Annotated in this window: 55 protein-coding genes and 1 pseudogene (2 of these 56 only partly in view); 27 read left to right on the top strand and 29 right to left on the bottom strand. The window is 58.9% G+C overall.

Annotated elements, in window-relative coordinates; all coding sequences use genetic code 11:
* Positions 1-244 carry the 3' end of an L-glyceraldehyde 3-phosphate reductase gene (gene mgrA, locus ACZ0A4_RS25410; RefSeq protein WP_463576763.1) on the top strand. The gene continues 794 nt to the left of window position 1, outside the view, so the window shows 244 of its 1,038 coding nt (coding positions 795-1,038); its start codon lies beyond the left edge, outside the window; the stop codon is at positions 242-244.
* 210 nt (positions 245-454) lie between these two features.
* Here mgrA and tauD read toward each other — a convergent pair whose 3' ends face one another.
* The 7 genes from tauD to ACZ0A4_RS25445 form a co-directional block, all read right to left on the bottom strand.
* Positions 455-1,297, bottom strand: a complete 843-nt coding sequence (gene tauD, locus ACZ0A4_RS25415; protein WP_038359808.1) for a taurine dioxygenase — start codon at positions 1,295-1,297, stop codon at positions 455-457.
* Positions 1,298-1,439: 142 nt separating this feature from the next.
* Positions 1,440-2,279, bottom strand: coding sequence for a taurine ABC transporter permease TauC (gene tauC / locus ACZ0A4_RS25420; RefSeq protein ID WP_463576764.1), 840 nt, complete (start codon positions 2,277-2,279; stop codon positions 1,440-1,442).
* Positions 2,276-3,070 carry a taurine ABC transporter ATP-binding subunit gene (tauB, locus tag ACZ0A4_RS25425; protein ID WP_463576765.1) on the bottom strand — a complete coding sequence of 265 codons (795 nt, stop codon included), beginning with the start codon at positions 3,068-3,070 and terminating at the stop codon, positions 2,276-2,278. The genes tauC and tauB overlap by 4 nt, the downstream gene beginning before the upstream one ends.
* Before the next feature lie 16 nt (positions 3,071-3,086).
* A complete protein-coding gene (gene tauA, locus ACZ0A4_RS25430) occupies positions 3,087-4,064 on the bottom strand; it encodes a taurine ABC transporter substrate-binding protein (protein WP_463576766.1) in 978 nt (325 codons plus the stop codon).
* Positions 4,065-4,392: 328 nt separating this feature from the next.
* The gene (gshA, locus tag ACZ0A4_RS25435; protein ID WP_463576767.1) at positions 4,393-5,976 is read right to left on the bottom strand and encodes a glutamate--cysteine ligase; all 1,584 of its coding nucleotides are present in this window, start codon (positions 5,974-5,976) and stop codon (positions 4,393-4,395) included.
* Positions 5,977-6,246: 270 nt separating this feature from the next.
* Positions 6,247-6,630, bottom strand: a complete 384-nt coding sequence (locus tag ACZ0A4_RS25440) for a PaaI family thioesterase (protein ID WP_053116527.1) — start codon at positions 6,628-6,630, stop codon at positions 6,247-6,249.
* The gene (locus ACZ0A4_RS25445; RefSeq protein ID WP_016986272.1) at positions 6,630-8,954 is read right to left on the bottom strand and encodes a Tex family protein; all 2,325 of its coding nucleotides are present in this window, start codon (positions 8,952-8,954) and stop codon (positions 6,630-6,632) included. The genes ACZ0A4_RS25440 and ACZ0A4_RS25445 overlap by 1 nt, the downstream gene beginning before the upstream one ends.
* A gap of 358 nt (positions 8,955-9,312) precedes the next feature.
* On the opposite strand from ACZ0A4_RS25445, the gene ompR reads away from it, so the two are divergent.
* Positions 9,313-10,053 carry an osmolarity response regulator transcription factor OmpR gene (ompR, locus tag ACZ0A4_RS25450; RefSeq protein ID WP_064388985.1) on the top strand — a complete coding sequence of 247 codons (741 nt, stop codon included), beginning with the start codon at positions 9,313-9,315 and terminating at the stop codon, positions 10,051-10,053.
* Positions 10,054-10,166: 113 nt separating this feature from the next.
* Positions 10,167-11,480, top strand: coding sequence for an ATP-binding protein (locus ACZ0A4_RS25455; protein WP_007917930.1), 1,314 nt, complete (start codon positions 10,167-10,169; stop codon positions 11,478-11,480).
* 330 nt (positions 11,481-11,810) lie between these two features.
* On the opposite strand, the gene rimK is transcribed toward ACZ0A4_RS25455, so the two are convergent.
* The 3 genes from rimK to rimA are packed head-to-tail and all read right to left on the bottom strand — an operon-like array spanning position 11,811 to position 13,988.
* Complete coding sequence (rimK, locus tag ACZ0A4_RS25460; protein ID WP_007949201.1) at positions 11,811-12,716, bottom strand: 30S ribosomal protein S6--L-glutamate ligase; 906 nt, start codon at positions 12,714-12,716, stop codon at positions 11,811-11,813.
* Positions 12,713-13,192, bottom strand: a complete 480-nt coding sequence (rimB, locus tag ACZ0A4_RS25465; protein WP_007917936.1) for a retropepsin-like aspartic endopeptidase RimB — start codon at positions 13,190-13,192, stop codon at positions 12,713-12,715. Before rimB ends, rimK begins: the two co-directional genes overlap by 4 nt.
* 16 nt (positions 13,193-13,208) lie before the next feature.
* On the bottom strand, positions 13,209-13,988 hold the full coding sequence (gene rimA / locus ACZ0A4_RS25470; RefSeq protein WP_463577637.1) for a S6 modification regulatory phosphodiesterase RimA: 780 nt from the start codon (positions 13,986-13,988) through the stop codon (positions 13,209-13,211).
* Positions 13,989-14,104: 116 nt separating this feature from the next.
* On the opposite strand from rimA, the gene ACZ0A4_RS25475 reads away from it, so the two are divergent.
* Positions 14,105-14,512: an RNA-binding S4 domain-containing protein gene (locus tag ACZ0A4_RS25475; protein WP_463576768.1), complete on the top strand. Its 408-nt coding sequence runs from the start codon at positions 14,105-14,107 to the stop codon at positions 14,510-14,512.
* Between the two features lie 132 nt (positions 14,513-14,644).
* On the opposite strand, the pseudogene ACZ0A4_RS25480 reads toward ACZ0A4_RS25475, so the two are convergent.
* A pseudogene (locus ACZ0A4_RS25480) lies at positions 14,645-15,445 on the bottom strand (phosphatase PAP2 family protein).
* A 105-nt stretch (positions 15,446-15,550) separates the two neighbouring features.
* Between ACZ0A4_RS25480 and hslO the strand changes: the two are divergent.
* Both hslO and ACZ0A4_RS25490 read left to right on the top strand, forming a co-directional pair.
* Positions 15,551-16,453 (top strand): Hsp33 family molecular chaperone HslO, encoded by a 903-nt coding sequence (gene hslO / locus ACZ0A4_RS25485; protein ID WP_463576769.1) that lies wholly within the window; start codon positions 15,551-15,553, stop codon positions 16,451-16,453.
* Between the two features lie 182 nt (positions 16,454-16,635).
* A complete protein-coding gene (locus ACZ0A4_RS25490; protein WP_007917942.1) occupies positions 16,636-18,177 on the top strand; it encodes a phosphoenolpyruvate carboxykinase in 1,542 nt (513 codons plus the stop codon).
* Positions 18,178-18,295: 118 nt separating this feature from the next.
* Here the strand turns inward: ACZ0A4_RS25490 and ACZ0A4_RS25495 are convergent, their stop codons facing one another.
* The 6 genes from ACZ0A4_RS25495 to ACZ0A4_RS25520 form a co-directional block, all read right to left on the bottom strand.
* The gene (locus tag ACZ0A4_RS25495; protein ID WP_463576770.1) at positions 18,296-18,895 is read right to left on the bottom strand and encodes a Fic/DOC family protein; all 600 of its coding nucleotides are present in this window, start codon (positions 18,893-18,895) and stop codon (positions 18,296-18,298) included.
* On the bottom strand, positions 18,895-19,065 hold the full coding sequence (locus ACZ0A4_RS25500) for a YhfG family protein (RefSeq protein ID WP_007917944.1): 171 nt from the start codon (positions 19,063-19,065) through the stop codon (positions 18,895-18,897). The genes ACZ0A4_RS25495 and ACZ0A4_RS25500 overlap by 1 nt, the downstream gene beginning before the upstream one ends.
* On the bottom strand, positions 19,062-19,283 hold the full coding sequence (locus ACZ0A4_RS25505) for a hypothetical protein (RefSeq protein WP_463576771.1): 222 nt from the start codon (positions 19,281-19,283) through the stop codon (positions 19,062-19,064). Before ACZ0A4_RS25505 ends, ACZ0A4_RS25500 begins: the two co-directional genes overlap by 4 nt.
* Positions 19,284-19,357: 74 nt before the next feature.
* Positions 19,358-19,657: a hypothetical protein gene (locus ACZ0A4_RS25510; RefSeq protein ID WP_463576772.1), complete on the bottom strand. Its 300-nt coding sequence runs from the start codon at positions 19,655-19,657 to the stop codon at positions 19,358-19,360.
* Positions 19,658-19,998: 341 nt separating this feature from the next.
* The gene (locus ACZ0A4_RS25515) at positions 19,999-21,141 is read right to left on the bottom strand and encodes a hypothetical protein (protein ID WP_463577638.1); all 1,143 of its coding nucleotides are present in this window, start codon (positions 21,139-21,141) and stop codon (positions 19,999-20,001) included.
* 94 nt (positions 21,142-21,235) lie between these two features.
* Positions 21,236-21,511 (bottom strand): hypothetical protein, encoded by a 276-nt coding sequence (locus ACZ0A4_RS25520; RefSeq protein WP_077570236.1) that lies wholly within the window; start codon positions 21,509-21,511, stop codon positions 21,236-21,238.
* A 303-nt stretch (positions 21,512-21,814) separates the two neighbouring features.
* On the opposite strand from ACZ0A4_RS25520, the gene ACZ0A4_RS25525 reads away from it, so the two are divergent.
* From ACZ0A4_RS25525 to ACZ0A4_RS25540, 4 genes are all read left to right on the top strand, one after another.
* Positions 21,815-22,318, top strand: coding sequence for a polysaccharide deacetylase (locus ACZ0A4_RS25525; RefSeq protein ID WP_463576773.1), 504 nt, complete (start codon positions 21,815-21,817; stop codon positions 22,316-22,318).
* Positions 22,319-22,497: 179 nt separating this feature from the next.
* Positions 22,498-24,432, top strand: a complete 1,935-nt coding sequence (locus ACZ0A4_RS25530; protein ID WP_463576774.1) for a RecQ family ATP-dependent DNA helicase — start codon at positions 22,498-22,500, stop codon at positions 24,430-24,432.
* 132 nt (positions 24,433-24,564) lie between these two features.
* Entirely contained in the window at positions 24,565-25,791 is a 1,227-nt protein-coding gene (locus tag ACZ0A4_RS25535; protein WP_463576775.1) for a 3-hydroxyacyl-CoA dehydrogenase, read from the top strand.
* A gap of 143 nt (positions 25,792-25,934) precedes the next feature.
* A complete protein-coding gene (locus ACZ0A4_RS25540; protein WP_122594019.1) occupies positions 25,935-26,366 on the top strand; it encodes an acyl-CoA thioesterase in 432 nt (143 codons plus the stop codon).
* 53 nt (positions 26,367-26,419) lie between these two features.
* Here the strand turns inward: ACZ0A4_RS25540 and ACZ0A4_RS25545 are convergent, their stop codons facing one another.
* From ACZ0A4_RS25545 to ACZ0A4_RS25560, 4 genes are all read right to left on the bottom strand, one after another.
* A complete protein-coding gene (locus ACZ0A4_RS25545; protein WP_016986401.1) occupies positions 26,420-26,902 on the bottom strand; it encodes a glycine zipper domain-containing protein in 483 nt (160 codons plus the stop codon).
* Positions 26,903-27,231: 329 nt separating this feature from the next.
* Positions 27,232-29,580: an FdhF/YdeP family oxidoreductase gene (locus ACZ0A4_RS25550; protein WP_463576776.1), complete on the bottom strand. Its 2,349-nt coding sequence runs from the start codon at positions 29,578-29,580 to the stop codon at positions 27,232-27,234.
* Positions 29,577-30,416 carry a formate dehydrogenase accessory sulfurtransferase FdhD gene (gene fdhD / locus ACZ0A4_RS25555; RefSeq protein WP_463576777.1) on the bottom strand — a complete coding sequence of 280 codons (840 nt, stop codon included), beginning with the start codon at positions 30,414-30,416 and terminating at the stop codon, positions 29,577-29,579. Before fdhD ends, ACZ0A4_RS25550 begins: the two co-directional genes overlap by 4 nt.
* A 92-nt stretch (positions 30,417-30,508) precedes the next feature.
* On the bottom strand, positions 30,509-31,396 hold the full coding sequence (locus ACZ0A4_RS25560; protein ID WP_463576778.1) for a LysR family transcriptional regulator: 888 nt from the start codon (positions 31,394-31,396) through the stop codon (positions 30,509-30,511).
* Between the two features lie 138 nt (positions 31,397-31,534).
* Here ACZ0A4_RS25560 and lysM point away from each other — a divergent pair, with 138 nt between their 5' ends.
* Positions 31,535-31,975 (top strand): peptidoglycan-binding protein LysM, encoded by a 441-nt coding sequence (gene lysM / locus ACZ0A4_RS25565; RefSeq protein ID WP_463576779.1) that lies wholly within the window; start codon positions 31,535-31,537, stop codon positions 31,973-31,975.
* 94 nt (positions 31,976-32,069) lie between these two features.
* On the opposite strand, the gene yrfG is transcribed toward lysM, so the two are convergent.
* The gene (gene yrfG, locus ACZ0A4_RS25570) at positions 32,070-32,732 is read right to left on the bottom strand and encodes a GMP/IMP nucleotidase (protein ID WP_093429998.1); all 663 of its coding nucleotides are present in this window, start codon (positions 32,730-32,732) and stop codon (positions 32,070-32,072) included.
* Positions 32,733-32,820: 88 nt separating this feature from the next.
* Between yrfG and nudE the strand changes: the two genes are divergently transcribed.
* Together nudE and cysQ are read left to right on the top strand one after the other, a co-directional pair.
* On the top strand, positions 32,821-33,387 hold the full coding sequence (gene nudE, locus ACZ0A4_RS25575) for an ADP compounds hydrolase NudE (RefSeq protein ID WP_077570256.1): 567 nt from the start codon (positions 32,821-32,823) through the stop codon (positions 33,385-33,387).
* Positions 33,388-33,398: 11 nt separating this feature from the next.
* On the top strand, positions 33,399-34,226 hold the full coding sequence (cysQ, locus tag ACZ0A4_RS25580; protein ID WP_463576780.1) for a 3'(2'),5'-bisphosphate nucleotidase CysQ: 828 nt from the start codon (positions 33,399-33,401) through the stop codon (positions 34,224-34,226).
* Between the two features lie 205 nt (positions 34,227-34,431).
* On the opposite strand, the gene ACZ0A4_RS25585 is transcribed toward cysQ, so the two are convergent.
* The 4 genes from ACZ0A4_RS25585 to rfbC are packed head-to-tail and all read right to left on the bottom strand — an operon-like array spanning position 34,432 to position 38,659.
* A complete protein-coding gene (locus tag ACZ0A4_RS25585) occupies positions 34,432-34,887 on the bottom strand; it encodes a YiiD C-terminal domain-containing protein (RefSeq protein ID WP_463556428.1) in 456 nt (151 codons plus the stop codon).
* A complete protein-coding gene (locus tag ACZ0A4_RS25590; protein ID WP_463576781.1) occupies positions 34,884-36,266 on the bottom strand; it encodes a sigma-54-dependent transcriptional regulator in 1,383 nt (460 codons plus the stop codon). The genes ACZ0A4_RS25585 and ACZ0A4_RS25590 overlap by 4 nt, the downstream gene beginning before the upstream one ends.
* The gene (locus tag ACZ0A4_RS25595; RefSeq protein ID WP_463576782.1) at positions 36,263-38,071 is read right to left on the bottom strand and encodes a sensor histidine kinase; all 1,809 of its coding nucleotides are present in this window, start codon (positions 38,069-38,071) and stop codon (positions 36,263-36,265) included. Before ACZ0A4_RS25595 ends, ACZ0A4_RS25590 begins: the two co-directional genes overlap by 4 nt.
* A 42-nt stretch (positions 38,072-38,113) precedes the next feature.
* Positions 38,114-38,659: a dTDP-4-dehydrorhamnose 3,5-epimerase gene (rfbC, locus tag ACZ0A4_RS25600; protein ID WP_463576783.1), complete on the bottom strand. Its 546-nt coding sequence runs from the start codon at positions 38,657-38,659 to the stop codon at positions 38,114-38,116.
* A 166-nt stretch (positions 38,660-38,825) separates the two neighbouring features.
* On the opposite strand from rfbC, the gene ACZ0A4_RS25605 reads away from it, so the two are divergent.
* The 4 genes from ACZ0A4_RS25605 (at position 38,826) to ACZ0A4_RS25620 (ending at position 44,434) form a co-directional block, all read left to right on the top strand.
* Entirely contained in the window at positions 38,826-41,738 is a 2,913-nt protein-coding gene (locus ACZ0A4_RS25605; protein ID WP_463576784.1) for an aminotransferase, read from the top strand.
* A 246-nt stretch (positions 41,739-41,984) separates the two neighbouring features.
* Complete coding sequence (gene aguB, locus ACZ0A4_RS25610; protein WP_463576785.1) at positions 41,985-42,863, top strand: N-carbamoylputrescine amidase; 879 nt, start codon at positions 41,985-41,987, stop codon at positions 42,861-42,863.
* 5 nt (positions 42,864-42,868) lie between these two features.
* Positions 42,869-43,975 carry an agmatine deiminase gene (gene aguA / locus ACZ0A4_RS25615; protein ID WP_463576786.1) on the top strand — a complete coding sequence of 369 codons (1,107 nt, stop codon included), beginning with the start codon at positions 42,869-42,871 and terminating at the stop codon, positions 43,973-43,975.
* Positions 43,976-44,221: 246 nt separating this feature from the next.
* Positions 44,222-44,434: a hypothetical protein gene (locus ACZ0A4_RS25620; protein WP_007909115.1), complete on the top strand. Its 213-nt coding sequence runs from the start codon at positions 44,222-44,224 to the stop codon at positions 44,432-44,434.
* Between the two features lie 186 nt (positions 44,435-44,620).
* Here ACZ0A4_RS25620 and ACZ0A4_RS25625 read toward each other — a convergent pair whose 3' ends face one another.
* Positions 44,621-46,714 carry a TonB-dependent receptor gene (locus tag ACZ0A4_RS25625; RefSeq protein WP_463576787.1) on the bottom strand — a complete coding sequence of 698 codons (2,094 nt, stop codon included), beginning with the start codon at positions 46,712-46,714 and terminating at the stop codon, positions 44,621-44,623.
* A gap of 255 nt (positions 46,715-46,969) precedes the next feature.
* Here ACZ0A4_RS25625 and ACZ0A4_RS25630 point away from each other — a divergent pair, with 255 nt between their 5' ends.
* The 6 genes from ACZ0A4_RS25630 to ACZ0A4_RS25655 all read left to right on the top strand — a co-directional run bounded on the left by ACZ0A4_RS25630 (position 46,970) and on the right by ACZ0A4_RS25655 (position 51,702).
* Positions 46,970-47,638 carry a DsbA family protein gene (locus ACZ0A4_RS25630; RefSeq protein ID WP_463576788.1) on the top strand — a complete coding sequence of 223 codons (669 nt, stop codon included), beginning with the start codon at positions 46,970-46,972 and terminating at the stop codon, positions 47,636-47,638.
* Between the two features lie 296 nt (positions 47,639-47,934).
* Positions 47,935-49,257, top strand: a complete 1,323-nt coding sequence (locus ACZ0A4_RS25635; protein ID WP_463576789.1) for an OprD family porin — start codon at positions 47,935-47,937, stop codon at positions 49,255-49,257.
* A gap of 232 nt (positions 49,258-49,489) precedes the next feature.
* Positions 49,490-50,236 carry a 2OG-Fe dioxygenase family protein gene (locus ACZ0A4_RS25640; protein ID WP_034151909.1) on the top strand — a complete coding sequence of 249 codons (747 nt, stop codon included), beginning with the start codon at positions 49,490-49,492 and terminating at the stop codon, positions 50,234-50,236.
* 79 nt (positions 50,237-50,315) lie between these two features.
* Positions 50,316-50,693, top strand: a complete 378-nt coding sequence (locus ACZ0A4_RS25645) for a GNAT family N-acetyltransferase (protein ID WP_463577640.1) — start codon at positions 50,316-50,318, stop codon at positions 50,691-50,693.
* A complete protein-coding gene (locus ACZ0A4_RS25650; RefSeq protein WP_007909125.1) occupies positions 50,690-51,406 on the top strand; it encodes an AzlC family ABC transporter permease in 717 nt (238 codons plus the stop codon). Before ACZ0A4_RS25645 ends, ACZ0A4_RS25650 begins: the two co-directional genes overlap by 4 nt.
* Positions 51,385-51,702, top strand: coding sequence for an AzlD domain-containing protein (locus tag ACZ0A4_RS25655; protein WP_007952614.1), 318 nt, complete (start codon positions 51,385-51,387; stop codon positions 51,700-51,702). The genes ACZ0A4_RS25650 and ACZ0A4_RS25655 overlap by 22 nt, the downstream gene beginning before the upstream one ends.
* Here ACZ0A4_RS25655 and ACZ0A4_RS25660 read toward each other — a convergent pair.
* Entirely contained in the window at positions 51,619-52,545 is a 927-nt protein-coding gene (locus ACZ0A4_RS25660; protein WP_397480790.1) for a LysR family transcriptional regulator, read from the bottom strand. The genes ACZ0A4_RS25655 and ACZ0A4_RS25660 overlap by 84 nt on opposite strands.
* A 332-nt stretch (positions 52,546-52,877) precedes the next feature.
* Between ACZ0A4_RS25660 and ACZ0A4_RS25665 the strand changes: the two genes are divergently transcribed.
* Together ACZ0A4_RS25665 and ACZ0A4_RS25670 are read left to right on the top strand one after the other, a co-directional pair.
* The gene (locus ACZ0A4_RS25665; protein ID WP_463576790.1) at positions 52,878-53,285 is read left to right on the top strand and encodes an MbcA/ParS/Xre antitoxin family protein; all 408 of its coding nucleotides are present in this window, start codon (positions 52,878-52,880) and stop codon (positions 53,283-53,285) included.
* Between the two features lie 11 nt (positions 53,286-53,296).
* Complete coding sequence (locus ACZ0A4_RS25670) at positions 53,297-53,962, top strand: RES family NAD+ phosphorylase (protein ID WP_463577641.1); 666 nt, start codon at positions 53,297-53,299, stop codon at positions 53,960-53,962.
* Positions 53,963-54,005: 43 nt separating this feature from the next.
* On the opposite strand, the gene ACZ0A4_RS25675 is transcribed toward ACZ0A4_RS25670, so the two are convergent.
* A complete protein-coding gene (locus ACZ0A4_RS25675; protein ID WP_064388945.1) occupies positions 54,006-54,287 on the bottom strand; it encodes a DUF3077 domain-containing protein in 282 nt (93 codons plus the stop codon).
* 471 nt (positions 54,288-54,758) lie between these two features.
* Here ACZ0A4_RS25675 and ACZ0A4_RS25680 point away from each other — a divergent pair, with 471 nt between their 5' ends.
* Both ACZ0A4_RS25680 and ACZ0A4_RS25685 read left to right on the top strand, forming a co-directional pair.
* A complete protein-coding gene (locus ACZ0A4_RS25680; RefSeq protein WP_026000690.1) occupies positions 54,759-55,076 on the top strand; it encodes a hypothetical protein in 318 nt (105 codons plus the stop codon).
* Positions 55,066-55,250, top strand: partial view of a helix-turn-helix domain-containing protein gene (locus tag ACZ0A4_RS25685; RefSeq protein ID WP_016986316.1) — the 5' portion only. Its footprint extends 100 nt past the window's final position; only the first 185 of its 285 coding nucleotides appear in the window; the start codon lies at positions 55,066-55,068; its stop codon lies beyond the right edge, outside the window. The genes ACZ0A4_RS25680 and ACZ0A4_RS25685 overlap by 11 nt, the downstream gene beginning before the upstream one ends.

Below are 55,250 nucleotides of genomic sequence, written 5' to 3' on the forward strand. Positions count from 1 at the left end.
GCGCGCGTTGAATGAAATCGCCAAGCGTCGTAGTCAGAGTCTTGCGCAACTGGCGCTGGCGTGGACGCTGCGCGATCCGCGGGTGACCTCGGCACTGATTGGTGCGAGCCGGCCGGAGCAGATTATCGAGAACGTCGGGGCGTTGAAGAATTTGAGTTTCAGTGCTGAAGAGCTGGCGGAGATTGACCGGTTTGCCCAAGAGGGCGGGATCAATCTTTGGGAGAAGCCTTCGACGGCGGAGTGATGAAGATTGGGTCGGGTCAGCAAGATCCAACCCCCTCACCCCAGCCCTCTCCCCAGGGGGGCGAGGGGGAAAGGGAGCCGATCTTCATGCTTTTCAATACTTGAATTCAACCCGATATTTCAGGTCGATGTAGCTCGTACAAACACCTCGGTCAGTCCCCTCTCCCTCGGGGAGAGGGTTAGGGTGAGGGGCTTTGGCTGTAAAAACGGCTCAACGAAAAAACGGCACATCCCCCAACACCGTCGCCCGCTGCATCACCCGTCGCGCCGGTCGGTAGTCATCTACCGCGTAATGCTGTGTCACGCGGTTGTCCCAGAACGCAATGTCGTCCTGCTGCCAGCGCCAGCGAATGGTGAATTCCGGCCGCGTTGCATGGGCGAACAGAAACTTCAGAATCGCTTCGCTCTCGGTTTCCGACAGCTCATTGATCTTCGACGTGAAACCTTCATTGACGAACAACGAGCGCCGCCCGCTGACCGGATGCGTACGGATCACCGGGTGCGACAGCGGTGGATTCTTGCGCCGAGCCTCTTCCCACTGCGCCAGCGCTTCAGGCGTGTTGCCATAGCGCTCCAGCGGAAACGAGCGTGTGAAATCGTGGGTTGCAGTCAGCCCTTCCAGCAAGCCTTTCAGCGGCGCCGACAGCGCTTCATACGCGGCAATGCCGCTGGCCCACAACGTGTCGCCACCGAACTCCGGCAGCAACTTGGCGCTGAGCACCGCGCCCATCGCCGGCGTTGGCAGGAAGGTCACGTCGGTGTGCCAGATCGCATTGTCGCGCACGTCGGTGACGGCGGTGTCGAGGATCAGCACTTCCGGTTGTTCCGGCACGTTCGGGTAGATCGGGTGGATGTGCAGGTCGCCGAAATAGGCGGCGAAGCGCGCCTGTTGAGGCGGCTCGATTGGCTGATTGCGGAAGAATAAAACCTGATATTTGAGCAGCGCCTGCTCAATCGCGTCGCGGTGTTCCAGGCTCAATGGCTGGCTGATGTCGACGCCGCTGATTTGTGCGCCGAGGGCTGAGCTTAACGGGGTGATGTTGAGGCTGCTCATGGTCTTTCTCTTCGAATTCGGGGTTCTGGCTTTTGTGGGAGCGAGCCTGCTCGCGAATGCTGAGTGTCTGGCGAAAGTGCAGTGACTGATCCGACGCTTTCGCGAGCAGGCTCGCTCCCACAGGGGGATTTCATATGGCGACTTAGTGGGCCTGGCCGTGCCATGGCACCAGTTTGTGCTGCAGGGCGCGCAGGCCCATTTCCATGGCGAAGGCGATCAGGGCGATGACCAGAATCCCCAGCACCACCACATCGGTGACCAGAAATTGCGCGGCCGACTGCACCATGAAACCCAAACCGCTGGTCGCGGCAATCAATTCGGCAGCGACCAACGTCGACCAGCCAACGCCCAGACCAATGCGCACGCCTGTCAAAATGTCCGGCAGGGCACTCGGCAAAATCACATGACGAATCAGCTGCAAACGCGTCGCACCCAACGACTGCGCCGCGCGCAATTTTGCCGGATCAACCGTACGAACACCGGTAGCGGTAGCGATGGCAATCGGTGCGAAAATCGCCAGATAAATCAGCAGCACTTTCGACAACTCGCCGATGCCGCACCAGATCACGATCAGCGGCAAATAGGCTAGCGGCGGAATCGGCCGGTAGAACTCGATCAGCGGATCGAGCACGCCACGGGCAATGCGATTGGCCCCGATGGCAATGCCCACCGGCACGGCGGTCAGGATCGCAAAGCCGAGGCCCAGACCGATGCGGCTCAGGCTGGCGCCCAAGTGCTGCCACAACGTCGAATCCATGTAACCGGTAGTCGCCAGCAACCAGCCTTTTTGCAGCACGGCGGACGGTGGCGGCAGGAACAGCGGCTCGATCAATCCAGTGGCCGTCACCGCCCACCAGATCGCCAACAATGCAAACAAGGTCAGCAGGCTGATCCAGCGCGTGCTGAGGCTGCGGCGTACGGGAATCGCCACCGACGGTGTCGCGGGTTTTACCGCAGTCGAGGAAACGTCGTAACTGCTCATGCGCGCTCCTGCCGTTGTGCGGCGCTGCGTTGCGAGAACACTTTGCTCAGCACGTGTTCGCGGGTTTCGATAAAGCGCGGATCGGATTTGATCGCACGTGCTGACTCGCCAGCGGCGTAGCGCTGACCGAAGTCCAGCTGCAGCCGCTCAACGATCTGCCCCGGATTCGGCGCGAGCAGAATCAGGTCAGTGGCGAGGAACACCGCTTCTTCAATGTCATGGGTAATCAGGAAAACCGGCTTGGCCGTGCGCTGCCAGACTTGTAGCAACAGCTCCTGCATCTGTTCGCGAGTGAACGCGTCGAGGGCGCCGAAAGGCTCGTCCATCAGTAATACGCGCGGGTCAGCGGCGAGGGCGCGGGCGAGGCCGACGCGCTGTTTCTGGCCACCGGAAAGCTGCCAGATCCGACGGCTTTCGAAACCGGAAAGATCAACCAGCGCGAGCATCTCGCGGGCGATCTTTTCGCGTTTGTCTTTGGCGACACCGGCCAGTTCCAGACCGAACGCGACGTTGGCCAACACATTCTGCCAAGGCAGTAACGCGTCATCCTGGAACACCACGCCACGTTCGGCGCTCGGGCCTTTGACCGGCACGCCGTCGAGGGTGATGCGCCCGGCGCTCGGTTCGACGAAACCGGCAATCAGGTTCAACAGCGAAGTCTTGCCACTGCCGGACGGGCCGAGGGCGACCAGCAATTGCTGAGGCCCCAGGGTCAGAGAAATATCCGCCAGCACCGGTGTCGGGCTGCCCGGGTACTGTGCGCTGATGCGCTCCAGCTGAAGCAAGGCCATCGCGGTTAACTCCCGATCAGTTGGTGATGAATTTGGCGCTGACGTACGGCGCGTAGTCCGGCAGAACGGCTTCGACCTTGCCTTGTTCCTTGAGGAACGCGGCGGTATCGGTGATGGCTTTGGTGGTCGGCGCGCCTAGGGTGACGACTTGATCCGCCGCCAGCGGGTAGACGTTGCCTTGCAGCAGCAACGGAATATCGCTGGCCTTGGCACCGGAGAGTTTCACCAGCTTGTCGACGTTGGACTGATCGGCGAGCCAGGCTTTCGGGTCTTTGCGGTAGTCGGCGTAGGCGTCGAGGGTGACCTTGGCGAACGCGGTGACGATTTCCGGGTGCTTCTCGGCGAAGTCTTTGCGCACGATCCACGCATCGAAGGTCGGCGCGCCGAACTTGGCCAGCTCGCCGGAGGTGATCAGCACTTTGCCGTTTTCCTTGGCCACGCCCAGCGCCGGATCCCACACGTAAGTGGCGTCGATGTCACCGCGTTTCCACGCAGCAATGATCGCTGGCGGAGCAAGGTTGAGCACGGTGACTTTCGACGGGTCGATGTTCCAGTGCTTCAGCGCGGCGAGCAGGCTGTAGTGACCGGTGGATACGAACGGCACGGCGATTTTCTTGCCGATCAGATCTTGCGGGGTCTTGATGCCGGAACCGTCGCGGGCGACCAGTGCTTCGGCGGCGCCGATCTGAGTGGCGATGAGGAAAGTTTCGACCGGGACTTTGCGGGTGATCGCTGCGGTCAGCGGGCTCGAACCGAGGTAGCCGATCTGCACGTCACCGGAGGCGATGGCGGCGATGATGTCGGCGCCGTTGTCGAACTTGCGCCAGGCGATATCGGTTTTGGTGGCTTTTTCGTAAGCGCCGTCGGACTGGGCGACTTTCGCCGGGTCAACGGTGGTTTGGTAGGCGACGGTAAGGTCGGCGGCCTGAGCCAGAAAACTCGCGGCAGCCAGAGAGGCTACGGCGAGCAGGCGAAGCGGGAAATTCAGTTTCATTGAACAGCTCCATATCAGGCGACCGAGCGTCGGCGTGAAAGGAGACTAAATGATCTAAGAATCAGTAAATAAATAACTTTTTCGAATGAGCTTATGAGCGGAAAAATCTAAGCGGGGGGAAGTTTGTGGGCGGTTCGGATTTTTCGTTCGGCGTTAGATCTTGCCCCCTCACCCCAGCCCTCTCCCCCAGGGGGGCGAGGGGAAAGGGAGCCGATCTCTGTGCTTTTCAAAACCTGAGTTCGGCGCGGTAGTTCAGGTCGGTGTACTTCGCATCAACAACGCGGTCAGTCCCCTCTCCCTCTGGGAGAGGGTTAGGGTGAGGGGCTCTTCAGTTGCTGATCGCCAAAATACTCGCCTGATACGACCCGACAAACACATCAAAATCCCCCACCTCGTTCTGCTCCAGCTCAGCCTGCTCAGCCAGCGAAGTACGCGCCAGCTCCTCAAACTTCGCCTGTTCATCCGCCGCCAGAGGCTCGCTGCGGAAAAACTCGGCATGCGCCTGGCTCTGACGCAAGGAGAACTGCGCAAAGCTTTCCTTGTGCTCAGCCATCGCCGCCAGCACCTGCGCGGATGGCGTCAGGGACGGATCGCTGACCTTGGCCAGTTGCGCATCCAGCGCCTTGCTGTGTGCATCGCCGCCATGGCTTTGATCCAGCAACGCCGCCAGCGGGGCGATCTGCTCCAGCAGTTCGGCCGCCCAAGTCTTCATCTCCACCGATTCACCGTCACGCTGCAATTGCAGGCCCGGACGACGACCTTCCTTGACCACGCTGAGGAAGTTCGACGTCGCGTTGCCGCAAGACGTGTTGGTCAACAACGGACTGTCGTTCAGCGCGCAATACAGCAGGAACGCATCGAGGAAGCGCGACTCGGTCAGGTCGATGCCCATCGGCAGGAACGGGTTGATGTCCAGGCAACGCACTTCAACGTACTGAATGCCACGGGCCACCAGCGCCTGAATCGGCCGTTCGCCGGTATAGGTCACGCGTTTCGGGCGGATGTTGGAGTAGTACTCGTTTTCGATTTGCAGGATGTTGGTGTTGAGCTGAACCCACTCACCATCCTTGTGCGTGCCGACTTCAACGTACGGCGCGTACGGCGTGGCCACGGCTTTGCGCAAGCTGTCGGTGTAGCTCGCCAGATCGTTGTAGCAGGGCGTCAGACCGGCCTGGGCGTTGCTCTGATAACCGAGGTCGCTCATGCGCAGGCTGGTCGCGTACGGCAGATACAGGGTGTCCGGATCGAGTTGTTCGAGTTGATGCGAACGCCCCCGCAGAAACCCTGCGTCCAGCGCTGGCGATGCACCGAACAGGTACATCAGCAGCCAGCTGTAGCGACGGAAGTTGCGGATCAGCGCGATGTAGGAAACCGACTGGAAGTCGCGATCCGTGCCGACAAAACCTTCGGTTTCGCGCAGCAACGGCCAGAGCTTTTCCGGCAGGGAGAAGTTGTAGTGAATCCCGGCAATGCACTGCATGGTCTTGCCATAACGCAGGGCCAGGCCCTTGCGATAGACGTACTTGAGCTGACCAATGTTGGAGGTGCCGTAATAGGCGATCGGAATATCTTCCTCGGCCGGCAACGGGCACGGCATCGATGGACTCCACAGGTACTCGTTGCCGAGTTTGCTGTAGGCAAAGCGGTGAATCTTGTCCAGGCTCGCCAGCGTATCGGCCGGGTCGGGCAGGGCGGGCGTGATGAATTCCAGCAGCGACTCGGAGTAGTCGGTGGTGATCTGTTCGTTGGTCAGCGCGGAACCCAAGGCTTCGGGGTGCGGCGTTTGCGCCAGGCGACCTTCGCTGGTCACGCGCAGGCATTCACGTTCGATACCGTGCAGGCACTGCTCGAGCAGAGAGAGGTTAGCGCGCTCGCCGAGCAGAGCCAGGCGGCGGTTGAGAAGTTCGCTCAATTTGGATTCCTTCACGCGTCAGTCGCCCCAATATGGGGGTGGGCAGGACGGTCTACAAGGGTGAAGTTGAAACTGGCGTTATCGCCTGGTTTTGTAGCGGCAGGCCATTTGCCGGTCAGTCAGGAACTGCACAATCCCTGTGGGAGCGAGCCTGCTCGCGAAGGCGGTGTGTCAGCCAACATCTTCATTTGCTGATACACCCTCTTCGCGAGCAGGCTCGCTCCCACAAGATTCGTTGCGCCGAAATTAACTCAAAATGATGACCGGTAGCTACAGGACAGCGAACGTGCCTTGCGCTTTTGCGACCAGTTTGTCGCCCTGCATCACGTCGGCTTCGACCACCAACGTGCGCCGGCCCGGGTGGATGACCCGTGCCGTGCACATGACCTCGCCGTCGGAAACGGCGCGGATATAGTTGATCTTGCACTCGATGGTCGCGCTCTGCTGATCGAAGCCATGGGTGCTGGAACAGGCCAGCCCCATGGCGATGTCGACCAGACTGAACAGCGCGCCACCGTGCAATTTGCCGCCGCGATTGCGCAGTTCCGGTTCCAGCACCAGGGCGACTTGCGCCACCCCGGTTTCCAGGCTGTGCAGGCGGCAGCCCAACAGCTTGAAAAACGCGCTCTCGACGAGCCCGGCCGGAATCTCCATCAGCGTTTCTTCAACTGCTTGGCGTTGGCGAACAGCGAGGCCATCGCATTGTTCACTGGCGCTGCAGTCGCAGTTTCTTTGCGTGGCGCGTTGTTCGAAGGCTGGCGCTGGGCCGAGCCCGGACGCGAGCCACGGGCACCGTCGATTTTCTCGCCCGGGGTGTCGCCCATGCGCATCGACAGACCGACGCGTTTGCGCGGAATGTCGACTTCCATGACCTTCACTTTCACCACGTCGCCGGCCTTCACCGCTTCGCGCGGATCCTTGATGAACTTCTCCGACAGCGCCGAGATGTGCACCAGGCCGTCCTGATGCACGCCGATGTCGACGAATGCCCCGAACGCGGTCACGTTGGTGACGACGCCTTCGAGGATCATCCCCAATTGCAGGTCTTTCAGGTCTTCGACGCCTTCCTGGAACTCGGCCGTCTTGAACTCAGGACGCGGGTCGCGGCCCGGTTTTTCCAGTTCCTGGATGATGTCGGTCACGGTTGGCAGACCGAAGGTCTCGTCGGTGAATTTCTTCGGATCCAGACGCTTGAGGAAACTGGCGTCGCCGATCAGCGAGCGGATGTCGCGGTCGGTTTCAGCGGCAATGCGCTGTACCAGCGGATAGGCTTCGGGGTGAACCGCCGACGAATCCAGTGGGTTGTCGCCGTTCATCACGCGCAAGAAACCGGCAGCTTGTTCGAAAGTTTTTTCGCCCAGACGCGCGACTTTCTTCAGGGCTGCACGGGTTTTGAACGCGCCGTGCTCATCGCGGTGCGCGACGATGTTTTGCGCCAGCGTCGCGTTGAGGCCGGAGATACGGGCCAGCAGCGCCACCGAAGCGGTGTTCACATCAACGCCGACGGCGTTCACGCAATCCTCGACCACGGCGTCCAGACCACGCGCCAGTTTCAGCTGCGAAACGTCGTGCTGGTACTGGCCGACACCGATGGATTTCGGATCGATTTTCACCAGTTCAGCCAGTGGATCCTGCAGACGACGGGCGATGGACACCGCGCCACGGATCGACACATCCAGATCCGGGAATTCCTTGGCCGCCAGTTCCGATGCCGAGTACACCGATGCACCGGCCTCGGAAACCATGACCTTGGTCATCTTCATCGCTGGATATTTTTTGATCAGCTCGATCGCCAGTTTATCGGTCTCGCGGCTGGCGGTGCCGTTGCCGATGGCGATCAGGTCAACCGAGTGCTTGGCGCACAGGGCGGCCAGAATGGCGATGGTCTGATCCCACTTGTTGTGCGGCACGTGCGGATAAACCGTGGCGTGATCCAGCAGCTTGCCGGTCGAATCGACCACGGCGACCTTGCAGCCGGTACGCAGGCCCGGGTCGAGACCGAGGGTTGCGCGCGGGCCAGCCGGGGCGGCCAGCAGCAAGTCGTGCAGGTTGTGGGCGAACACGTTGATCGCCTCGGTTTCGGCACCGTCACGCAGCTCGCCGAGCAGGTCGGTTTCCAGATGCGTGTAGAGCTTGACCTTCCACGTCCAGCGCACCACTTCGCCGAGCCATTTGTCGGCCGGGCGGTTCTGGTTCTGGATGTTGAATTGCTGGCCGATCATGCCTTCGCACGGGTGCATGGTGCCCGGCAGTTCGTCGCCGACTTTCAGCGCGGAGCTGAGGATGCCTTCGTTGCGGCCACGGAAAATGGCGAGCGCGCGGTGCGACGGCATGCTTTTCAGCGGCTCATCGTGTTCGAAGTAATCGCGGAATTTGGCGCCTTCCTCTTCTTTGCCGGCGATAACGCGGGCACTGAGGGTCGCTTCCTGCTTAAGGTAGTTGCGCAGTTTTTCCAGCAGGCTGGCGTCTTCGGCGAAGCGCTCCATGAGGATGTACTTGGCGCCTTCCAGCGCGGCCTTCACATCGGCCACGCCTTTTTCGGCATCGACGAAGCGTGCGGCTTCGGTTTCCGGGGCCAGATTCGGGTCGTTGAACAAGCCATCGGCAAGGTCGCCGAGGCCGGCTTCCAGGGCAATCTGGCCCTTGGTGCGGCGCTTCTGCTTGTACGGCAGGTACAAGTCTTCGAGGCGGGTCTTGGTGTCGGCGAGTTTGATGTCGCGTTCGAGGGCTGGGGTGAGTTTGCCCTGCTCTTCGATGCTGGCGAGGATGCTGATGCGCCGTTCGTCGAGTTCTCGCAGGTAGCGCAGACGCTCTTCCAGATGACGCAACTGGGTGTCATCGAGGCTGCCGGTAACTTCTTTCCGGTAACGGGCGATGAAGGGAACGGTAGAGCCTTCATCGAGTAGCGCGACGGCCGCTTCGACCTGTTGTGGGCGTACGCCGAGCTCCTCGGCAATGCGGCTGTTGATGCTGTCCATAAAACCACCTGACATATTGTGAAATCAGGCTCGCAGGCACGGAAATAAAGGCCCGGAGTCTGGTTGAGCGGCTAGAAAATTGCCGCTGCCTGGGTCAAAAGGCAGCCCATTGACCCGTGAAATCGAACAATTACTGCGCGCGACAGGAAAAAAAGCCTGCCACCTGCGGTAACGATTCAGACGTTGCCTGGCACAAAACGCCGCGCATTATAACCAGCGTTCTGTCATTCGGGGGCGTCGCAGTCTGTAGGCATAAACCCCGGTTTTCTGGCAGTGAAGGAAAAATCTGCTAACAATGCACACGGTGCGTATAACGGCAGCTACGCCATAATGCGCGCCGAGCTAAAAGGAGCATCCAATGAGCAGCACTGCACAAACTGCTGAAGGCGAAAAAATTCTCATCGTTGACGACGATCCGGGGCTGAGCAGCCTGCTGGAACGTTTTTTCGTCAGCAAGGGCTACCGTGCCCGCACCGTACCGAACACCGAACAGATGGATCGTCTGCTGTCGCGTGAAGTCTTCAATCTTGTGGTCCTCGACCTCATGCTGCCCGGCGAAGACGGTCTGACCGCTTGCCGCCGCCTGCGTGGCGCGAACAATCAGATTCCGATCATCATGCTCACCGCCAAGGGCGATGAGTTGAGCCGCATCAAGGGCCTGGAACTGGGCGCCGACGATTATCTGGCCAAGCCGTTCAACCCGGACGAGCTGATGGCCCGGGTCAAAGCTGTCCTGCGTCGTCAGGCCGCACCGGTGCCTGGCGCGCCGGGCAGTGAAGACGAAAACGTCACTTTCGGTGATTACGTGTTGTCGCTGGCCACCCGCGAACTGAAACGCGGCGACGAAGTGCACATGCTCACCACCGGTGAGTTTGCGGTACTCAAGGCACTGGTGATGAACGCGCGTCAGCCGCTGACCCGCGACAAACTGATGAACCTGGCCCGTGGCCGCGAGTGGGATGCCCTTGAGCGTTCAATCGACGTGCAGATCTCCCGTCTGCGCCGCATGATCGAGCCTGATCCATCGAAGCCGCGTTATATCCAGACCGTCTGGGGCGTGGGTTACGTGTTCGTACCCGATGGTGCCGCCACCAAGTGATCGGTGATTTGTAGGAGCGGGTCTGCAGGTTTTGGTCGAACGGCCATGCCCGCAGACTCGCAATCCGCAATATGCGAGCATTGCTCGCTCCTGCAAGTGTGTAGCGGTTATAGATGAAGACCCCCGTCTGGTTCCCCCAAAGTTTTTTCTCCCGCACCCTCTGGCTGGTGCTTATCGTCGTGTTGTTCTCCAAGGCGCTGACCCTGGTTTATCTGTTGATGAACGAGGACGTGCTGGTGGACCGCCAATACAGCCACGGCGTCGCCCTGACGTTGCGCGCCTATTGGGCCGCCGATGAAGAAAACCGCGCGAAGATCGCTGATGCCGCCACCCTGATCCGGGTAGTCGGCGCCGGTGTGCCGGAAGGCGAGCAGCACTGGCCGTACAGCGAAATCTACCAGCGGCAGATGCAGGCGGAGTTGGGCGCCGACACTGAAGTGCGTTTGCGCATGCACTCGCCGCCGGCTTTGTGGGTGCGTGCTCCGAGCCTTGGTGACGGCTGGCTCAAGGTGCCGCTGTATCCGCACCCGTTGCGCGGCCAGAAAATCTGGAACGTGCTCGGCTGGTTCCTCGCCATCGGCTTGTTGTCGACAGCGTCGGCATGGATTTTCGTCAGCCAGCTCAACCAACCCTTGAAGCGTCTGGTCTATGCCGCCCGGCAACTCGGTCAGGGTCGCAGCGTACGTCTGCCGATCAGCGACACGCCGAGCGAAATGACCGAGGTGTATCGCGCCTTCAACCAGATGGCTGAAGACGTCGAGCAGGCCGGCCGCGAGCGCGAGTTGATGCTGGCCGGCGTGTCCCATGACCTGCGCACACCGTTGACGCGGTTGCGGCTGTCGCTGGAGTTGATGGGCGACCGCAACGACCTGACCGACGACATGGTGCGCGACATCGAAGACATGGACGCGATTCTTGACCAGTTCCTCGCGTTCATTCGCGATGGTCGTGACGAGTCGGTGGAAGAAGTGGATCTGACTGATCTGGTGCGTGAAGTGGCGGCGCCGTACAACCAGAACGAAGAGAAGGTACGGTTGCGTCTGGAGCCGATTCAGCCGTTTCCGTTGCGGCGGGTATCGATGAAACGCTTGCTGAACAACCTGATCGGCAACGCCTTGAACCATGCCGGCGGTCACGTTGAAGTCGCGGCTTATGTGTCCGGTGACGTCAGTGCGCCGTATGTGGTGCTGAGTGTGATGGATCGAGGGGCGGGGATCGATCCTTCGGAGCTGGAGGCGATTTTCAACCCGTTTACCCGTGGCGATCGTGCCCGGGGTGGCAAGGGCACCGGGTTGGGCCTGGCGATTGTGAAGCGGATTGCTTCGATGCATGGCGGCAATGTTGAACTGCGCAATCGGTCCGGTGGTGGGCTGGAAGCGCGGGTGAGGTTGCCGTTGGGGTTGATGTTGCCTAGGGACGCTGTGTAGATCAAAAGCCCCTCACCCCAACCCTCTCCCGGAGGGAGAGGGGGCAGACCGAGGTGTTTTGTGTCATACATCGACCTGAAAGACTGAGTCGATTATGGATCCGGTACAGCAAGATCAAGTCGGCGTATCTCTTAATCATCCCCAATCGGCCCCCTCTCCCGAGGGAGAGGGGGCCGACCTAGGTGTCTGGCGTCATACATCAACCCGAAATTCCGAGTCGATTATGGATTCGGCACAGCAGGATCAGGTCGGCGTATCTCTTAAGCATCCCCCAATCAGTCCCCTCTCCCTCTGGGAGAGGGTTAGGGTGAGGGGCTGTTGCTCTTGGCTCTAGCCTTTGCCTTTTGTCCGAGTCATATTCGGCCCGCCATTTTTCTCAAGATGCTCAATGATGATCCCCGCCACATTCTTCCCTGTGGTGGTCTCGATCCCTTCCAGCCCCGGCGACGAGTTCACTTCCATCACCAGCGGCCCGTGATTGGAGCGCAGGATATCCACACCCGCCACGGCCAGGCCCATGACCTTCGCTGCGCGCAACGCGGTCATGCGTTCTTCCGGGGTGATCTTGATCAGGCTGGCGCTGCCGCCGCGATGCAGGTTGGACCGGAATTCACCCGGTTTGGCCTGACGCTTCATCGCCGCGATGACCTTGTCGCCGACCACGAAGCAACGAATATCCGCACCGCCCGCTTCCTTGATGTACTCCTGAACCATGATGTTCTGCTTCAGGCCCATGAAGGCCTCGATCACCGATTCCGCCGCCGTGGCGGTTTCGCACAGCACCACACCGATACCTTGAGTGCCTTCCAGTACCTTGATCACCAGCGGCGCGCCGTTGACCATGTCGATCAAATCGGGAATGTCATCCGGCGAGTGGGCAAACCCGGTCACCGGCAGACCGATGCCGCGTCGCGACAGCAATTGCAGCGAACGCAATTTGTCCCGCGAACGTGCGATCGCCACAGATTCGTTGAGCGGGAACACCCCCATCATTTCGAACTGACGCAACACCGCGCAACCATAAAACGTCACCGACGCGCCGATCCGCGGAATCACCGCATCGAAGCCTTCCAGCGGTTTGCCGCGATAGTGGATCTGCGGCTTGTGGCTGGCGATGTTCATGTAGGCGCGCAAGGTGTCGATCACTACCATTTCATGCCCGCGCTCGGTTCCGGCTTCGACCAGACGGCGGGTGGAATACAGACGCGGGTTCCGCGACAGCACAGCGATCTTCATGCAACACCTGTGGAGGAGGTAGATACCGGGAACACCGGCTTGTCTTGTACATATTTGATACCCGGATTGACCACCAACTGGCCATCGATCAGGGCTTTGGAACCGAGCAGCAGGCGGTAGCGCATCGACTTGCGGCAGGCGAGGGTGAACTCGACCGGCCACACTCGATCACCCAACGCCAGGGTGGTGCTGATCACGTAGCGTACCTGCGCATGGCCGTTGGAGCTTTTGATGGTTTTGCGGGTTACCAGCGGTGCTTCGCAGCGGCGGTGACGCAACTGCACCACCGTGCCCAGGTGCGCGGTAAAGCGCACCCACTTCTCGCCGTCGCGTTCGAAGGGCTCGATGTCGGTGGCGTGCAGGCTGGAGGTGCTGGCGCCGGTGTCGATCTTCGCCCGCAGGCCTGCGACTCCCAAATCCGGAAGCGCCACCCACTCGCGCAGACCGACAACGGTCAAATGGTCAAATGTCTTCAATAGAAAAAACCAACGATTAACGCGTCCAGGCTTCAGGTGAAACCTGGGTCAACGCTTTGAATGCAGGTTTGGCGAACCAGTAGCCCTGCATCAGAAATATTCCACAGTCCGCCAGGAAGTCCCGTTCACCGGCGCTCTCAATGCCTTCGGCAATGACTGTAACGTCCAACTCCGCACAGATTGTGACAATCCCCCGAACGATCGCCTGACGAACACGGTCTTGATCGACATCGCGGATCAGCGCCATGTCGAGTTTGATCAGGTCCGGTTGGAAATCAGCCAGCAGATTGAGCCCCGAATAACCGGCACCGAAATCGTCGATGGCGGTCTTGAAGCCGAATTCGCGGTATTCACGCAGAATATTGGTCAAATGGCGATAGTTATCTACGTGCTCGCTTTCCAGGGTTTCGAAAATCAGTCGGTCGATAGGGAAACGGTGTTTTTTTGCCGCCTCGAGCGTACTGCGAATGCATAGCTCTGGACGATAGACCGCGTTGGGCATGAAGTTGATCGACAAGTGTGTCTGCATATTTAGATTGGCCGCGCCTTCGATGGCGCGGGTCCGGCAGAGCTGGTCGAAACGGTAGCGGTTATCTTCTGTAACCTGATCCAGCACAGTGAATGCGCCTTCACCGGCCACACCACGAACCAACGCTTCATGGGCGAAAACCGATTGGTCGCGCAAATCAACGATGGGTTGGTAGGCGAAGGCAAAATCGAAGCCCAGCGGCTCGCTTTGCTGGCAGCCCTGGCAACCGGCCTTGGGCGAGATTAATGAAGATGGAAATTTAGTCACTCGATCACTCCATGCCGATGAACCGGCCAAGATCACAGTCTATCTGGAGGGCCGAGTTCTTGCGCCCGACAGAAACGGTAGTACAGTTCCGACTACTGGCTGAACGAGGAATTCACATGGCGCAAAAACAGGAAGAGGACGACAAGGTTCGTCTGGACAAGTGGCTGTGGGCTGCGCGATTTTACAAAACCCGTGCCCTCGCCAAAGCGGCGATCGAGAGTGGCAAGGTGCATTGTCGCGGTGAGCGCTGCAAGCCTGGCAAAGAGCCACGCGTCGGCGATGAGTTCGAGATTCGTACCGGGTTTGAAGTGCGTACGGTGAAGGTTGAGGCATTGTCGATTGTGCGGCGCGGCGCACCGGAGGCGCAGACGTTGTACGCGGAGACTGAGGCGAGTATTGCCAAGCGTGAAGCGGCTGCGGCAATGCGTAAGGCGGGGGCGCTGGGCGTTACCACTGATGGCAAACCGAGCAAAAAACAGCGGCGGGATTTGTTCAGGTTTCGAGGCGGCAGTAACGACGAGTAAGCGGGGTGTTTTTGCGTTGTTGGTGCCGGCCTCTTCGCGAGCAGGCTCGCTCCCACAGGAGATTGCATTCCAATGTGGGAGCGAGCCTGCTCGCGAATCGAGGGCGCAGCCCTCGCCGAAGACAGTTCGGTATCAGGCGCTACGCACCACACTCATCCGCGACACCAGCGGCAACTTGCCCAGCAAAGCAAAGATCGGCGCGGTCACCTTCAACCAGAAGTTCGAGGCGTGATACGCAAACGGCGTGTAGTAACCCCAACCCAACGCCCACACCGCCAGCAGCAAACCGCCGATGTAATCGTCCTGCCCCCAATGCGCACCGGCCACCAGTCGCGGCAGCATAAACAATAGCGCCAGGCCCCAGATCGTCAAAAACTGCCCGACGGTGCGACTAAACACGCCCATGAACAGCGCCCAGATCAGCAATACCGAAGCGTGGTCACCCGGGAAACTCTGACTCGAGCGATCCTTCAGCTCCCAGGTCTTCTCCAGATGCGGGAAGTAGTCGCTGATATGCACCGCACCTTCCAGCACCATCGACGGGCTGCTGTGCTGCCAATCCATATGATCGGCGAACTTGGAAAACAGCGCGCGGATCACCACCATCAACAGCAGGATCGAGAAAAAACCGAAGAATGCGCGACGCACATCAATGGCCTTGAACACCCAGTCGCCCTTGATCAGCAGCGTCAGCAGAATCAGGCCGACGACAATGTCGAACGGTCGCAGACTTGCAATTGCTCAGATGTGGAGCCATATGGGGTTGCGGGCCAGCGGTGCATTGAGCGAGCGGAACAGCCACTCGTCGAAAATCACACACAGCGAGTTGCCCGTAGGCCATAACCAGAAAGCCAGTAGCGCCAACGGCACTACGTTGCACAGAACCAGCCGGCCGAGGTTCCACCTAGATTGGAACAAACCCGGATTGTTCATAAAATGCCTCCCATGGCAGAGCAGTCGGCACCAAAAAGAGTGCCAAGAAGCGCAAATTTTCACGTCTTGTAACCATTTTGTCACCACATTCAGATACCCAAAATTATGACCGAGCTAGCGGATACCGATTTCACCCAACGTTTCATCTTCGATGACAGTGACACCCGCGGCGAATTGGTGGCGCTTGAGCGCAGCTACGCCGAAGTCCTCGCCAAGCACCCGTACCCGGAGCCGGTGGCGCAATTGCTCGGCGAATTGATGGCGGCGGCATCGTTGCTGGTGGGCACACTGAAGTTCGACGGCTTGCTGATTCTGCAGGCGCGTTCCGAAGGGCCAATTCCGATGCTGATGATCGAGTGCTCCAGCGAGCGTGAAATCCGTGGCCTGGCGCGTTACGACGCCGAGCAGATCGCGGCGGACGCGACCCTCGCTGACCTGATGCCGAATGGCGTTCTGGCCCTGACTGTCGACCCGACTGTCGGCCAGCGTTATCAGGGCATCGTCGACCTCGACGGCGAAACCCTCTCCGACTGCTTCACCAACTATTTCGTCATGTCGCAACAGGTTGGCACCCGCTTCAAGCTGTTTGCCGACGGTCGTCGCGCTCGTGGCCTGCTGCTGCAGCAACTGCCGGCCGATCGTCTGAAAGACGAAGAAGATCGCGCCGCCAGCTGGCAGCACATCACCGCACTGGCCACCACCCTGACCGCCGATGAATTGCTCAGCCTGGATAACGAAACCGTATTGCATCGCCTCTACCACGAAGAGCAGGTTCGTCTGTTCGATGTGCAGAAACTGCGCTTCCGTTGCAGCTGCTCGCGGGAACGCTCAGGCAATGCGTTGGTCAGTCTCGGTCTGGAAGATGCGCAGCAATTGGTGGTCGAACACGGTGGCAACATCGAGGTTGATTGCCAGTTCTGTAACGAGCGCTACCTGTTCGATGCCACGGATGTTGCTCAATTGTTCGCTGGCGCAGGCGTGGACACGCCGTCAGATACCCGGCACTAAAACGGTTCAGCGCAGGTAAATTCACTGCGTAACGACGGAATATCGCCGTTACGACGGGAGGACCCTACTCTTTTTGGGCGTTTCTGGCATAATCCGGCCCACTTTTTGTCGCGGTAGTAGTGCACGACTTTCTACTACAAAACGTTTGGAGCACACTCGGCCACTGGCCGACGGGGAATCTCATGACGCAAGCCAATAACGCCGTGTACACCGATCTGAGTGTTGATGATCTGGTAAAAGAAGCCTTGAACCGCGGTGAGGGCGAGCTTGCCGATACCGGCGCTCTGGTTGTTCGCACTGGTCACCGCACCGGTCGTTCGCCTGTTGACCGTTTCATCGTTGAAGAGCCTTCCACCCAGGCCGCTATCGCCTGGGGCCCGATCAACCGCAAGTTCCCGGCCGACAAGTTCGATGCCCTGTGGGCTCGCGTTGAGGCGTTCAACAACGCGCAAGAGCACTTTGTTTCCCACGTGCATGTAGGCGCGGCGGAAGATCACTACCTGGCCGTGAAAATGACCACCCAGACTGCCTGGCAGAATCTGTTCGGTCGTTGCCTGTTCATCAACCCGGCCCAGTACAACCCGGCCGGTCGTGAAGAGTGGCAAGTGCTCAACGTGGCCAACTTCGAGTGCGTGCCTGAGCGTGACGGCACCAACTCCGACGGTTGCGTGATCCTCAACTTCGCACAGAAGAAAGTGCTGATCGCTGGCATGCGTTACGCCGGTGAGATGAAGAAAGCCATGTTCTCCGTGCAGAACTTCCTGCTGCCGGCCGCTGACGTGCTGCCAATGCACTGCGCTGCCAACATAGGCGAAGAAGGCGACGTGACCCTGTTCTTCGGTCTGTCGGGCACCGGTAAAACCACCCTGTCGGCTGACGAAAGCCGTTACCTGATCGGTGACGACGAACACGGTTGGGGTGAAGGCGTGGTGTTCAACATCGAAGGCGGTTGCTATGCCAAGTGCATCGACCTCTCCGAGAAGAACGAGCCGGTTATCTGGAAAGCCATCAAGCATGGCGCTGTGTTGGAAAACGTCGTTATCGACGACGCCAAGCACGCCGACTACGCCGATGTCAGCCTGACCCAGAACAGCCGCGCCGCGTACCCGCTGGAGCACGTTGCCAAGCGTTCCGAGCACAACCTCGGTGGCGAGCCAAACGCGGTGATCTTCCTGACCTGCGACCTGACCGGCGTACTGCCACCAGTGTCGATCCTCAACGAAGAACAAGCGGCCTACCACTTCCTGTCCGGCTACACCGCACTGGTGGGCTCGACTGAAATGGGTTCGGGCAGCGGCATCAAGTCGACCTTCTCCACCTGCTTCGGCGCACCGTTCTTCCCACGTCCGGCTGGCGAATACGCCGAGCTGCTGATCAAGCGCATCCGCGGCTTCGGCTCCAAGGTTTACCTGGTCAACACCGGCTGGACCGGTGGCGGCTACGGCGTCGGCAAACGCTTCAACATCCCGACCACCCGCGCAGTGATCGCAGCGATCCAGAGCGGCGCGCTGATCGGTGCAGCCACCGAACACCTCGACACCATCAACCTCGACGTGCCACTGGCCGTACCGGGCGTCGAAACCAACCTGCTCAACCCACGCAACACCTGGGCTGACAAGGCTGCGTACGACGAGGCAGCGAAAGCACTGGCCGGTCTGTTCATCGAGAACTTCAAGAAGTTCGAAGTGAGCGACGCGATCAAGGCTGCTGGGCCGAAGTTGTAAGATTGGTTTTTTGTGAATGAAAAAGCCGCCCTTTAGGGGCGGCTTTTTTGTGGGCGAAAACAAGACTAACTGGCAATATTCCCGCAGAAAATGGCCTTAACTACCAGAATACTGCCACTTAAAGAGCCAGCTTTTCGCCAATGCAACGGTCAAAGATCGCCACTAGCCCCCGATAATCACATGACACAGCATCAATGTTTGCTGGGACCCAAGCGTCATCTTTAACCAGCCACCAATCGACTGGGAAGCCTGCGTTAATAATGATTTGTTCAAATAATAGGCGTTGCGCTCGGCCATTACCTTCGCGAAAAGGATGGATGACATTCAAATCGCCATAAGCCTCAGCGATGTTCACCACAAGTTCTGGTTTGCCCATTCCCAAGAACCACGCCGAGCGCTCCATCACGCTAAAGATTTTTTGCGCTTCTGGAAGAATTCGCTCTGCAGTGCAGAAAAATGTTTGTCCCTTTTTGATGTTAACGGTACGCAACTGCCCGGCCCAATCGTAAACATCGCAAAAAAGAGTTTTATGGGCGTGCTGCAGGACACTTAAATCATAAGGAGGGGGGAGAAGACGAAATCGACTGATCGAGATTTCCGAGAGCTCTCGCTCTGCTTTTTGCAGTTCTTCTTCACAGTGGATGTCGAGCAAGTTACGCAGAACATCACTATGAGGGTAGCAATAGGGGTCTTGTCCGACCCCATATTTGTCCGTCATTAACGTGCAGTCTGACGATATTTTTCGATGACCGATTCCCTTGATGGAAGCGGTTTCTCGGCATCGGCACGGCTGGTATCGAAACCTTCCAGACGTAAGCTCGCCAGATAGTTTGACCGGCGTACTTTGTCGTAATAAGCCTGCTTCTGCTGGAACGTCAATTCGCTCATTTCATAGGCCTCTTGGTGCAGGACTCCAGTGTAGCGCAATCGTGTGGAGTGATAGGTTGGGATTTTCGATCCTTAAAGCGAGGCTGTTCATCGAGAGTCTGTTGGTTTTTTTGAATCATTTTGCCAGCCTTGGATATACGCGATGGTGCACATTCACCACGCAGAATTTCGTCCATTTCTCGCACGCTTTCCATCAGCTCATCAAAGAATTTGCTCATGGTTGCTCCCATGTTTGATTACCGTTTTTTGATCGCTCTCACAGAGTGCATAAGAGCGATACGAGCACTCAATTTCAGGCTGGAGCCTTCCAATTGAGCATCCGCTGCTGCGCAACCTGCAGCAGGTCGCAGCCATCCTGCGTCAGCAGATAGAGGGCGTGGGTGATGTGGGGGATGTCTTCGACGTCGGCTTGTTTGAAGCTGAGGCAGTAGAGGGTGCGTAGCAGATCGGCGGAGGCGCGCAGGCGCTGGACGGCGCATTCGAGGATGTCTTGTGGATTGGCCGTTGTGTCGATGATCAGGGGCTTGGTGTCGGTGAGGTTGGATTCGAGGGGGCGGTAGCGTTCGGTAAGAAACTGATTCCATGTTTTCATTTTTAGATATCTCTGAAGGTATCGAAAAACCGCTGCTACCGTGACCAAGCGGTGGAGGCGGGCTGTGTTCAAGTTGGTCAAACCGGCAGAGATAACCCGGTACGCCGAAGCGTCCCAAACACAGCCGCCATAAAGCGTGCCGACAGAATGTGCTGGCAGCATACAAGGGCATGCATCAGTTATCTCTGTTTTCAGGTGACCAAACCTGAGCCGCTGATTGCTTAGCGACAGCCACGACTATAGGTTCGCGCCCTCAAGTCGCGATAGGCGACAAAGCGTCGGGTTGCGTAGGAACGGGACGAAGATTTCATCAGACGTTCCTACCAACTCGTCATCATTTTTCAACGCAGATGTTTATATGCCGAAACATCCAACGAACTCGTCGTCAGCCCCGTTGCCGGCGCGTAGATCGAACCCTTTACCGCCGAAAACGGCACCCCTTTGCTACCCAGCGAAACATAGCGCTCACCTTTATCCAGTTCGGTGAAGTAGGTGTAGGAAACGCTGTGCATCTGCTTGTAGCGCGCTTCGTCGGCGACGATGGCGCCCGTCAGGCGCAGGAGGTCGGCCTCGCTCAGGTTCAGGGTTTTGTTCAGTTGTACGCCCCAGCGTTTGAGGCAGGTTTCGGCGAGGTGGCGAACGATGCGGCCAGGTTCCACCAGGGTTTTCAGGTCGCTTGCGCTGGCAGGCACGCCACCGTCAGCTGTGGCGTTGCCGGCCATGGTCGCGTGGCGACCGGCCATCGGGTACACGCAGGTTTTAGTGCCGGTGGCGGTTTGTGGAATGACGCAGCTAAACCCTTTGGAACGCTCATCGCGGGCATAGAAGGCGACATATTCTTTAACGTTGGCACCGAGCTTGACGCGCTGATCCTGGAAGTTGCCGATTCCCGGGACTGGATCAAGGGCGAATATATTCACCGGGATATTGTTGAGTTGAGGATCATTTAACATTGCATTGGCCAGCATATGGCAACTTATTCCGCCTCGACTCCAGCCCACCAGATTGACCTGGGTGGGAGTAACGCCGTCCTTGCGAAATGTTTTGATGATCTGCTCCTGTAACTTCTGCTGGGTCACGCTGCGATCGCCGTAGTTATATTTGCGCCAGAACCACGAACCCTCGACTTTTACGTCTTCAATAGGAATGCCGGCGGCTTTAAGGCGGTTGTATTCAGTCTCGGTCAGTTGCTCGCGCTGCCAGTCGCATTTGCCCTTGATGATATTGATGGCATGCTGCACGTTTTCTTCCCAGCCTTTGCCAAACAGCGTGCCGGTAAGGCCGTACTCCTTGGTTTTGGTAAACAGGTCGTCGGCTTGCAGGTTGCCACTGCCAGGTCCGTCGACGACGATCCATTCTGCGAACTCGCGGCCGGTATGGTTGGAAGCCAGCGTGGAAACCAGTTCGCCGTCCCAGAAGTTTTCATGGGCGGTATCGAACTTGTTGGAACCCGTACCGCAAAAAAATATAGTTAAAATTGTCATGGTGTTGCTCTCGTTTAGTTGTAAGAGCGAACAAGTTAGTGTCGGTTGCATCTATAAATAAAGAGTTCTGGTGTTTCCGGATTTGTAGCGCGTTTTAGTTGTATGTTGTTTGGGGTGGTTTTTGTTTGGCAACTTCAAGCAAATCGCAACTGTCCTGTACCAATAAATAAAGGGCATTGACGATGTTGGGAATATCTTTCACGTCAGCTTGTTTGAAACACAAACAATAGAGCGTTTCCAGCAAATCTCCGGCCGCGCGTAAACGCTGATCGGCGGCATTGATCAGGTCAGTCTGGCTGGAGTGGCTGTCGATAAGCAGTACCGGCTTTTCGCTGTAGCAAGTCTTGAGGGGGCGATAGCGATTGATCATGGTGAGGCGTGTCCTGTTCGAAGGCGCTGGGGCGGGCCGGCAGAGTGTTTGCAGCCGCGCCGGCCACTATAGAAGGGCGTTTCGCGGTGGGACAAGACAGCCGCAATGGACAGTATTCGTAGGGGTTTTTCCGTGTTTTGAGGAAATGCCCTACGTGATTTCGCAGCATTTTCGAGGCAAAACCCTTAGGCGTAATAATTCCTACGGGATTGTCAGGCGATTCGCGGTAAACCACTGTATCGTGCGCGCCAGAATCTGTAGGGCGTTTCCAAACGTCTGACACGCGCTTAAAGGGAATTAGGTATGCACTGGCTACGAATGGCCGCAATTTTATTGCTCGGGCTGGGCACTTGCCGTTTGGCCATGGCCTCGGACGTTGGCAATGCGTGGGTGCTGGATCGCCTCGATCGCACCGATTGGCCGGAGGCACTCATCAGCCAGGCGAGCATGGACACGGCGTCGCGCGGTGAAGTGTTGATGTTCGCCAAAGCTCTGTTGGCCAGCGAAGCGCTGGATGAAGAGGGGCTTGAGCAGCGACTCGGTGTGCTCCACGTGCAACTGAAGTCGATTCGCCACGTGCGCGACGGCCTCTGGGAGGGTTTGCTGAGTATCTATCGCAACGCCAGTCAGAACTGTGATGAGCAACCGTTCTGCCCGCGTGTGCGCAGCGTCGCTGATCTGCGTCAGTTGGCGGCAGCTTTTACTGGCGACATCAGCCCGGCCCATGCGCTGTGGGCGAGCAAGAGCCAAGGTGTGCATGAGCAGATGCTGAATGAGCAGTTGCGGGTGGCGGTGTTGCGTCCCTGAACTTCAGGATTTGTTTTGTTCTGAATGGCCTCTTCGCGAGCAGGCTCGCTCCCACAGGGGCCGTGGCGTTCAAGTAATCGCTGTATCATTCCGAATCGATTTGGGCCCGACCTTTTCTCGACTCGCTGCGATCGCCCGCTAGGCTGTTGGCATGGCAGCAGTCAATGGAGTGACAGCGAATGCACAACACCCTGGAACAGGTTTTTGGTTTTCCACAGTTTCGACCCGGGCAAGAGGCGGCGATCAGCGCAGTGCTGGCCAGGCGCTCGGCGGCGGCGATTTTTCCCACCGGTTCCGGCAAGTCAATTTGTTATCAACTGCCGGCGCTGATGCTGCCGCACCTGACGTTGGTGGTCTCGCCGTTACTGGCGCTGATGCAGGATCAGTTGGCCTTCTTGCAGCGTCATGGCATCTCGGCGGGCAGCATTGATTCGGCGCAGAGCCGCGATGATGCCAATGACGTGATGGCCCGCGCCCGTTCGGGTGAACTCAAGATTCTGATGATCTCGGTGGAGCGCTTGAAAAACGAGCGTTTTCGCAACTTTTTGCAGCAGGTGCCGATCTCGCTATTGGTGGTGGACGAGGCGCATTGCATCTCGGAATGGGGCCACAACTTCCGGCCCGATTATCTCAAGCTGCCGGACTATCAACGTCAGTTCAATATCCCGCAAACCTTGCTGCTGACCGCTACGGCAACACCGAAAGTCATCGCCGACATGCAGGCTAAATTCGCGATCGCCGCCGCTGATGTGGTGACCACCGGTTTCTATCGGCCCAACCTCAATCTGCTGGTGGAGCCGGTACGTGGCCAGGACAAGCGCCGGCGGCTGGTGGAGTGGATGGCCGAGCGCCCGGGGCAGCCGAGCATCGTCTACGTGACCTTGCAGAAAACCGCTGAGCACATCGCCGAACACCTTGAGCGCAACGGCATTCAGGCCGAGGCGTATCACGCAGGTTTAGCCCACGACAAACGCGAAGCGATCCAGAAACGCTTCATGGCCGGGCACTCCAATTGCATCGTCGCGACCATCGCGTTCGGCATGGGCATCGACAAGAGTGACATCCGCAATGTGGTGCACTTTGACCTGCCCAAATCCATCGAAAACTACAGTCAGGAAATCGGCCGCGCCGGACGCGACGGGCAGCCGTCGGACTGTCTGGTGTTGGCCAATCGCGACAGCCTCAACGTGCTGGAAAACTTCGTCTACGGCGATACGCCGGAGCGCGACGGCATTCGCTATGTACTCGACGAACTGAAGGCCTCAGTACCGGAAGGACAGTGGGAGTTTCTGCTCGGGCCGCTGGCGGATCAGAGCAACATTCGCGCACTCCCGTTGAAAACCTTGTTGGTACAACTGGAGCTGCGCGGTTTGATCGCGCCGCGCTACGCCTATTACGCCGAATACCGTTTCAAATACCTGTTGGAGCCTGAAGCGCTGCTTGAGCGTTTCGACGGTGAGCGCAGGGATTTTGTCGGCGCGATCATTCAGACCTCGCCTCGTGCGCGCACTTGGGCCACGGTGAATTTCGAGGCGATGTACTCGCAGTATTCCGCCGAGCGCAATCGAGTGGTGAAGGCGCTGGATTACTTTCAGGAAAAGGGCTGGGTCGAACTGGAAAGCAAGCAGATGACCGAGGTCTACAGCCTTCTGAACAGCGACTTTGACAGCGATGCCTTGAGCGCTGAGCTGCATGAATACTTCACGCGGCATGAGCAGGCCGAAGTGGCGCGCATCCACGCGATGCTTGAAGTCTTCGCCAGCGAGCGCTGCCTGGGCTATCGCCTGGCCGAGTATTTCGGTGATCACAATGCGCCTGAGCAGTGCGGGCATTGCTCGGTGTGTCATGGCCAGGTGGCGCGGTTGCCGGCACCACCGGAATTGCCCGCGCTTGTGGATAAAAACTTTGCGGCGCTGTGTGGCGACTTTATCCACAGGCATGAGCAGCACACCGGGGTCATCCCGACAGCAGAGCGGCTGACGCGGTTCCTGTGCGGAATCAGCGTGCCGTTGTTCACCAAGCTCAAGGCGCGAGCGATTCCGGGGTTTGCGGCATTGGAAGAGTATCCCTATGCCGAAGTCCGCAACTGGGCTGATGATCATTTGCTCGATTAAACATAAATCCTGTGGGAGTCAGGGCGCCTGTATCCATCCGCTGAATGTCGATCATCACGGTAATAAACTTCAAAAACCGTCGTTGGCTGACTATGGTGAGACCAGTCTTTGGATCGCCAACAAGAGAACAATATGAGCCAGACATCCTTCGATATTCAGCAGGCCGCCGTGATCGGTGCGGGCACCATGGGGCGCGGCATTGTCATGTGCCTGGCCAACGCCGGCGTGAGCGTGCGGTGGGTGGATAACAATCCACAGATGCTTGAACAGGCACTCACCACCGTGGCCGAGACTTATGCACACAACGTGCGTCAGGGGCGGATTGATCAGGCCGAGGCGGATGCGCGTTTGGCGCGGGTCAGTGCGGCGGCGGATTACGCGGCGATTCGCAATGTTGATCTGGTGATCGAGGCGGTGTACGAAAATCTTGAGCTGAAGCAGAAGATCTTTCGCGAGCTCGATGGCTTGCTCAAGCCAGAGGCATTGTTGGCGAGTAATACCTCGGCGCTGGACATCGATGCGATTGCTGCCGCGACGAGGCGTCCGGAGCAAGTGCTGGGCCTGCATTTCTTCAGTCCGGCGCACATTATGAAACTGCTGGAAATCGTTCGCGGCGCGCAGACTTCTGCGACGGTGCTGGACGCGGCGCTGGCTCTGGGCAAGCGCATGGGTAAGGTCAGTGTGGTGTCGGGCAACTGCCACGGGTTTATCGGCAATCGCATGCTGCACCCGTATGTACTGGAGGCGCGCAAGATGTTGCTTGAAGGCGCTTATCCACAGCAGGTCGACGCGGCGCTGCAAGGTTTCGGTTTTGCCATGGGGCCGTTTCGCATGTACGACGTAGTCGGCATCGATCTGGAGTGGCGTGCGCGCGAATTGGCCGGCAAATACCAGGATGCGCCGGAGGTGCAGGTAGATAACCGCTTGTGCGAGATGGGCCGGTTTGGCCAGAAGTCCGGCAATGGCTATTACCATTACGAGCCGGGTAGTCGTCAGGCTGAGCACGATCCTGAGGTCGATGCGCTGGTGTTGCAGGTCAGCGAAGGGTTGGGCTTCCAGCGCCGCGAGATTGGTCCGCAGGAGATTCTGGAGCGCTGCCTGCTGGCACTGGTCAACGAGGGTGCAAAGATTTTGCAGGAAGGCATCGCCCAATCGGCACACGACATCGATCTGGTGTATCTGAACGGCTACGGCTTCCCGGCGGACAAGGGCGGGCCGATGGCCTGGGCGGATCAGCAAGGGCTGGCGGACATTCATCAGCGCTTGCTGGCGCTGGAGACGCGGCAGGGCGATCAGTGGAAACCGGCGCGGTTGATTGGTGAATTGGCGGCGCAGGGCAAGGGATTTGCAGATCGTTAGGTTTGGCGGCGGTGCTGACGCCTTCGCGAGCAGGCTCGCTCCCACAGGAGAGCGCATTTCAAATGTGGGAGCGAGCCTGCTCGCGAAGGGTGCGGCGCGATTTTGAATTAGACTCGCCCATTAACTTCAGGGATTGTTGAGCAATGTCCAACCCGATGCCTCAGCGCACCGACTACCCTCACTTCCAGCCCATCACCACGCGCTGGCACGACAACGACGCCTACGGTCACGTCAACAACGTCACCTACTACAGCTTCTTCGACACGGCGGTGAACACCTACCTGATTCAGGTCGGCGGTCTGGATATCCATGACGGCGAGGTGGTGGGATTTGTGGTCAGTTCTGCGTGTGATTACTTCGCCTCGATCGCCTTTCCGGATCTGATCGAGATCGGTCTGCGGGTCGGCAAGTTGGGCAACAGTTCGGTGCAGTACGAATTGGCGGTGTTCAAGGTCGGTGAAAGCGAGGCCTGTGCGGCCGGGCGATTCGTGCATGTATTCGTCGATCGGGCGAGCAATCAGCCAGTGCCGATCCCTGCCGAATTGCGGCAGGCACTGGAATATCTGGTGGTGTAAACGGCAAAAAAAATCGCAGCCCTCGGGCTGCGATTTTTGTTCAAGCATTCACATTAACGGTGGCGATAGTACTTGTGATGCTTGCGATGGCCATAGGCATGGCCGCGACCACGGTGGTCGTCGCGGTAGTAGCGACGGTCATCATGACGACGGTCGTAACGACGATCATCGTCATCGCTCTTGTTGCCCATGTAGTTACCCAGCGCGCCACCCGCGCCGCCGCCTGCTGCGGAGCCGATCAGGCTGCCGGTGGTGCCGCCCATGCTGCGGCCGACTACGTTGCCGCCGGCTGCGCCCAGCGCACCACCGATGGCGGCTTCGCCACGGCTGCGTTTGTCGGCACCAACCGCACTACCACCCGCGCCGCCAAGGGCTGCGCCGATGGTGGAACCTGTATTGCCGCCTAAAGACTGACCGACGACCGAGCCAAGAACCCCGCCCAATGCGCCGCCCACACCTGCTTCGGTGGTGCCGCCAGCAGACGCAAAGCCACTGACCAGGCCAAGGGACAACAAGAGAATCGAGGAGAACTTCATAGAGGAGCCTCAAAGGGATGACGGCGCCGATCCTGAGGCTCTGGAATGGGTGTGACAATCGAAATCCGACGAATAACACGACTTGTATACAATTTTGCAAGTTACTGTTTTTTCACCGGAACTTAACCGATTTTCGCCGGTCTTTAGCTACTTCTGACAGGCCGCTTTTGTGAAAAAGCGGCCTTTTTTGTGGGCGTTTGAAAAGTGCGGGCTGGGAAGAAATGTATTGAATGTCCCACCGCCTTCGCGAGCAAGCTCGCTCCCACATTTGAACTGCATTCCAATGTGGGAGCGAGCCTGCTCGCGAAGGGGCTGATTCAAGCGCCGCGTTAAGCGGATTTGGCCATGATCAACCCGGTCTCACTCGCCGCTTCCAGTCGAATCGCAATGAACTTCGACGTTGGCGTATGGCTGCCATCCCCGGTGCTCTCCAGCGGCACCAGCGGATTCACTTCCGGGTAATACGCCGCCGCTTGCCCCGCCGGAATATCAAATGCCAGCAGTGTGAAGCCCTTCACTCGACGCTCACGGCCATCATCCCACAGCGAAACGATGTCAGCCTTTTGCCCCGGACGGAAGCCCAGACGAATGATGTCCGCCTCGTTGGCGAACAACACATCGCGCTGACCCTTGACCCCGCGATAACGGTCGTCGAGACCATAAATCGTCGTGTTGTACTGATCGTGGGAGCGCATCGATTGCAGGATCAGGTCTGGCAGTTGCCCGGTGGCGCGGGTGCGCTCGTGCACCAGATCTTTCGGCAGCATATTGGCGCGGAAATTGGCCCGGCCCGACGGCGTATTCCACTTGCGCGCGCCAGCGCTGTTGCCCAGGTAGAAACCGCCCGGGTTCTTGATCTTCTCGTTGAACTCTTTGAAGTTGGGAATGGTGTCGGCGATCAGTTCGCGGATGCGCCCGTAATCGGCCACCAGCCAGTTCCAGTCCACCGGTTTGCTGCCCAGCGTGGCGGCAGCGATGCCGGCGATGATCGACGGTTCGGAGCGCATCTGGTTCGACAGCGGCTGCAGCTGACCGTTGGAAGCGTGAACCATGCTGAACGAGTCTTCCACGGTGACCGCTTGCGGGCCTTCGGTCTGGATGTCGATGTCGGTACGACCCAGGCACGGCAGGATCAATGCGTCTTTGCCGTGAGCCAAGTGACTACGGTTGAGTTTGGTGCTGATCTGCACGGTCAGGTCGCAATTGCTCAGTGCTTCGAATGTGCGCGGGCTGTCCGGCGTGGCCTGGGCGAAGTTGCCGCCCAGACCGATAAAGACTTTAGCGCGGCCTTCAGCCATTGCGTGGATCGCTTCGACCACATTGTGGCCGTTGTGGCGCGGCACCTTGAACTGGAAGCGGCGTTCCAGCGAATCAAGGAACGCCACCGGCGGACGCTCGTTGATGCCCATCGTGCGGTCGCCCTGCACATTACTGTGGCCGCGCACCGGACACAGGCCGGCGCCCGGTTTGCCGATGTTGCCGCGCAGCAGCATCAGGTTGGCGATTTCCTGAATGGTCGGTACCGAATGGCGATGCTGGGTGATGCCCATTGCCCAGCACATGATCACGTTCTTGCCTTTGGCGTACATGCGCGCAGCTTGCTCGACCTCCACCAGGGTCAGGCCAGATTGCTCGACGATTTGCTCCCACGGCGTGTCATCGACCACGCCCAGGTACTCGAGCACGTTGGCGCTGTGGGCGTTGAGGAAGTCGTGATCGAACACGGCAGGTTCGCCCGCCTTCTGCGCGTCACGCTCCCACTGCAGAAGGAACTTGGCCATGCCGCGCAGCAGCGCCATGTCACCGCCCAGTGCTGGACGGAAGTAGGCGGTGTTGGTCGGCTTGTCACCGTTGGTGAGCATTTCGATCGGGTGTTGCGGGTGCTGGAAACGTTCTAGGCCGCGTTCCTTCAACGGGTTGATGCACACCACTTGCGCGCCGCGTTTCACCGCTTCACGCAGCGGTTCGAGCATGCGTGGGTGGTTGGTTCCGGGGTTCTGGCCCCAGACGAAAATCGCGTCGGCGTGTTCGAAATCGTCAAAGGTCACGGTGCCTTTGCCGACGCCAACGCTCTGCGCCAAGGCGACACCACTGGCTTCGTGGCACATGTTCGAGCAGTCAGGGAAGTTGTTGGTGCCGTAAGCGCGCACGAACAGCTGATAAAGATACGCCGCCTCGTTGCTGGCGCGACCCGAGGTGTAGAACTCGGCCAGGTCCGGGCTCGGCAGGCTTTGCAGGTGCTTGGCGATCAGGGTGTAGGCGTCGTCCCAACTGATCGGCTTGTAGCGATCGGTTTCGGCATCGTAGACCATCGGCTCGGTCAGGCGACCCTGATACTCGAGCCAGTAATCGCTCTGCTGCAGCAGCGAAGTGACGCTGTGCTTGGCGAAGAACTTGGCATCGACGCGGCGCTTGGTGGCTTCCCAGTTCACCGCTTTCGCGCCGTTCTCACAGAACTTGACCATGCCGCTTTCCGGCGAATCGCCCCACGCGCAACCCGGGCAGTCGAAGCCGCCGTTCTGGTTGGTCTTGAGCATCATGCGCAGGTTTTTCAGGGCGTTGTCGCTGGTCAACCAGGCCTGAGCCACGCTGATCAGGGCACCCCAGCCGCCGGCGGCACCTTTGTAAGGCTTGTAGCGCGGGACAGGTTTCTGGTCGGCTTGATGATGTTGGCTCACGCTTGATTCTCCATCGCGGGGCTATACACCCGCGGCGCACTTTTCTGCGGCAGGTGGATGAGATTGAGGTTGTGTCGACGGGCCCATTGCACGGCAAGGCCGGTGGGTGCGGACAGGCTGACCAAGGTCTGGATGCCGGCGCGCAAGACTTTCTGGATCAATTCGAGGCTGCAACGGCTGGTGACAATCGCCAGGCCGCCTTCTTTGGATATCTTTTGCCGGATCAGCCCGCCAATCAGCTTGTCAAGGGCGTTGTGCCGGCCGATGTCTTCGCGGCCGAGCAGCAATTCACCGCTGGCGTTCATGAATACCGCCGCGTGTACCGCACCGCAGTACTGACCCAAAGGCTGAAACGCACTGATGCGCTGACGCAAACCGTCGAGCCATTCAATCGGCGGCAATGGCGCACCGGGCAACACCTTCAGATCGGGCAGTGCCTGCTCGACCGCTTCAACGCCGCACAATCCGCAACCGCTGGTGCCCGCCATTTGCCGACGTTGCTGCTTGAGGTTCCAGAAGGCGCGATTGGCGATGGTCACTTGCGCGTATTGCGCCGAGCCGGCGCCTGTCAGTTGCAGGTCATAGATGTCGGTCGCGTCTTCGATGATGCCGCTGCCGAGGCTGAAGCCGACGATGAAGTCTTCCAGGTCGGTCGGTGTCACCAGCATCACCGCCTGACTGATGCCGTTGTAGGCGATCGCCAACGCGACTTCCTCGGCGAGCGCAGTGCTGGTCGATTCCTCGCGGGGTAAATCGCTGTAACTGTAAGTCTGGCTGGCGGCAGGCGCGGGCGTTTCAAGTGCAGGCGCCGCGCAGGCTGGGCGCTTGGCGTTCATGGCATCACCGACGGTTTGATCAACGTTAAGACTAGGCGCGGCAACTTGTCGCGTCTAATCGCTACTGTCGATCTATCGATAGATGCCGTCGATCAAGGGGCCGTTGGCGATTTCTGATACAGCGCGAAACAGGCCTCGGCCAACGCTGAACGCGGGGCACCGCGGCGCATGATCAGGCCCAGCGGCGCGAGGGTTTGAGCGTTTTCGATGGGTTGCAGGCGCAGGTGGTCAGTGAGTTTTTCCAGGCCGCCGTCGAGCGGCATGATCGCGCAGCAGAAACCGCCGTGTACCGCTTGTAACAATTGATGCACAGCGTCGGTTTGCAGCAAGGGTTGCGGGGTCAGGCTGCGGCTGTGGAAGTTGTGGTCGATGGACTGGCGAAAATGCATGCCGCTGGTGAGCATGCCCAGCGGCAGTTCGATCAGCGATTCCCAGCTCAACGGTGCGTCACCGAAGGTAAAGGTTCGCTGGTCGTATAAAAGACCCATGCGGGTTTCGTTGAAGGCCAGTGATTCGAAGCGTTCGTGATCCAGTCGGTCGAGATAAGAAACCCCGATGTCGATTCGGTTGTTCGCTAGATGCTCAAGAATTTGCTCGGAGCTTAGCGCTGACATTTCAAAACGCAGGTTCGGGTGTGCGGCATGCAGGCGTTGCATCACCGGCAGCGGATCGAAACTCGACAGCGGCACCACGCCCAGTCGCAGCGTGCCGATCAGATTGCCGCGACACGCCGCTGCTTCCGCGTGCAAACCGTCATAGGCCGCCATCACCGAACGTGCCCACGCCAGCACGCGCTCGCCCGGCGCGGTGAAACCTTCGAAACGCTGGCCACGGTTGACCAGCGGCAGGTCGAGTTCTTCTTCGAGGCTGCGCAGGCGCATCGACAGGGTTGGCTGGGTGATGTGGCAACGCGCGGCGGCCTGGCCGAAGTGGCGGGTTTCGTCGAGGGCGATGAGGAATTTCAGCTGCTTGATGTCCATCTTCGCTCCGGGCGCTGGCAGGGTTGGGGGATTCTACCGCTTGCGCGGTGGCAGGGTCATTGGTCGGCTTGGAACCGGGTTTGTCTGCGGTGGTCTAGGCTTGGACGACTGAACCTTTATTCCATGGAGAGAACCACGATGAGCCTTTTTAGTTTTGTTAAAGAAGCCGGTGAGAAGTTGATCGATCTGCTGACCCCGGGCAACGCCAATGCCAGTGAGCAGTTGAAGGAACACATCAGCAAGGTCGGCCTGGGCAATCCGAATGTGCAGGCAACGGTGGATGGCGACAAGGTGACCGTCACCGGTGAAGTCGCGAGTCAGGAAGAGAAAGAAAAGATTTTGCTGGCGGTGGGCAATATTGCCGGGGTTGGCAGCGTGGATGATCAGATCACCGTGACCGGCCCGGTGGTGGCTGCAGCAAAATTTGTCGTGGTGAAAAAAGGCGACACCCTCAGCGCGATTTCCCTCGCTGTGTATGGCAACGCCAACCAGTACAACAAGATCTTCGAGGCCAACAAACCGCTGCTGTCGCATCCGGACAAAATCTATCCAGGGCAGACACTGCGTATTCCTGAGTAACACGTCGGAGCGCCGCCCGGAGCAGGCTCGCTCCCACATTGGACCGCATTCCAAATGTGGGAGCGAGCCTGCTCGCGAATGGAACAACTCGGTATCAAAGCCCGGCAATCAAATCCCGATAATCCTCAACCGCCGCAAACTCAGCCGTGTCCTTGGGTCCCTTGCGGCTGTCCGGCTCTTTCACCGCCAGCAAATGCGCCACACCAAAGTCCCGCGCACTGCGCAGAATCGGCAGCGTATCGTCGATAAACAGACTGCGCGCCGGATCAAATCCGATATCCGCCTGCAAGGCATCCCAGAATTGCGGGTTCTCCTTGGGAAAACCGTAATCGTGGGAGCTGATCAGCCGCTCAAAATACGGCGCCAGCTCAATCCGTTCCAGCTTCAGAGACAGTGAGTCGCGGTGTGCATTGGTGATCATGATCACCCGTTTGCCGGCGCGTTTGATCGCCGCCAGAAACGTATCGGCATCCGGGCGCAGGGCAATCAGGTGCGCGGTTTCCTGTTTCAACTCACGCACCGACAACTTCAACTCGGCACTCCAGAAATCCAGGCAGTACCACTGCAACTGGCCGGCATGGCGTTCGAACAGCGGTTGCAATTCCATCTCGGCCATGGCCCGGCTGACCCCGTGCAGTTCGGCGTAGCGCTGCGGCAGGTGTTCCAGCCAGAAATGATTGTCGAAGTGCAGATCCAGCAGCGTGCCGTCCATGTCGAGCAGAACGGTATCGATGTCGGACCACGGTAATGAAGGCATGGCAACGTCTCGAACGGTAGAAAGATATCCGACATAAACAATCGGGAAAGCCGCGTTATAGTAGCGCGTTCACGCCAAGGAGCTTTGCATGCGCCAGAAACCCACCGTACTTGCCCGCGAGATCGTCGCCACCAGTCGCCTGTTTTGCGTCGAAGAACTCAAGCTGCGCTTTTCCAACGGCGTGGAACGCACGTATGAGCGTCTGGTCGGCAAAGGTGCGGGTTACGGCGCGGTCATGATTGTGGCAATGCTGGATGCCGAACACGCGGTGTTGGTCGAAGAGTATTGCGGCGGCACTGATGAATACGAGTTGTCCCTGCCCAAAGGTTTGATCGAACCGGGCGAGGATGTGTTGGCAGCGGCCGAACGTGAACTCAAGGAAGAGGCCGGTTTTGGCGCGCGGCAACTGGAACATCTGACCGAGCTGTCGCTGTCGCCCGGTTACATGAGCCAGAAAATTCAGGTGGTCCTGGCCACTGACTTGTACGAAGAACGTTTGGAAGGTGATGAGCCTGAGCCGATGCGTGTCGATAAAGTGAACCTGCGCGAACTGTCGTCGCTGGCGCTTAATCCTCAATTCTCTGAAGGTCGCGCCCTGGCTGCACTGTATCTGACCCGCGATCTGCTGACCCAACGCGGGTTCTTTCCAGCATGAGTGAGATATCGATGAAGTTTCCCCACCCGTTGATGGCGCCGGTCGTTGAGCTGGCATTGCAGGCAGGCGAGGCGATTTTGCCGTTCTGGCGTGTTGGCGTTGAGGTCACGGCCAAGTCCGATGATTCGCCGGTGACGGCGGCGGATCTGGCCGCGCATCACCTGATCGTCGCCGGGCTGACGGCGCTGGATCCGAGCATTCCGGTGTTATCGGAAGAGGACGCCAACATCCCTCAGGACGTGCGCGCCGGCTGGCAGCGCTGGTGGTTGGTAGATCCGCTGGATGGCACCAAGGAGTTCATCAGCGGCAGTGAAGAGTTCACGGTCAACATCGCGCTGATCGAAAACGGTCGGGTGGTGTTTGGCGTGGTGTCGATGCCGACCAATGGTCGTTTTTACGTTGGCGGCGCCGGGCTTGGCGCATGGCGCTGCGACAAGGACGGCACGCCGGTTGCGATTCAGGTGCGTGATGTGCCAGGGGCGGGAGAGGCGTTTACCGTGGTGGCCAGCCGTCGGCATTCGAGTCCCGAGCAGGAGCGCTTGCTGGCAGGGTTGAGTGCGAGTCTGGGCGAGTTGCAATTGGCGAATATTGGCAGCTCGCTGAAATTCTGCCTGCTGGCTGAAGGCGCGGCGGATTGCTATCCGCGCCTGGCGCCGACTTCGCAGTGGGACACGGCGGCGGCGCAAGGTGTGCTGGAAGGGGCTGGCGGTGAGGTGTTGGATCTGCGCGGGGAAGCGTTCTGCTATCCGGCGCGGGAATCGCTGTTGAACGAGTTCTTTTTGGCGCTGCCTGCGAAGGCGGCCTGGCGTTCCAGATTGTTGGAGTTGGCTCGGGGTTAAGTGGGCTGATCCGCAATCCCCCTCACCCCAGCCCTCTCCCCCAGGAGAGGGAGCCGATCGAGGGATATTGGAAAGCAGCGCTGACCTGGTCGAGGTTTGCTGAATCCATAATCGCTGCGATCTTTCAGGTCGATGCACAACGCAAGACACCTCGGTCAGTCCCCTCTCCCTCCAGGAGAGGGTTAGGGTGAGGGTTTTTTGATCTTCAGCGGTGCAAAACGTACTGGCCGGTAAACCTCACTGCATCCTCATCGCTACCCGCATTGACGATCCGCGTATTCAACGTCAACCGCGCCCGCCCATAACGCTGATACATCGCCAGAAACTTCTTCCACACCTTCGCATCAGGCGCTGGGCAAATCGCCGTGGCATCGCCAGTAACTGGCAGCGGGTAACTGATCTGCCCCTCCTGAATCACGATGTGTCCGTCGGCGATGCCTTCTTCCTTCAAACGCAAATGCAACCAGCCCCAACCGGCCAGCACCGCGCCACAGTAAAGGCTGCCGCCGAACATGGTGCTCTTGTGATTGACGTTCGGCTCAAGTGGCAAATGCAGACTCAACTGCTGTTCATGCCAGTCGAGCACTTTGAGGCCCATGTCCCGTGTCAGCGGGATGTCGTGATGCAGGACCGACTCCAGATAGCGAGTGTCTGTGCTCATTCGTTCTCGTCCCCATGGCTGCTGTCGCCGAAGTTGAGACCATGCTTGCGCAATTTGTCATGCAGAGTCTTGCGCGGAATACCCAAGGCTTCGGCGAGGCTGCGCACCGAACTGTGCGAGCGCGCCAGTTCGGCGGCGATCAACGACTTCTCGAAGTTTTCCACCTGCTCGCTGAGCCCGCCATTGATAACCTCGACCGTGGTGCTTCCATTGCCTTCGCCAGCGTTATCCAGCGCCAGTTCCAGGCCGAGGGCGAAACGTTCGGCGGCATTCTGCAGTTCGCGCACGTTGCCCGGCCAGGTGTGGCGCAGCAGCAAGGCGCGTTGTGCCGGTTGCAGTTCGTGGGGCGGCAGTCCGTGGCGGGCGCTGGCTTCATCGGCGTAATGCTGGAACAGCACCAGCGCATCTTCGCCACGTTCGCGCAGCGGCGGAATGCGCAGTGGCGCAACATTGAGGCGGTAATACAGGTCGGCGCGGAAGCGGCCCTGATCGGCAGCCTGACGCAGGTCTTCCTTGGTCGCGGCAATCACGCGGATGTCCAGCGGGATCAGTTGATTACCGCCCAGACGCTCGACCACGCGCTCTTGCAGCATGCGCAGCAACTTCACCTGCACGTCCATGCTCATGCTTTCGATTTCATCGAGAAACAGCGTGCCGCCATTGGCGAATTCGAATTTGCCGATCCGGCGTTTTTGCGCACCGGTGAACGCGCCGGGTTCGTGGCCGAACAGTTCGCTTTCCACCACCGACTCGGCCAGTGCGCCGGCGTTGATCGCCACGAACGGGCCGTTACGGCGGCTGGATAAATCGTGCAGTGCGCGGGCGACGACTTCTTTGCCGGCACCGGTCTCGCCGAGGATCAGCACATCAGCCTTGGTCGCGGCCAGCGCGCCGATCTGTTCACGCAGGCGCAGCATCGGCGTCGAATGGCCGACCAGTCGTGCACTCAATTCGTTGCGGTCGCTGAGGGCCAGACGCAGGCTGCGGTTGTCCAGCACCAGTCGGCGCAGGGCCAGCGCGCGACGCACGCTGTCGAGCAGCGCATCGCTGGCGAAAGGTTTTTCGAGAAAGTCATAAGCGCCGGCGCGCATGGCCTGCACCGCCAGCGGCACGTCGCCGTGGCCGGTGATCAGCAGCACGGGCAGCTCAGGGTCCTGGGCATGCAATTCGCTCAACAATTCGAGGCCATCCATGCCCGGCATGCGGATATCGCTGACCACCACACCCGGCCAGTCACGCTCCAGCTGTGCGGCCAGACCCTTGGCTTCGGACAGCGGCAGAATTTTCAGGCCGGCCAGATCCAGGGTCTGGCCGAGGGCCTGACGCAGGTGCGGATCGTCGTCGATCAACACCACCTGAATGCGATTGTCGATGGTCATGTACTTCGATCCTCGGACGGTTGCAGGCTGACCCCGGGCGCACCGGCGCGCAGCCGCAGGGTAATCAAGGCGCCACCTTGCTTGTGGTTGGCGAACGACAGTTCACCGCCGAAGGCGCGCATCAGCGTTTCACAAATGGCCAGCCCCAGACCAAGGCCCTGCGTGCGGGTCTTGGTGGTGTAAAAGGGCTCGCTGGCGCGGCCAAGGGCTTCCATGCAAAAGCCCGGGCCGTTGTCGCGAATGTACAGATTGACGCCCTCGGCGGTGGATTCGGCACTCAGCCAGAGTTTGCGCGGCGGACCTTTCTCGGTGAGCGCGTCGAGGGCATTGGCGAGCAGATTGCCAAGCACCTGACGCAGGCGCGTTTCCCCGGCCTCGACCCACAGCGTGGCGGCGGGTAGATCGCGGATCAGCTCGACTTCCATGCTCCGGCGCCGTTTGGCCAGCAGTGCCAAGGCATCGTCGAGCGCCGGTTGCAGGGCAACGCTTTCCGGCGCGTGGCGATCACGGCGGGCAAAGGCGCGCAGGTGGGCGATGATCGAGGCCATGCGCCCGGTCAGTTCGCTGATCAGTTTGAGGTTGCCGCGTGCATCGTCGGTGCGTTGATGATCGAGCAGTACTTCGGCGTTTTCCGCGTAGCTGCGGATCGCCGCCAGCGGCTGATTGAGTTCGTGGCTGATGCTCGCTGACATGGTCCCCAGCGCCGACAGCTTGCCGGCCTGGACCAAATCATCCTGGGCGCGCACCAGCTCCTGCTGGGCCTGTTCACGTTCCAGCACCTCCTCCTTCAAACGCCGGTTGAGGCCTTCGAGGTCGCTGGTGCGCTCGGCGACGCGGCCTTCCAGTTCGCGGCGTGCCTTTGCCTCGAACGCGATGCGTTCCAGATAATGGCGACGGCGCTGCATCATCAGACCGAGCAACAACATCACCACCAACAGCGTGGCGCCGCCGATGGCCACTACGGTTCGCACCGGACGGTCGATCAGCGTGCGCGGGGCAAGGATACTCACGCTCCAGCCGGTTTCGGCGATGTCGTGGGTCTGGATCAGCCACGCGCTGGGGCTGAGGTTCAATGGGCGCGGCTCGCGGGTCGGGTAGGGCTGGATGGCGGTGATCGCTGAGCGTTCGCCGTCGCTCAAGTCGCGGGTCGAGCGAAAGCGCCATTCCGGACGCGAGGTGAGGATGACCACGCCGTTGTGGTCGGTCACCAGCAGTTGTTCCGGGGTTTTACCCCACAGGCTTTCGGTGTGGTCGAGGTCAACCTTGATCACCAGCACGCCGATGATTTTTTCGCCGTTACGCACGGCGGCGGCAAAGAAATAACCGCGTTTGGCAGACGTTGTACCGAGACCGAAGAAGCGCCCGAGGCGTCCGGCCATGGCTTCACTGAAATACGGCCGGAAGGAGAAATTGCGGCCGACAAAACTGTCGTGCTTGTCCCAGTTCGACGCCGCCAGCGTCTGACCGCTGGTGTCCATCAGGTACATGACTTCGGCGCCGGTCTGCGCGGCAATGTTCTTCAGCAGGCGATTGGCATTGCCTTGGCTGACGCCGTCGTCCGGCGCGCCGAGTACCGCACGCAGCGCCGGCAGATCGCCAAGGATTTGCGGCAGCACTTCATAGCGGTGCAGGGTGCCCAGCAGGTTGGCAACGTACAGGTCGAGGGTCTGGCGGTTTTGTCCGGCCAGTTCACTGCGGTAATAGCGCTCGGCAAGATGTTCCAGCGGCCACAGCAGCGGCGCCAGACACAGGGCCAGCAGGGCGAGGCTGCGCCAGCGGGGTCTGCGGGGGAGGGTTGGTTTCATGAGCCGGATGCGCCTGTAGTGACAGGCGCATTATGCCCGGCCTCAGGCGAAGACGTCTGCGTCCTTGAGCAGGGCTGCGGCTTGATCCTTGGCGGACAGCTTCGGCGCTTCGTCCAGCTGCCAGTCGATGCCCAGAGCGGGGTCATCCCAGCGAATGCTGCGCTCGGACGATGGATCGTAGTAGTTGGTGGTCTTGTAGAGGAATTCGGCGAACTCGCTCAGCACCACGAAACCATGGGCGAAACCTTCCGGCACCCACAGTTGACGATGATTGTCGGCAGTAAGACGTACCGCTACGGATTTGCCGAAATGCGGCGAGCTGCGGCGAATGTCCACGGCCACATCCAATACTTCGCCAACCGTCACACGGACCAGTTTGCCCTGGGTGTTTTGCAACTGGTAATGCAGGCCGCGCAATACGCCTTTTTGCGAGCGCGAGTGGTTGTCCTGAACGAATTGCGTGTCCAGACCGGTGGCGTCCTGAAACGCCTTGGCATTGAAACTCTCGTAGAAAAAACCGCGCTCGTCACCAAACACCTTCGGTTCGATGATCAGGACACCGGGCAGGTCGGTGGTGATTACATTCATGGGGATTTCCATAGACAGGTGTGAATGGTCGACATTCTTGCGCAAAGTGCCGAAGGGTGCGAGTGCTGGAAGACAAATAGCCCGGATGCCTTTACGCGGTTGGGGGTTGCGGATACAGCGCAGCAATGGCGATATAGGCGCCTAATAAAATTTCAGGGGTCGTTTCATGCCGCTCGCCACGTTGATTCATCGCGCCAGTTTGCCCAGCCCGCAGGTATCTACCGAGCAGGCCCGGCAATGGCTGGCGGAGCATTACGGCCTCAGCGGCACGTTGCAGGCCCTTGGCAGTCAGCAGGATCTGAATTTTCGCGTCGACAGTCCGCGCGGGCGCTTTGTGCTGAAAATCTGTCGTGGCGATTACGCCTTGGTGGAGCTGCAAGCCCAGCATGCCGGCCTCAAGTACCTGGCCGAGCACGCGGCGGTGACGGTACCGCGGGTGATCGCGGCCAATAACGGCCAGGATCTGCTGTCACTGGAGGTCGGGGGCGAAGCCGTCCATGTGCGACTGCTGGATTACATCGAGGGCCAGCCGCTCACGCATTTCGATCACTTGGGACGCGACGTTGTAGCGGGGTTCGGCCGGCTCTGCGGTGAGATGGATCTGGCGCTGGCCGGGTTCGACCATCCGGGCCTTGAGCGCACGTTGCAGTGGGATGCCCGCCACGCCAGTGCACTGATCAGCCATCTGCTGCCGGTGATCAAGGATGAGCAACAACGCACATTGATTGCCGATGCGGCCGAACAGGCCGAGCGCCGTTTGCAGCCGTTGCAGGGCAAGCTGCCGGTACAGGCGATCCACATGGATATCACCGATGACAATGCCGTCTGGGCGCGCGATGTCCAGCGTCATTGGCAGTTGCAGGGCGTGATCGACTTTGGCGATCTGGTGCGCACCTGGCGCATCACCGATCTGTCGGTGACCTGTGCAGCGTTGCTGCATCACGCCGGTGGTGATCCGTTTGTCATATTGCCGGCGGTTCAGGCGTATCACGCGGTCAACCCGCTGCAAAACGAAGAGCTGCAAGCGCTGTGGCCATTGATCGTCGCGCGTGCGGCGGTGCTGGTACTCAGTGGCGAGCAGCAGGTCAGCATCGACCCCGCGAATACTTACAGCCGCGACAATCTCACCCATGAGTGGGAGATCTTCCGCGTGGCCACTTCGGTGCCGCAGGCACTGATGGAAGCGGCGATCCTCACGGCCGTCGGTCACGCATTGCCGGCGATCGACAGCGAAGGTTTTGCGCCCTTGCTGCCCGGTCTGGTCGGTTGCGAATTTGCGCTGATTGATCTTGGTGTCCTGAGTCCGCATTTCGATGCCGGCAACTGGGAACAGCAGGGTATCGATCAGCGCCTGCTGACTGAAGCTGCTGCAGTGCATGGTCTGGCGGCGAGTCGTTACGGTCAGTACCGTTTGTCGCGCACTCGTCCGGACAGTGCCGTAGAGCCGGACACATTTCCGCTGCACGTGGAATTGCGCGTGCCCGATGCCGCCACCGTGGAGGCGCCGTTCGCTGGCGTCGTGCATCAGGCGGCAGACGGTGTGCTGCAACTGGATGGCCCGCAACTCAGCCTGCGGCTGTGGGGCGTGACACCTTCGCTGCACAGCGGCGCGGCGCTGGTCAAAGGTCAGGTACTGGGCGCGGTCAGCGGCCCGTTGCGGGTGCAGTTGTGCCGTGGCGCGCAACTCAATGCGCCGTTGTTTTGCACCCCTGCGCATGCAGCCGCGTGGCAGGCCCTGTGCCCGTCGCCAGCGGCGCTGTTAGGACTGGCCTGTGATGCCGAGCCGGAGCTGGATGGTAAAACCCTGCTGGAACGGCGCGACGCCAGTTTTGCCCGCACGCAAAAACACTACTACGCCGATCCGCCGCGAATCGAACGCGGCTGGCGCAATCACCTGATCGACATGCAGGGCCGTTCCTATCTGGACATGCTCAACAACGTAGCAGTGCTCGGTCACGGCCACCCGCGCATGGCGGCGGTCGCTGCGCGGCAGTGGTCGCTGCTCAACACTAACTCGCGGTTCAACTATGCGGCGGTAGCGGAGTTTTCCGAGCGCTTGCTGAAACTGGCGCCGCAGGGCATGGATCGGGTGTTTCTGGTCAACAGCGGCAGCGAGGCCAATGACCTGGCAATACGTCTGGCCTGGGCCTACAGCGGCGGGCGCGACATGATCAGTGTGCTTGAGGCCTATCACGGTTGGACGGTCGGTGCCGATGCGGTTTCGACCTCGATTGCCGACAACCCGAAAGCCTTGGAAAGCCGCCCGGACTGGGTGCATCCGGTGTCTGCGCCAAACACCTATCGCGGTGAATTCCGTGGCCTCGATTCGGCGCCGGATTACGTGCGCAGCGTTGAGCATCATTTGGAAACGCTCGCCGAACAGAAGCGCCAACTGGCCGGATTCATCTGCGAACCGGTGTATGGCAATGCCGGCGGCATTTCGCTGCCGCCGGGATATTTGAAACAGGTGTACGGGTTGGTACGCGCGCAGGGCGGCGTATGCATCGCCGACGAAGTGCAGGTTGGTTACGGGCGCATGGGTCACTTCTTCTGGGGTTTTGAAGAGCAGGGCGTGGTGCCGGACATCATCTGCATGGCCAAGGGCATGGGCAACGGTCAACCGCTGGGCGCGGTTATCACCCGCCGGGAAATCGCCGAGGCGCTAGAGGCAGAAGGTTACTTTTTCTCCTCGGCGGGTGGCAGTCCGGTGAGTTGCCAGATCGGCATGGCGGTGCTCGATGTCATGGAAGAAGAAAAGCTCTGGGAGAACGCGCAAGTGGTCGGTGGCCACTTCAAGGCGCGGCTCGAAGCGTTGGCCGATAAACATCCGCTGGTGGGCGCAGTGCACGGTTCAGGGTTCTATCTCGGACTTGAGCTGATCCGCAATCGCGAGACGCTGCAACCGGCGACCGAAGAGACGGCGTTGCTCTGCGATCGCTTGCGTGAGCTGGGGATTTTCATGCAGCCGACCGGTGATGATCTGAACATTCTCAAGATCAAACCGCCGATGGTGACGTCGCGCCAGAGTGTGGATTTCTTTGTCGATATGCTCGACCGAGTTCTCAGCGAAGGTCTGTAAGCCCTCACCCGAACCCCTGTGGGAGCGAGCAAGCTCACTCCCACATTTTTTCTTGAGTTGTTAATTCGATTTGTATCGGCTTTTGTTGGGTGTATTTAGACGAAATGCTATTTTACAGCTTCTAAGGTCGATATTTATCGGTTATAAAGTCGCCATTGCTCCGGCATGGCGATCTCATGTCCGGTGCGCGCGTTTTTCTTTTCGGTCGAATTCTCGGCCGTCAAAGCACTTGCCCGGAGATGATTCATGAGCCGTATCGTTACCGTTGCCGCCACTCAGATGGCCTGTTCCTGGGATCTTGAAGCCAACCTCGAAATCGCTGAAAGGCTGGTGCGTGAAGCCGCCGCCAAAGGCGCGCAGATCATCCTGATCCAGGAGCTGTTCGAGGCGCCGTACTTCTGCCAGAAGCCAAACCCGGACTTCCTGCAACTGGCGACGACGGCGGAAGAAAACGTCGCGATCAAACATTTCCAGAAAATCGCCAAAGAGCTGCAAGTGGTGCTGCCGATCAGCTTCTACGAACTGGCCGGCCGCGCGCGTTTCAACAGCATCGCGATCATCGACGCCGACGGCAGCAACCTCGGGATTTATCGTAAAAGCCACATCCCGGATGGCCCGGGCTACCACGAGAAGTATTACTTCAACCCGGGCGACACCGGTTTCAAAGTGTGGAACACCCGTTACGCGAAGATCGGCGTGGGCATCTGCTGGGATCAGTGGTTCCCGGAAGCCGCACGCAGCATGGCGTTGCAAGGCGCGGAAATCCTCTTTTATCCAACCGCAATCGGCAGCGAGCCGCACGACAAGACCATCTCGTCGCGCGATCACTGGCAGCGTGTGCAGCAGGGCCATGCCGGCGCCAACCTGATGCCGCTGATCGCCAGCAACCGCATCGGCAACGAAGAACAGGACGGCTACGACATTACGTTCTACGGCTCTTCGTTCATCGCCGACCAGTTCGGCGAAAAAGTGCAGGAGCTGAATAAAACCGAACAAGGTATTCTTGTGCACACTTTCAACCTCGACGAGCTCGAACACATTCGCAGCGCGTGGGGTTCATTCCGTGACCGCCGTCCGAACCTGTACGGCGCGTTGAAAACCCTCGACGGTTCCCTGGAGTCCTGATCCCGATGACCACCTTGAAAAGTACCCCGCGCGCCGACGGCTTTCACATGCCGGCCGAGTGGGCGCCGCAAACGCAGACCTGGATGATCTGGCCTGAGCGCCCGGACAACTGGCGTCTGGGCGGCAAACCGGCGCAAGCCGCACACGCAGCGGTGGCCAAAGCCATCGCGCGTTTTGAACCGGTGACCGTTGCCGTTTCCGCTGGCCAATACGAAAACGCCCGCGCGCGCCTCGACGTGCCGAATATCCGCGTGGTCGAGATGTCCAGCGATGACGCCTGGGTACGCGACAGCGGCCCGACCTTCGTCATCAACAACAGCGGCGAAGTGCGCGGTGTGAACTGGGACTTCAACGCCTGGGGTGGCTTCGACGGCGGTCTGTACTCGCCGTGGAACCGTGATTCGCAGGTCGGCGGCAAGATCCTCGAGATCGAGCGCAGCCCGCGTTACCGCACTGAAGGCTTCGTGCTTGAAGGCGGTTCGATTCACGTCGACGGCGAAGGCACGCTGATCACCACCGAAGAATGCCTGCTCAACCGCAATCGCAACCCGCACCTGGGCCGCGAAGAAATTGAAGCGGTGCTCAGCGCCAATTTGGCTGTGGATAAGATCATCTGGCTGCCGGACGGTTTGTTCAACGACGAAACCGACGGCCATGTGGATAACTTCTGCTGCTACGTGCGTCCGGGTGAAGTGCTGCTGGCATGGACCGATGATCCGCAAGATCCGAACTACCCGCGCTGCCAGGCGGCGATGAACGTGCTGCAAAACAGCACCGATGCCAAGGGTCGCCCGTTCACGGTGCATAAAATGCCGATTCCGGGGCCGCTGTACGCGACCGAAGAAGAGTGCGCTGGTGTCGATCCGGTGAACGGCACGCAGGAGCGCAATCCGTCTGTGCGCCTGGCTGGCTCCTACGTGAACTTCCTGATCGTCAATGGCGGCATCATCGCGCCGAGCTTCGACGATCCGATGGATGCGCCGGCAAAAGAGATTTTGCAGAAGCTGTTCCCGCAGCACGAAGTGGTGCTGGTGCCGGGCCGCGAACTGTTACTGGGTGGCGGCAATATCCACTGCCTTACCCAGCAGCAGCCGGCACCGCACAAAGAGTGAGTTGAGTCGTAACAGCTTGAGTTGATTAATAAATCAGCCGGGTAATGATTAGCTCGCTATGCATCAACCGAGGCCCGCACTCCGACAGGATGGCGGGCTTCTTTGTATCCACTTGTCGACAACAGAGAAACATTGGCATAGCTCTTGTATTCATCACCCGTGCACTAGGGAGGGGGAAGAACTTCAACAGTTCTGTCATAAACCTTGGATAACGTAGCCGCTCATGAACGGGGAGAGAGCGCTGAAATGAACGCCGAAGTGAACGTAGTCAGCGAGCGGACGTTGCATCCCATGGCCGTTAACGGCGAATCGCTCCAGATTGTCGCGCACTGGTTGAAGTCCAATGGAACGCGTCAGATCAGGGAACCTGATCCGCGCCGGACGATGATCGAGCGTTACCCCGCTGGCCTGTTCAGCGAGGCCGAACTGGATGCGTTGTGGGCTGTGATGGAAGGATAAGAAGAACAACAGGGATTGGTCAAAGCGCTGCCGGGATGGCGGCGCTTTTTTATTCGCGATTATTTTGTACGCACCCGTTCACAGTGGGAGCGAGCTAGCTCGCGAAAGCGTCCGGTCAGTCGACATCGTCGTTGAATGACCCTCCGCATTCGCGAGCAAGCTCGCTCCCGCAGGTTTGGTGTGCAATCAGAAACTGTAGGTGCCGGTCATCACGACGCTGCGTGGCGCACCCGGCTGGATCTGATACTGGCTGGTGGCCGACGCGTAGTACTCACGATCAGTGATGTTGTTCAGTGCCGCGCGCAAGTCCCAATCCTTCAAGCGGTAACCGACCAGCGCATCCCAGCGACCATAACCCGGCAACACCGTGGTGTTGGCGTTATCGGCATAACGCTGGCCAACCAGGGTCAGCCCGGTTTCGCCGTACCAGCCCATTTCCGGTTTCCAGGTCAGGAACAGGCTGCCGTTGTGCTTGGCAACGTTGTTGATGCGTTTGCCTTCCAGGCCGTTGTTGTCCTTCTCGATCTTCGCGTCCTGCATGCCGACGCCACCGCGCATGTACCAGTTGCCGACGATGTTGCCGGTGGCGGTCAACTCGATCCCGCGCGAGCGCTGCAGACCGGACATCACGGTCAGGGTCGGGTCGTTCGGATCAGTGGTGCGGCGGTTGTAGAGTTCCAGGTCATAGATCGCCAGCGTGGTGCTCAAGCGGTCATCGAGCCAGTCACTCTTCACGCCAATCTCTTTTTGCTTGGTCAACTCGGGACTCAGGTCGTTGGTATTGCCAGTCGCACCCGGAGTGATGCCGATCAAGCCACCACCCACTGGCGAAAAGGTCTTCGACCACGAGGCGTAGAACGAATGGTTCTGCAGCGGCGTCCAGACCAGGCCCACGCGCGGACTGGTGCTGTGGCTATCACGGTCTTCGGAAATGTTGCGCAGCTTGTTGGTCGATTCGATATCGAAGGTGTCGTAGCGCAGACCGCCGAGCAATTGCCACTGATCATTCAGGCGTAGTTGATCCTGCACGTACACCGCACGGCTTTCGACTTCGGTGTGGCTGCTGCTGGAAACCTGCATGCTGCCGGTGTGGCGCAGATCGCGGTTCGGGTTGTACAGGTCGAGTGCCGGTACCGGCTGCGCGCCCGGCGTTCTGCCGGTGGCGGCGTTATACAGCGTCGGATCGCGGCGCTGACTGCCGATCTCCACGCCGGTCAGCAGACGATGTTCAAGGCCGAAGGTATCGAATCCGCCCTCCAGTTCAACATTGTTATAGACGTTGCGAGTGGTCAGATCCTGCTGCCAGTGCTGGCGCGTAACTTTGTTGGTCGCTGGCGTGTAACCGGTGAGGTAGGTGTTGTCGAAATCACTGTCGAGCTTGAACACGCCGAGGGTCTGGCGCAGTTGCCAGTTGTCGTTGATTTCGTAAGTGAGTTTCGAGCGCAAGGACTGCGACTTGTCATCGATAAAATCGTGATCGTTGCCGTAGGTGGTGTCACGACCGACATCGGCTGGGCGCCCGTTGACGCCGGGAATACCACGATCCGGGGTGCGGTTGTAGCGGCTGTATTCGTATTGCACCAGCCAGTTCAGGTCCGGCGTCAGTTGCCAGCTCATCGACGGCGCGAACAGTTGGCGATTGCCGCTGACGCCATCACGGAAGCTGTTTTCATCCATGTTGCCCATGTTCAGGCGCAGGCTGATGTTTTCGCTCGGGTCAGTACTGAGGTCGGCGTAAAGACTGCGCAAATCTTCGCTGCCACCCTGGGCTTCGATGGTCGAGCGACGGCCGAACTCCGGCATTTTGCTCACGCGATTGACGATCCCGCCCTGACTGCCACGGCCGTACAACACGGCGGCCGGGCCTTTAAGGACTTCGACGCGTTCGATGTTGTGCAGATCGCGTTTGTATTGGCTGTCGTCGCGGATGCCGTCGAGATAGAAATCGTTGCTGGCATCGAAGCCGCGAATGCGCAGGCTGTCGAAGCGGGTGTCGGCGCTGCTGCTGACGTTGGGCATGCCGCTCAAGGCGTCGGCGATGTCGTTGGTGCCGTAGTTGGCGACGTTCGAGGTCTTGATCGAATCAATGGCCTGCGGCACATAACGCACGGGCGTTGAGGTGCGGGTCGCGGTGCTGCTGAGCTTCACCCGTGGGTCATCGGCTTGCGCTTCGGCGCTGATCGCGGTGGCAGGTAACTCGGTCGCGGAGTAGGCAAAACCGCTGGACAGAAAAGCAGAAAGCCCAAGAGTGACGGGCGTAAGACGGAACGGGGCAGGCATTGAACAGCGCATCCGAAAGGGTGGAAGAATTCGATCGCGCGAATGGTAATGCTTTGCATTTACTTCCGTTAATTATTCCTTATAAGTTCCCCTGTCTGATTGTTTCAATTTGTGTCCGCATCGACACAATCTGACCGGTCGGCCAATTCGACCGATTCATGAAACAGACTGAAAGCCTTTCCAGCATTTTTCCGCATGAGTGCAGGGACTAATCTGCCGCCATCGATTTCTCTCACTTTTGCCGGAGCTTTCCCCATGATTCTTCATTACATCTACGACCCGTTGTGTGGCTGGTGTTATGGCGCCAAGCCGCTGGTAGAAGCGGCGCAGGCTGTGTTGCCAGTGGTCGCCCATGCAGGGGGCATGATGAGTGGCGCCAACCGCCAGCCTGTTTCCTCGCAACTGCGCAATTACGTCATGCCCCACGACAGACGCATTGCCGAGTACACCGGCCAGCCTTTTGGCGAAGCATATTTCGAAGGTTTGCTGCGCGATCACTCGGCGGTGTTCGATTCGACGCCACCGATTGCTGCGGTCATGGCGGCCGAAGCCATCGACCGAGGCGGTCTGCGCATGATGGGGCGGTTGCAGACCGCGCACTATGTGGAAGGGCGACGCATCGCTGATTCAGCCGTGCTGTTGGAATTGGCGATGCAGATGGGCTATGCGCAGGAAGATTTCCACATTGCGCTGGAGTCGGTTGACAGCGAGGGGCATGTAAAAGCCAGTCGCCAGTTTCTGGCTCAATTGGGCGGCCAGGGTTTTCCGACAATGGCTCTGGAACAGAACGGGACATTTCAATTGATCGACATAAGCCCTTGGCTGGGCAAGCCGCAGGCATTTGCCGATTGGTTGCAACAGGCAATCGTCCTCGATGAAACCGTTAAAACTTCTGCATTTTGTTCCATCGATGGTTGCGCCTGATACGCGCTGGATTCACTGACTGTTTGCATTTCCCAGCAAGGACTCAGCGCAAAATTTACGTTTCTTAGACGATTTTTACCTATTTAAAGACGATTCTTGAAATTGACACATTGTTCAGGGCACGGCTACGATTCGGCCCAACGCCTGTGGCCAACCGCCATGACTCAAAATAATGAGCAGGCCCGCCATGACATGTCGTGGGCGGGTCTTTTTGTTTCGGGGTGAATAAAAGAGTGCAAAAGCGCCGTTTCCGCCGTTCGACACAGCGCGTTTCAACCCGTAATAAGGAAAACAAAATGTTGAACAAGCGAATCAGTCTGATCGCACTGGGGATGTTGAGTGCCACTCAGGCCATGGCTAACGACCAGGCCGAGTCCAAGGGTTTTGTTGAAGACAGCAGCCTCAAGGTGCTGCTGCGCAATGCTTACATCAATCGTGATTACAAAGACGGCAACCCGGACAAAGCCGAGTGGGGCCAAGCGGCCATCGGTACGTTCTCGTCCGGCTTCACCCAAGGCACCGTGGGTGTCGGTGTGGATGCTTTCGGTCTGTACGCACTGCGTCTGGATGGCGGCAAGGGTCGCAGCGGCGCCGGTGGTATCGACTTCTTCAAACAGGAAAACAGCTACGTAGAAGGCCATAACGGCAGCGCGGCCAACGACCTGGCCAAGGGCGGCGCGGCGGTGAAGTTCCGCTTCTCCAATACTGTGCTGACCTACGGCGACCAGATGCCGGCCCTGCCGGTGCTGAACTACGACAACTCCCGCCTGCTGCCGGAAAGCTACACCGGTACCCTGATCACTTCCAAAGAGATCAAAGGCCTGGAACTGAACGCCGGTCGTTTCACCGCTGAATCGCGCAAGAGCGATGAAGGCCGTGACAGCGGTGGTCTGAAGTCGATCAACGTGTTGGGCGGTAGTTACCAGTTCACCGAGAACTTCAAAGGTGCGTTGTACGCTTCCGACGTCGAAGACGTATTGAAGAAACAATACGTGAATGCCAACTACGTGTTGCCGTTCAATAAGGATCAGTCTCTGACCCTGGACTTCAACGGTTACCGCACCAAGCTCGACAGTTCGTACGTTCGCGAAAACACCATTCCCGGCGAAAGCATCGTGACCGGTCGCGACAACAAGATCTGGAGCCTGGCAGCAACGTTCGCCACTGGCCCACACTCGTTCACTGTGGCCCACCAGCGCTCCACCGGCGACAGCAACCTCGGCTACGCCTACGGTGGTTACCAGAAAGATCAACATCGCGTTGGCGACGGTGGTAACACCATCTACCTGGCCAACTCCTACTGGTCCGACTTCAACGCTGAAGACGAACGCAGCTGGCAGTTGGGCTACGGCCTGGATTTCGGCGCATTCGGCGTGCCGGGCCTGAGCTACAACTTCGCTTACGTGCGTGGCGACAACATCACCACCTCCACCAGCGAAGGCGGCACTGAGCGCGAGATCTTCAACCAGTTCAAATACGTCGTGCAATCTGGCCCGGCCAAAGACCTGAGCGTGAAACTGCGTAGCTCGATCCTGCGTGTTTCGCAGAAATCCAGCGAGTACAACGTCAGCGGTAACGAACTGCGCGTATTCGTGGATTATCCGATCAACATCTTCTGATGCCTGATCAAGTGTAAGAAACATGAGAAAAACCCCGACTGGTTCAGGGTTTTTTTTCGACGGTTTTTCGACGAAAACCGGAAAAAACCCGTGTTTTTGTCATGTAAAAGTTGTTTTTGAGACGCTGCAAACGCCGTTTCAAGCAGGGCTTTAAATGCCTGAAATTCTTTCTCATGGACGCAAATTCTCCACCTAATAGATTAGGCCGCTCAACGCAGCGGAGAATTTGGTAATGATCGTTTTGAACAGAGAAGTGGGCGAATCGCTACGGCGCGACAAATATGTCAACGTCCAGGGTGGTGACTTCAATCTCTACGGTCATTTTGCCGACTTCGTCAGACTGACCAAAAGTTGGGAAAACATGGAGCCTGACAGCTACTACGGTCAGGCCGAAGCCGGCATGCGTTACCGTCGTTACAGCGACTTTGAGTACAACCCCAAGACTCGCGAGTTGAAGCAGCTCGAGCATCGCGCCTACGTGCAGTCGAAAGAGAACAACGCCTATGTTGGCGGCCTGGTGCGGCACTTTCAGGACTTCTCCGACGAAGTGATTACTTCACCAGTGATGCGCAGCCTGATCGACACCGATTTCGAAGTGTACAAAAGCGTGCTGCCGGAAGAGCTGCACGATGAAATCTGGCAGTGCCAGATTCATCAGATCCGCATCGAGATCAAACCCGGCAAACAGCTGGAAATCACCCCTGAAGGGATTCACTGCGACGGTTATCCGTTCAGCGGTGTGCACTTCTGGGGCCGCAATAACGTCGAGGGTGCGGAGAGTCGCCTGTACGACATCCATGAGCATCAACTGGCGTCGACCACGTATCAGGAAATTCTCGACACCACTTACTTCCTCGACCGCGACATGCGCCACTACGTGACCCCGGCGCGCAACACCCACACGCATGCCATGGCGTATCGGCAGATTCTGGCGATTTCCTTCTCGCGGCCCGGGACCGCTTTCGACATTGTTCGCTAATCAGATCACCCCAATCGACGGCGTCGAGTGCTCGACGCCGGTGGTGCTGCGACGCGCCACGGCCAAGGATGCGCAGCGCATGGAGCGCTTCTTCCGCCAGTTCGACGAAGTGTCCTTCTGCGAATGGCAGGACGCCAAGTGCCTGCGCGGCGTGCTGATCCAGAAAACCACCACGGCCTATCTCGCCTTCGACGTCTCTGGCGAAATCGTCGGCGCTGTGCTCGGCGGTATGCTCGGCAGTCGCGGCACTATCAACCATTTGGCCGTGAGCCCGCGCTATCGCAGCCAGGGCGTCGGTCAACGCCTGGTTGAAGCGGCGTCCTCCGACATGAAGCGCGTCGGTGTGTTGCGGATGTTTCTGTTCGTCGACGATGCTAACCTCGCGGGCAAGCGTTTTTGGACTGCCCAGGGTTTTTGCGAGCCTCATGGCGAACGGACATTTGAGAGGGATCTATGAATGAAACGTCCGGCAGTGCGCCGCTGATGGCTGCCCATCAGCCGTCGCGCACGTTTGCCGAAGCCAGTCCGGTCGTCGCTGGCTACTTCACGGTGTCATTCGTGTTCGGGTTGATGGCCGTCAACGCCGGACTGCCGATGTGGCTGCCAGTGGCGATGTGCTTGTTCGTCTACGCCGGCGCTTCGCAATTCGCCGCGCTGGCGCTGATCTCCAGCGGTGCGTCGCTGACCACCATCGTGCTGACCACGTTCCTGATCAATGCGCGGCACATGCTGATGTCGGTGTACATGGCCAAGGCCCTGCGCGCACTCGGCTTGAGCCGCATGGAGCGCTGGGCTTACGCCGGTGGTCTGACGGACGAATCCTTCGCGTTCCACAGCGTCAAACTCGGCACCGGTGCGCCGGTCAACGTGCGTTATCTGATTGGCTTCAACCTGTTCTGCCACACCTCGTGGGTGCTCGGCGGTTTGCTCGGCGCGGTTTGCGCGCAGTACGCGGCGCACCTGATCAAATATCAGCTCGACTACGCCCTGACCGCGATGATGCTCTACGTGCTGGTGTCGCTGTGCAACACCCGCAACAAACTCATCGCCGCTGCGGCCGCTGTGCTGTGCATGGGCGCGCTGAGTCTGGTCGGCAGCTCGCCGTTCAATGTGTTTATCGCCACGTTTGTGGGCTGCGGAGTGGGTGTATGCCTGACCAAACGTTCCTGATTCTGGTCGTCGCGCTGATGATGGCTGTGACCTTTCTGCCACGCGCGCTGCCACTGCAAGTCAATACCGAGCACTGGCCGCCGTTCGTTGCGCGGGCGCTGGAATACTTGCCGGTGGCGATCGTCGCTGCGATCAGCCTGACACCCTTGTTGATCAAGGATCAGCACATACAGCTCGACCGCCCGGAATTCTATGCCGCGATTCCGACGTTGTTATGTGCGTATTTCAGCAAAAACCTCTTTCTCAGTGTGGCGGTTGGGACGGCTGCGTACATTGCGCTCGGCTCGTTCATGTAGCGGCAGATCGACGACGTCGCTCAGCGCCTGGCTCGACAGCTCCGGATTGTTCACCGCCAGGCGCACCTCGAGGAAGTCCTCGAAACCGGGGAAAATCGTCAGGCCGTTTTTTTGCGCGGCCTCACGGGAGACCATGCCGACCGCGTCCATCTGCGTGATCAAAGACAACGTCAACGTTTCACTGCACGAATAAACCATACGTTGACCGTTCTCGTGATTGCCCAACCCGGCGTCGAGAAAACGCAAAAAGCTGTGGGAATACGGACAATCTTCCGCAGGACGCACCTGAAACTTGTTGCCCAGCAACGTCAGCGGATCGTTCTCTTGGCCGCAGTGCGCGCCGACCACCTGCACCTGTACATCCGGCAAGACAATGCTCGGCAACCCCGGCCGCTGCGGGCCGATCAGCACCGCAAGGTCAAAGTCTTCGTTCTTCAGCTTGCTGAGATTTTCCATCGACTCGGCGTAGCTGAATTCCATCTGGTAATCGGGAAACACCTCGATCAGTCGCCCGATCATTCGCCGGTTGAAGTCAGTTGATAAGGTATTGTTCAACGCAACCTTCAACGTCCGCTGCCCCGGCACTTTCAGCGCCTCGACCTTTTCTTCCATCTGTCGCGTGGCAATCAGCACCTTGTCCATATAAGGCGTCAGCTCAGTGCCTTGCGGCGTCAGCGTCAGCCCTTTGTTGGAACGACGAAACAAGCGGAAACCGAACTGCTCTTCGACCTTGTTCAACTGCGCGGCCAACGCCTGCACAGTCAGGCACGAATGCTCGGCTGCGGCCGACAACGAGCCGGTCTGCACGATGCGCATGAGGTTGCGTAAGGTTCTGCTATCCATGGGTAATGCCCTCTGAAGTGGGCTGGGTATTGTTGTTTACGAGACTGCCGGTCAGGCGCCATATGCTGGCTATATTCCTGCACCTGAGCATAGTTGTCGCGGGTTTAGTAGCGAATCGATGTCTCCGCCGATGGCTGGAGGCTGACACAGGATCGGGGTTTTTGGTGACGTGGGGGTGATGGGGGTCAAAAAAAGTGTGTGGTTTTGGTGCGAGGGGCGGTTTTCGTCGCCCATTTCTGCCGAAAATCTTATTCGTTTAAGTATTGAAGATTAATTTTTATCCGTATCTGTACTAGGCTCATGTTCAGGCACCCAATCACGGAGGCGGCCACATGCCCACCTCATCGCAGGCCATAACCCCTCGCGAACAACTCGACGCCCCCGAAGCCGGTCGCGTCGCGCTGAAGTTCTTCTTTAACCTCATGGAGCGCTGGGGCTGCAGCGCTGAGCAGCAACGCACATTGCTGGGCGGCGTTGGCAACACCACGTTCTACAAATACAAACACCTTCCGAACATACGTCTGCCTAATGACACCCTTGAGCGCATCTCCTACCTGATGGGTATTCACAAGGCGCTGAGCATCATCTTCAGCAACAGCCGTGAGCGTGCCTACACGTGGGTTAGTAGTCCGAACACGGCAGCGCCATTCAATGGGCAAACGGCGCTGGATTACATGCTCGCCGGGCGCGTGGTCGACATCGCCGATGTGCGTCGCTATCTCGATGGGGTGCGCGGTTGAAGGCGCCCGATTTGGTTGATGTGGCGTGGACGCGAGCCTATCGGATCGTCAACAGCAGCTTCCCGCCCATTGCGTTGTTCGAAGACGTGCTCGATCCCGAAGACCTGGAAGTTGCTTACGCGATTGAAGCGCTGACCAATGATCGTCTGATCGAGCAGGCCGGGGTTCTCGCCCGAGTGCGACCCGAAGATCGACTCTCCGGCCCCGGTTCGACGCCGGTGATGGCTGCGTTTACCCACATCGGCAAACGCAGTCGTTTCTGCGACGGTACCTTCGGCGTTTACTACGCTGCGAGCAGTCAGGCTGCTGCCATCGCCGAGACCTGTTATCACCAGGAGCGATTTCTAGCTGCTACACAGGAAGCAGATCTTGAGTTGACCATGCGGACTTACGTCAATCGGGTGGTTAAAGCGTTACACGACATTCGTCACGATCACCCCGAGCTGCACAATCCGGATCCGGAGGCTTATGGGCCGTCTCAGCTATTCGCCCGGCAACTGCGCGAAACCGAGTCGTGGGGACTGCTCTACAACAGCGTTCGCTTACCGGGCCATGAATGCGTCGCCGCGTTTCGGCCGCCAGCGGTATCGATTCCGAAGCAGGGAAAGCATTTGCGCTATGTGTGGAGTGCGAGTCAGCAGAAAATTTCGTTCGTGTTTGAGATCAGCCAAGTCTGAAACGCAAAAAGCCCTCGCATCAGCGAGGGCCTGACACCGGCGTTTACATCAACGGCTTGTCCGGCGGCGCATCCATCACTTTCACGACATCATCGATCAACGCCTTGCTTAACTCCTGCAAATACTGCGAGGCATAAGCGTGAAGATCAGGGTCGCGAGAAACTGAAGTGTCCGCAGTGAGCAGTCGTGAAATGTGAAGCAAGTGTGAGGCGTGGGAAAGGGCGGCGATTACCGGCACACCACGGTTGGTGCGGAACATCGCTTGATTGGAGTGGAAGGAAAAGTGGGTGAGGCCGAGGGTTTTCAGATCTTGAGAATGGGTCATTTCGCTTCACCTGCCTTTCGAGAAGGGCGTCGTGAAGTGACCGGGGGTACTGACGGATAAATGGCATTCATTTGTGAACTCCCTGTATCAAATGAGAGCTGCCAATTCGTTATCAGACGAATGGGTGGCAGCTATGCGCGGGCTGATAAACCGGAGATACAGGAACCCGGCAGACCCGAAGGTCTCCCACGCACAGCCGCCATTGCACGGTAATGCAGACACAAAAAATGCGCCGGCAAACGTGAGTTGGGGCGCTGGTGCGCCTGTATCTTACCCGGGTTATCAGGCCCGGTCGCTGAATTGGCAGCGACGAACTGAACGGTAGCTTTGCGAGGGGCGAATGAGCAACGGTGGCTAGTAGTGGCTTGTCGTTACAACAGATTTCACAAGGCTTCGCGCCATGCATTTCGTCGATCTGTCCCTATAAACGTTTATGGTTTGTTTGTACGGCGTAGCCGTATAGTCAGGTTCATGTATACAATCATCGAAACGGAAATGTTCAAGCGCTATGCAGACGCCATATGGGTCGATGGTGAGCGCCATGAATTCATAAATTGGCTTGCTGCAAATCCTCTGGCTGGTGATGTCGTGCCTGGCAGTGGAGGTTTGCGCAAGGTGCGGTGGACTCGCAACGGCATGGGTAAGCGAGGCGGTACACGTGTCATTTATTACAACACGCTTTCTGAAGGCTCGATCTGGTTACTCATTGCCTACACCAAGGCAAAGTTTGACGATTTGCCCTTAGCCTTCCTTAAGCAACTGAAGGAGGAAATCAGCGATGGTCGATGAACTGGAGCAATTCCAGCAGGACTTGCTGGAATCTGTACGTCAGATGAAGGCTGGAAAGGCTGCGCGCGTGACTCAAGTGCCGCTCTCTGCGGCAGCAGAAGCGCGTGCCAAAGTGGGCGTTTCTCAAAGTGCGTTTGCCAAACTGATCGGTGTGAGTCTGCGGACTTTGCAGGA

This window comes from Pseudomonas sp. AC172, from assembly GCF_979258595.1.

Bases quoted from the DNA above. Each gene is read 5' to 3' on its own strand.
- ACZ0A4_RS25625 (WP_463576787.1), bottom strand. From the start codon at position 46,714: ATGCCTGCCCCGTTCCGTCTTACGCCCGTCACTCTTGGGCTTTCTGCT.
- ACZ0A4_RS25535 (WP_463576775.1), top strand. From the start codon at position 24,565: ATGAGCCAGACATCCTTCGATATTCAGCAGGCCGCCGTGATCGGTGCG.
- ACZ0A4_RS25440 (WP_053116527.1), bottom strand. From the start codon at position 6,630: ATGGAGATTCCGGCCGGGCTCGTCGAGAGCGCGTTTTTCAAGCTGTTG.
- ACZ0A4_RS25590 (WP_463576781.1), bottom strand. From the start codon at position 36,266: ATGACCATCGACAATCGCATTCAGGTGGTGTTGATCGACGACGATCCG.
- ACZ0A4_RS25500 (WP_007917944.1), bottom strand. From the start codon at position 19,065: ATGAGCGAATTGACGTTCCAGCAGAAGCAGGCTTATTACGACAAAGTA.
- ACZ0A4_RS25530 (WP_463576774.1), top strand. From the start codon at position 22,498: ATGCACAACACCCTGGAACAGGTTTTTGGTTTTCCACAGTTTCGACCC.
- lysM (WP_463576779.1), top strand. From the start codon at position 31,535: ATGAGCCTTTTTAGTTTTGTTAAAGAAGCCGGTGAGAAGTTGATCGAT.
- ACZ0A4_RS25515 (WP_463577638.1), bottom strand. From the start codon at position 21,141: ATGACAATTTTAACTATATTTTTTTGCGGTACGGGTTCCAACAAGTTC.
- tauD (WP_038359808.1), bottom strand. From the start codon at position 1,297: ATGAGCAGCCTCAACATCACCCCGTTAAGCTCAGCCCTCGGCGCACAA.
- ACZ0A4_RS25455 (WP_007917930.1), top strand. From the start codon at position 10,167: ATGAAGACCCCCGTCTGGTTCCCCCAAAGTTTTTTCTCCCGCACCCTC.
- ACZ0A4_RS25635 (WP_463576789.1), top strand. From the start codon at position 47,935: ATGTTGAACAAGCGAATCAGTCTGATCGCACTGGGGATGTTGAGTGCC.
- ACZ0A4_RS25650 (WP_007909125.1), top strand. From the start codon at position 50,690: ATGAATGAAACGTCCGGCAGTGCGCCGCTGATGGCTGCCCATCAGCCG.
- tauB (WP_463576765.1), bottom strand. From the start codon at position 3,070: ATGGCCTTGCTTCAGCTGGAGCGCATCAGCGCACAGTACCCGGGCAGC.
- fdhD (WP_463576777.1), bottom strand. From the start codon at position 30,416: ATGAACGCCAAGCGCCCAGCCTGCGCGGCGCCTGCACTTGAAACGCCC.
- ACZ0A4_RS25620 (WP_007909115.1), top strand. From the start codon at position 44,222: ATGAACGCCGAAGTGAACGTAGTCAGCGAGCGGACGTTGCATCCCATG.
- tauA (WP_463576766.1), bottom strand. From the start codon at position 4,064: ATGAAACTGAATTTCCCGCTTCGCCTGCTCGCCGTAGCCTCTCTGGCT.
- ACZ0A4_RS25660 (WP_397480790.1), bottom strand. From the start codon at position 52,545: ATGGATAGCAGAACCTTACGCAACCTCATGCGCATCGTGCAGACCGGC.
- ACZ0A4_RS25520 (WP_077570236.1), bottom strand. From the start codon at position 21,511: ATGATCAATCGCTATCGCCCCCTCAAGACTTGCTACAGCGAAAAGCCG.
- ACZ0A4_RS25490 (WP_007917942.1), top strand. From the start codon at position 16,636: ATGACGCAAGCCAATAACGCCGTGTACACCGATCTGAGTGTTGATGAT.
- ACZ0A4_RS25665 (WP_463576790.1), top strand. From the start codon at position 52,878: ATGCCCACCTCATCGCAGGCCATAACCCCTCGCGAACAACTCGACGCC.
- ACZ0A4_RS25630 (WP_463576788.1), top strand. From the start codon at position 46,970: ATGATTCTTCATTACATCTACGACCCGTTGTGTGGCTGGTGTTATGGC.
- ACZ0A4_RS25510 (WP_463576772.1), bottom strand. From the start codon at position 19,657: ATGAAAACATGGAATCAGTTTCTTACCGAACGCTACCGCCCCCTCGAA.
- aguB (WP_463576785.1), top strand. From the start codon at position 41,985: ATGAGCCGTATCGTTACCGTTGCCGCCACTCAGATGGCCTGTTCCTGG.
- ACZ0A4_RS25525 (WP_463576773.1), top strand. From the start codon at position 21,815: ATGCACTGGCTACGAATGGCCGCAATTTTATTGCTCGGGCTGGGCACT.
- ACZ0A4_RS25505 (WP_463576771.1), bottom strand. From the start codon at position 19,283: ATGAGCAAATTCTTTGATGAGCTGATGGAAAGCGTGCGAGAAATGGAC.
- tauC (WP_463576764.1), bottom strand. From the start codon at position 2,279: ATGAGCAGTTACGACGTTTCCTCGACTGCGGTAAAACCCGCGACACCG.
- ACZ0A4_RS25640 (WP_034151909.1), top strand. From the start codon at position 49,490: ATGATCGTTTTGAACAGAGAAGTGGGCGAATCGCTACGGCGCGACAAA.
- yrfG (WP_093429998.1), bottom strand. From the start codon at position 32,732: ATGCCTTCATTACCGTGGTCCGACATCGATACCGTTCTGCTCGACATG.
- ACZ0A4_RS25645 (WP_463577640.1), top strand. From the start codon at position 50,316: ATGGAGCGCTTCTTCCGCCAGTTCGACGAAGTGTCCTTCTGCGAATGG.
- ACZ0A4_RS25445 (WP_016986272.1), bottom strand. From the start codon at position 8,954: ATGGACAGCATCAACAGCCGCATTGCCGAGGAGCTCGGCGTACGCCCA.
- ACZ0A4_RS25605 (WP_463576784.1), top strand. From the start codon at position 38,826: ATGCCGCTCGCCACGTTGATTCATCGCGCCAGTTTGCCCAGCCCGCAG.
- ACZ0A4_RS25680 (WP_026000690.1), top strand. From the start codon at position 54,759: ATGTATACAATCATCGAAACGGAAATGTTCAAGCGCTATGCAGACGCC.
- ACZ0A4_RS25560 (WP_463576778.1), bottom strand. From the start codon at position 31,396: ATGGACATCAAGCAGCTGAAATTCCTCATCGCCCTCGACGAAACCCGC.
- ACZ0A4_RS25585 (WP_463556428.1), bottom strand. From the start codon at position 34,887: ATGAGCACAGACACTCGCTATCTGGAGTCGGTCCTGCATCACGACATC.
- ACZ0A4_RS25595 (WP_463576782.1), bottom strand. From the start codon at position 38,071: ATGAAACCAACCCTCCCCCGCAGACCCCGCTGGCGCAGCCTCGCCCTG.
- rfbC (WP_463576783.1), bottom strand. From the start codon at position 38,659: ATGAATGTAATCACCACCGACCTGCCCGGTGTCCTGATCATCGAACCG.
- ACZ0A4_RS25495 (WP_463576770.1), bottom strand. From the start codon at position 18,895: ATGACGGACAAATATGGGGTCGGACAAGACCCCTATTGCTACCCTCAT.
- rimK (WP_007949201.1), bottom strand. From the start codon at position 12,716: ATGAAGATCGCTGTGCTGTCGCGGAACCCGCGTCTGTATTCCACCCGC.
- ACZ0A4_RS25540 (WP_122594019.1), top strand. From the start codon at position 25,935: ATGTCCAACCCGATGCCTCAGCGCACCGACTACCCTCACTTCCAGCCC.
- hslO (WP_463576769.1), top strand. From the start codon at position 15,551: ATGACCGAGCTAGCGGATACCGATTTCACCCAACGTTTCATCTTCGAT.
- ompR (WP_064388985.1), top strand. From the start codon at position 9,313: ATGAGCAGCACTGCACAAACTGCTGAAGGCGAAAAAATTCTCATCGTT.
- cysQ (WP_463576780.1), top strand. From the start codon at position 33,399: ATGAAGTTTCCCCACCCGTTGATGGCGCCGGTCGTTGAGCTGGCATTG.
- ACZ0A4_RS25675 (WP_064388945.1), bottom strand. From the start codon at position 54,287: ATGACCCATTCTCAAGATCTGAAAACCCTCGGCCTCACCCACTTTTCC.
- aguA (WP_463576786.1), top strand. From the start codon at position 42,869: ATGACCACCTTGAAAAGTACCCCGCGCGCCGACGGCTTTCACATGCCG.
- ACZ0A4_RS25475 (WP_463576768.1), top strand. From the start codon at position 14,105: ATGGCGCAAAAACAGGAAGAGGACGACAAGGTTCGTCTGGACAAGTGG.
- nudE (WP_077570256.1), top strand. From the start codon at position 32,821: ATGCGCCAGAAACCCACCGTACTTGCCCGCGAGATCGTCGCCACCAGT.
- ACZ0A4_RS25545 (WP_016986401.1), bottom strand. From the start codon at position 26,902: ATGAAGTTCTCCTCGATTCTCTTGTTGTCCCTTGGCCTGGTCAGTGGC.
- ACZ0A4_RS25655 (WP_007952614.1), top strand. From the start codon at position 51,385: ATGCCTGACCAAACGTTCCTGATTCTGGTCGTCGCGCTGATGATGGCT.